At 68.3% G+C, this 55949-nt stretch carries 51 protein-coding genes (1 of these 51 running past the window's edge); 23 read left to right on the forward strand and 28 right to left on the reverse strand.

From position 1 onward, the window contains the following. The first annotated feature begins 168 nt into the window (after window positions 1-168). Complete coding sequence (locus tag ACV229_RS18640; protein WP_448084586.1) at window positions 169-927, forward strand: SDR family NAD(P)-dependent oxidoreductase; 759 nt, start codon at window positions 169-171, stop codon at window positions 925-927. 137 nt (window positions 928-1064) lie between these two features. On the opposite strand, the gene ACV229_RS18645 is transcribed toward ACV229_RS18640, so the two are convergent. Together ACV229_RS18645 and murJ are read right to left on the reverse strand one after the other, a co-directional pair. Next, window positions 1065-1907, reverse strand: a complete 843-nt coding sequence (locus tag ACV229_RS18645; RefSeq protein ID WP_448084587.1) for a SirB1 family protein — start codon at window positions 1905-1907, stop codon at window positions 1065-1067. Window positions 1908-1915: 8 nt separating this feature from the next. Next, window positions 1916-3466, reverse strand: a complete 1551-nt coding sequence (gene murJ, locus ACV229_RS18650; RefSeq protein WP_448084588.1) for a murein biosynthesis integral membrane protein MurJ — start codon at window positions 3464-3466, stop codon at window positions 1916-1918. A 301-nt stretch (window positions 3467-3767) separates the two neighbouring features. Here murJ and rpsT point away from each other — a divergent pair, with 301 nt between their 5' ends. After that, on the forward strand, window positions 3768-4040 hold the full coding sequence (gene rpsT, locus ACV229_RS18655; RefSeq protein ID WP_006398494.1) for a 30S ribosomal protein S20: 273 nt from the start codon (window positions 3768-3770) through the stop codon (window positions 4038-4040). Between the two features lie 167 nt (window positions 4041-4207). Here rpsT and ACV229_RS18660 read toward each other — a convergent pair whose 3' ends face one another. Further along, a complete protein-coding gene (locus ACV229_RS18660) occupies window positions 4208-4531 on the reverse strand; it encodes a DUF3579 domain-containing protein (protein ID WP_448084589.1) in 324 nt (107 codons plus the stop codon). A gap of 411 nt (window positions 4532-4942) precedes the next feature. On the opposite strand from ACV229_RS18660, the gene argF reads away from it, so the two are divergent. Continuing rightward, window positions 4943-5872 carry an ornithine carbamoyltransferase gene (argF, locus tag ACV229_RS18665; RefSeq protein WP_448084590.1) on the forward strand — a complete coding sequence of 310 codons (930 nt, stop codon included), beginning with the start codon at window positions 4943-4945 and terminating at the stop codon, window positions 5870-5872. A 50-nt stretch (window positions 5873-5922) separates the two neighbouring features. Here the strand turns inward: argF and ACV229_RS18670 are convergent, their stop codons facing one another. The 4 genes from ACV229_RS18670 to murB all read right to left on the reverse strand — a co-directional run bounded on the left by ACV229_RS18670 (window position 5923) and on the right by murB (window position 9142). Next, window positions 5923-6384, reverse strand: coding sequence for an SRPBCC family protein (locus ACV229_RS18670; RefSeq protein ID WP_448084591.1), 462 nt, complete (start codon window positions 6382-6384; stop codon window positions 5923-5925). A gap of 16 nt (window positions 6385-6400) precedes the next feature. Continuing rightward, on the reverse strand, window positions 6401-7483 hold the full coding sequence (locus ACV229_RS18675) for an SRPBCC domain-containing protein (protein ID WP_448084592.1): 1083 nt from the start codon (window positions 7481-7483) through the stop codon (window positions 6401-6403). Beyond that, entirely contained in the window at window positions 7480-7857 is a 378-nt protein-coding gene (locus ACV229_RS18680) for an ArsR/SmtB family transcription factor (protein WP_448084593.1), read from the reverse strand. The genes ACV229_RS18675 and ACV229_RS18680 overlap by 4 nt, the downstream gene beginning before the upstream one ends. Before the next feature lie 241 nt (window positions 7858-8098). Further along, window positions 8099-9142 (reverse strand): UDP-N-acetylmuramate dehydrogenase, encoded by a 1044-nt coding sequence (gene murB, locus ACV229_RS18685; protein ID WP_448084594.1) that lies wholly within the window; start codon window positions 9140-9142, stop codon window positions 8099-8101. Window positions 9143-9284: 142 nt separating this feature from the next. Between murB and ACV229_RS18690 the strand changes: the two genes are divergently transcribed. Beyond that, entirely contained in the window at window positions 9285-9770 is a 486-nt protein-coding gene (locus ACV229_RS18690) for a YajQ family cyclic di-GMP-binding protein (protein ID WP_176077091.1), read from the forward strand. A 117-nt stretch (window positions 9771-9887) separates the two neighbouring features. Here ACV229_RS18690 and plsY read toward each other — a convergent pair whose 3' ends face one another. Both plsY and ybaK read right to left on the reverse strand, forming a co-directional pair. After that, window positions 9888-10526, reverse strand: coding sequence for a glycerol-3-phosphate 1-O-acyltransferase PlsY (plsY, locus tag ACV229_RS18695; protein WP_448084595.1), 639 nt, complete (start codon window positions 10524-10526; stop codon window positions 9888-9890). Between the two features lie 149 nt (window positions 10527-10675). After that, window positions 10676-11167 (reverse strand): Cys-tRNA(Pro) deacylase, encoded by a 492-nt coding sequence (gene ybaK, locus ACV229_RS18700; RefSeq protein WP_448084596.1) that lies wholly within the window; start codon window positions 11165-11167, stop codon window positions 10676-10678. Between the two features lie 326 nt (window positions 11168-11493). On the opposite strand from ybaK, the gene ACV229_RS18705 reads away from it, so the two are divergent. After that, complete coding sequence (locus ACV229_RS18705; RefSeq protein WP_448084597.1) at window positions 11494-13056, forward strand: class I adenylate-forming enzyme family protein; 1563 nt, start codon at window positions 11494-11496, stop codon at window positions 13054-13056. A gap of 26 nt (window positions 13057-13082) precedes the next feature. Here ACV229_RS18705 and xerD read toward each other — a convergent pair whose 3' ends face one another. The 3 genes from xerD to queG form a co-directional block, all read right to left on the reverse strand. After that, window positions 13083-14039, reverse strand: coding sequence for a site-specific tyrosine recombinase XerD (gene xerD / locus ACV229_RS18710; RefSeq protein ID WP_448084598.1), 957 nt, complete (start codon window positions 14037-14039; stop codon window positions 13083-13085). Next, window positions 14036-14506: a methylated-DNA--[protein]-cysteine S-methyltransferase gene (locus ACV229_RS18715; protein ID WP_448084599.1), complete on the reverse strand. Its 471-nt coding sequence runs from the start codon at window positions 14504-14506 to the stop codon at window positions 14036-14038. The genes xerD and ACV229_RS18715 overlap by 4 nt, the downstream gene beginning before the upstream one ends. 305 nt (window positions 14507-14811) lie before the next feature. Further along, window positions 14812-16047, reverse strand: a complete 1236-nt coding sequence (queG, locus tag ACV229_RS18720; RefSeq protein WP_448084600.1) for a tRNA epoxyqueuosine(34) reductase QueG — start codon at window positions 16045-16047, stop codon at window positions 14812-14814. Window positions 16048-16064: 17 nt separating this feature from the next. On the opposite strand from queG, the gene tsaE reads away from it, so the two are divergent. Both tsaE and ACV229_RS18730 read left to right on the forward strand, forming a co-directional pair. Then, window positions 16065-16619 carry a tRNA (adenosine(37)-N6)-threonylcarbamoyltransferase complex ATPase subunit type 1 TsaE gene (gene tsaE / locus ACV229_RS18725; RefSeq protein ID WP_448084601.1) on the forward strand — a complete coding sequence of 185 codons (555 nt, stop codon included), beginning with the start codon at window positions 16065-16067 and terminating at the stop codon, window positions 16617-16619. Beyond that, window positions 16601-18148: an N-acetylmuramoyl-L-alanine amidase gene (locus tag ACV229_RS18730; protein WP_448084602.1), complete on the forward strand. Its 1548-nt coding sequence runs from the start codon at window positions 16601-16603 to the stop codon at window positions 18146-18148. Before tsaE ends, ACV229_RS18730 begins: the two co-directional genes overlap by 19 nt. A 55-nt stretch (window positions 18149-18203) precedes the next feature. Here ACV229_RS18730 and ACV229_RS18735 read toward each other — a convergent pair whose 3' ends face one another. Beyond that, window positions 18204-19082 carry an EamA family transporter gene (locus ACV229_RS18735; RefSeq protein WP_448084775.1) on the reverse strand — a complete coding sequence of 293 codons (879 nt, stop codon included), beginning with the start codon at window positions 19080-19082 and terminating at the stop codon, window positions 18204-18206. Between the two features lie 247 nt (window positions 19083-19329). Between ACV229_RS18735 and ACV229_RS18740 the strand changes: the two genes are divergently transcribed. Together ACV229_RS18740 and trxA are read left to right on the forward strand one after the other, a co-directional pair. Further along, a complete protein-coding gene (locus tag ACV229_RS18740) occupies window positions 19330-20211 on the forward strand; it encodes a pirin family protein (RefSeq protein ID WP_448084603.1) in 882 nt (293 codons plus the stop codon). A 51-nt stretch (window positions 20212-20262) separates the two neighbouring features. After that, the gene (gene trxA, locus ACV229_RS18745) at window positions 20263-21111 is read left to right on the forward strand and encodes a thioredoxin (protein WP_448084604.1); all 849 of its coding nucleotides are present in this window, start codon (window positions 20263-20265) and stop codon (window positions 21109-21111) included. 54 nt (window positions 21112-21165) lie between these two features. Here the strand turns inward: trxA and ACV229_RS18750 are convergent, their stop codons facing one another. Then, window positions 21166-22023 (reverse strand): tRNA threonylcarbamoyladenosine dehydratase, encoded by an 858-nt coding sequence (locus tag ACV229_RS18750; protein WP_448084605.1) that lies wholly within the window; start codon window positions 22021-22023, stop codon window positions 21166-21168. A 130-nt stretch (window positions 22024-22153) separates the two neighbouring features. On the opposite strand from ACV229_RS18750, the gene pdxH reads away from it, so the two are divergent. The 3 genes from pdxH to ACV229_RS18765 all read left to right on the forward strand — a co-directional run bounded on the left by pdxH (window position 22154) and on the right by ACV229_RS18765 (window position 25413). Further along, entirely contained in the window at window positions 22154-22798 is a 645-nt protein-coding gene (gene pdxH / locus ACV229_RS18755; protein WP_448084606.1) for a pyridoxamine 5'-phosphate oxidase, read from the forward strand. Between the two features lie 126 nt (window positions 22799-22924). After that, window positions 22925-24145, forward strand: a complete 1221-nt coding sequence (locus tag ACV229_RS18760; protein ID WP_448084607.1) for a class I SAM-dependent methyltransferase — start codon at window positions 22925-22927, stop codon at window positions 24143-24145. Between the two features lie 23 nt (window positions 24146-24168). Then, entirely contained in the window at window positions 24169-25413 is a 1245-nt protein-coding gene (locus ACV229_RS18765) for a DUF72 domain-containing protein (RefSeq protein WP_448084608.1), read from the forward strand. Between the two features lie 129 nt (window positions 25414-25542). Here the strand turns inward: ACV229_RS18765 and msrA are convergent, their stop codons facing one another. Beyond that, window positions 25543-26103, reverse strand: coding sequence for a peptide-methionine (S)-S-oxide reductase MsrA (gene msrA / locus ACV229_RS18770; RefSeq protein ID WP_448084609.1), 561 nt, complete (start codon window positions 26101-26103; stop codon window positions 25543-25545). A gap of 619 nt (window positions 26104-26722) precedes the next feature. Between msrA and ACV229_RS18775 the strand changes: the two genes are divergently transcribed. The 3 genes from ACV229_RS18775 (at window position 26723) to ACV229_RS18785 (ending at window position 29531) form a co-directional block, all read left to right on the forward strand. Continuing rightward, window positions 26723-28129, forward strand: a complete 1407-nt coding sequence (locus ACV229_RS18775) for a selenium-binding protein SBP56-related protein (protein ID WP_448084610.1) — start codon at window positions 26723-26725, stop codon at window positions 28127-28129. Between the two features lie 14 nt (window positions 28130-28143). Continuing rightward, window positions 28144-28794 (forward strand): hypothetical protein, encoded by a 651-nt coding sequence (locus ACV229_RS18780; RefSeq protein ID WP_448084611.1) that lies wholly within the window; start codon window positions 28144-28146, stop codon window positions 28792-28794. Window positions 28795-29021: 227 nt separating this feature from the next. Further along, window positions 29022-29531, forward strand: coding sequence for a flavin reductase family protein (locus ACV229_RS18785; RefSeq protein ID WP_448084612.1), 510 nt, complete (start codon window positions 29022-29024; stop codon window positions 29529-29531). Here ACV229_RS18785 and ACV229_RS18790 read toward each other — a convergent pair. Next, complete coding sequence (locus tag ACV229_RS18790) at window positions 29518-30018, reverse strand: Lrp/AsnC family transcriptional regulator (RefSeq protein WP_448084613.1); 501 nt, start codon at window positions 30016-30018, stop codon at window positions 29518-29520. The genes ACV229_RS18785 and ACV229_RS18790 overlap by 14 nt on opposite strands. Before the next feature lie 130 nt (window positions 30019-30148). Between ACV229_RS18790 and kynB the strand changes: the two genes are divergently transcribed. The 3 genes from kynB (at window position 30149) to kynA (ending at window position 33132) form a co-directional block, all read left to right on the forward strand. Next, window positions 30149-30790: an arylformamidase gene (gene kynB, locus ACV229_RS18795; protein WP_448084614.1), complete on the forward strand. Its 642-nt coding sequence runs from the start codon at window positions 30149-30151 to the stop codon at window positions 30788-30790. 27 nt (window positions 30791-30817) lie between these two features. Continuing rightward, window positions 30818-32071 carry a kynureninase gene (gene kynU, locus ACV229_RS18800; RefSeq protein ID WP_448084615.1) on the forward strand — a complete coding sequence of 418 codons (1254 nt, stop codon included), beginning with the start codon at window positions 30818-30820 and terminating at the stop codon, window positions 32069-32071. A gap of 116 nt (window positions 32072-32187) precedes the next feature. After that, window positions 32188-33132, forward strand: coding sequence for a tryptophan 2,3-dioxygenase (gene kynA, locus ACV229_RS18805; protein WP_448084776.1), 945 nt, complete (start codon window positions 32188-32190; stop codon window positions 33130-33132). A 40-nt stretch (window positions 33133-33172) separates the two neighbouring features. Here the strand turns inward: kynA and ACV229_RS18810 are convergent, their stop codons facing one another. The 4 genes from ACV229_RS18810 to mdlC all read right to left on the reverse strand — a co-directional run bounded on the left by ACV229_RS18810 (window position 33173) and on the right by mdlC (window position 38929). Further along, window positions 33173-34567: an MFS transporter gene (locus tag ACV229_RS18810; protein WP_448084616.1), complete on the reverse strand. Its 1395-nt coding sequence runs from the start codon at window positions 34565-34567 to the stop codon at window positions 33173-33175. A gap of 309 nt (window positions 34568-34876) precedes the next feature. After that, on the reverse strand, window positions 34877-35809 hold the full coding sequence (locus tag ACV229_RS18815; RefSeq protein WP_448084617.1) for a ketopantoate reductase family protein: 933 nt from the start codon (window positions 35807-35809) through the stop codon (window positions 34877-34879). A gap of 14 nt (window positions 35810-35823) precedes the next feature. Continuing rightward, a complete protein-coding gene (locus ACV229_RS18820) occupies window positions 35824-37275 on the reverse strand; it encodes an aldehyde dehydrogenase (RefSeq protein WP_448084618.1) in 1452 nt (483 codons plus the stop codon). A 31-nt stretch (window positions 37276-37306) separates the two neighbouring features. Beyond that, on the reverse strand, window positions 37307-38929 hold the full coding sequence (gene mdlC / locus ACV229_RS18825) for a benzoylformate decarboxylase (RefSeq protein ID WP_448084619.1): 1623 nt from the start codon (window positions 38927-38929) through the stop codon (window positions 37307-37309). Between the two features lie 99 nt (window positions 38930-39028). On the opposite strand from mdlC, the gene ACV229_RS18830 reads away from it, so the two are divergent. From ACV229_RS18830 to ACV229_RS18845, 4 genes are all read left to right on the forward strand, one after another. Next, the gene (locus tag ACV229_RS18830) at window positions 39029-39940 is read left to right on the forward strand and encodes a LysR family transcriptional regulator (protein ID WP_448084620.1); all 912 of its coding nucleotides are present in this window, start codon (window positions 39029-39031) and stop codon (window positions 39938-39940) included. A 308-nt stretch (window positions 39941-40248) separates the two neighbouring features. Further along, on the forward strand, window positions 40249-41643 hold the full coding sequence (gene dalD / locus ACV229_RS18835; protein ID WP_448084621.1) for a D-arabinitol 4-dehydrogenase: 1395 nt from the start codon (window positions 40249-40251) through the stop codon (window positions 41641-41643). Between the two features lie 100 nt (window positions 41644-41743). Further along, a complete protein-coding gene (xylB, locus tag ACV229_RS18840) occupies window positions 41744-43225 on the forward strand; it encodes a xylulokinase (protein WP_448084622.1) in 1482 nt (493 codons plus the stop codon). Window positions 43226-43304: 79 nt separating this feature from the next. After that, window positions 43305-44297, forward strand: a complete 993-nt coding sequence (locus ACV229_RS18845; RefSeq protein WP_448084623.1) for a sugar-binding transcriptional regulator — start codon at window positions 43305-43307, stop codon at window positions 44295-44297. Between the two features lie 81 nt (window positions 44298-44378). Here ACV229_RS18845 and ACV229_RS18850 read toward each other — a convergent pair whose 3' ends face one another. The 4 genes from ACV229_RS18850 to ACV229_RS18865 form a co-directional block, all read right to left on the reverse strand. Next, window positions 44379-45092 carry a LuxR family transcriptional regulator gene (locus ACV229_RS18850; protein ID WP_448084624.1) on the reverse strand — a complete coding sequence of 238 codons (714 nt, stop codon included), beginning with the start codon at window positions 45090-45092 and terminating at the stop codon, window positions 44379-44381. A gap of 38 nt (window positions 45093-45130) precedes the next feature. Continuing rightward, a complete protein-coding gene (locus ACV229_RS18855) occupies window positions 45131-48247 on the reverse strand; it encodes an efflux RND transporter permease subunit (protein ID WP_448084625.1) in 3117 nt (1038 codons plus the stop codon). After that, window positions 48244-49335: an efflux RND transporter periplasmic adaptor subunit gene (locus ACV229_RS18860; RefSeq protein ID WP_448084777.1), complete on the reverse strand. Its 1092-nt coding sequence runs from the start codon at window positions 49333-49335 to the stop codon at window positions 48244-48246. The genes ACV229_RS18855 and ACV229_RS18860 overlap by 4 nt, the downstream gene beginning before the upstream one ends. Window positions 49336-49414: 79 nt before the next feature. Further along, window positions 49415-50032: a TetR/AcrR family transcriptional regulator gene (locus ACV229_RS18865; protein ID WP_448084626.1), complete on the reverse strand. Its 618-nt coding sequence runs from the start codon at window positions 50030-50032 to the stop codon at window positions 49415-49417. A 104-nt stretch (window positions 50033-50136) separates the two neighbouring features. Here ACV229_RS18865 and ACV229_RS18870 point away from each other — a divergent pair, with 104 nt between their 5' ends. Continuing rightward, window positions 50137-51615 (forward strand): efflux transporter outer membrane subunit, encoded by a 1479-nt coding sequence (locus ACV229_RS18870; protein ID WP_448084627.1) that lies wholly within the window; start codon window positions 50137-50139, stop codon window positions 51613-51615. Window positions 51616-51833: 218 nt separating this feature from the next. Here the strand turns inward: ACV229_RS18870 and ACV229_RS18875 are convergent, their stop codons facing one another. The 4 genes from ACV229_RS18875 to ACV229_RS18890 all read right to left on the reverse strand — a co-directional run. Continuing rightward, on the reverse strand, window positions 51834-53573 hold the full coding sequence (locus ACV229_RS18875; RefSeq protein ID WP_448084628.1) for an L-tyrosine/L-tryptophan isonitrile synthase family protein: 1740 nt from the start codon (window positions 53571-53573) through the stop codon (window positions 51834-51836). After that, window positions 53570-54040, reverse strand: coding sequence for a protein tyrosine phosphatase family protein (locus ACV229_RS18880; RefSeq protein WP_448084629.1), 471 nt, complete (start codon window positions 54038-54040; stop codon window positions 53570-53572). Before ACV229_RS18880 ends, ACV229_RS18875 begins: the two co-directional genes overlap by 4 nt. A 100-nt stretch (window positions 54041-54140) precedes the next feature. Beyond that, entirely contained in the window at window positions 54141-55157 is a 1017-nt protein-coding gene (locus tag ACV229_RS18885) for an L-tyrosine/L-tryptophan isonitrile synthase family protein (RefSeq protein WP_448084630.1), read from the reverse strand. Between the two features lie 422 nt (window positions 55158-55579). After that, window positions 55580-55949 carry the 3' end of an MFS transporter gene (locus ACV229_RS18890; protein WP_448084631.1) on the reverse strand. Its footprint extends 860 nt past the window's final position, so 370 of the gene's 1230 nt are visible here — the last part of the coding sequence; the start codon falls outside the window, past its right edge — the gene reads right to left on this strand; it ends in the stop codon at window positions 55580-55582.

Consider the following 55949-nt stretch of genomic DNA (forward strand, 5'->3'; position numbering starts at 1 on the left):
CCGTCCCGGGCGGTTTTTTTTCGTGCGCGGCCGGTTTGCACGAAGGTTCGCACGGACGTCAGCATTGTGCCGGCGCACGGCGGCGCCCCGTACAATCGACCGGATCGATCCCCTCTCTGCCGGCTTGCACGCAGGCCGCCGTCTTTACCTACCACCAAGGAGACAGTCATGGAGATTCGCGGGAACGTCTTTCTGATCACGGGCGGCGCATCGGGACTTGGTGCCGGCACGGCGCGGATGCTCGCGCACGAAGGCGGCAAGGTCGTGCTCGCCGACCTGAACGACGAAGCGGGTGTTGCGCTCGCCAGCGAACTGGGCGGCATGTTCGTCCACTGCGATGTATCGCGCGAGGACGACGCGCAGGCCGCGGTCGACGCCGCGACGCGCGCGGGCACGCTGCGCGGCCTCGTGAACTGCGCGGGCGTCGCGCCCGCCGCGAAGACCGTCGGCAAGGACGGCGCGCATCCGCTCGACGTGTTCGCGAAGACGATCAGCGTGAACCTCGTCGGCACGTTCAACATGATCCGTCTGGCCGCCGTCGCGATGGCCGCGAACGCGCCGAACGCGGACGGCGAGCGCGGCGTCGTGATCAGCACCGCGTCGGTCGCGGCGTTCGACGGCCAGATCGGCCAGGCCGCGTATGCGGCATCGAAGGCCGGCGTTGCCGGCATGACGCTGCCGATCGCGCGCGACCTGTCGCGCAGCGGCATCCGCGTGATGACGATCGCGCCCGGCCTGTTCGAGACGCCGATGCTGCTCGGCATGCCGAAGGACGTGCAGGACGCGCTCGGCGCGATGGTGCCGTTCCCGCCGCGGCTCGGCAAGCCGGCCGAATATGCGATGCTGGTGCGGCAGATCGTCGAGAACCCGATGCTCAACGGTGAAGTGATCCGCCTCGACGGCGCGATCCGGATGCAGCCGAAATGACGGCGCAATAACGCAGCAACAATGTAGCAATAACGCGCGCTATACGTACCAGCAAAAACGCCCGCCACGCGCGCAATGCGCATGGCGGGCGTTTCGTATGCTTGCTGCGAAACGGCCGGTCTTCGGCCGGTCTTCGCTCAGTCCTCGTCTCCGCGCTGCATCCGCTGCCGCAATTCGCTCACCTGCGCGTCGACGACGTTCGCGTCTTCCGCGTCCGGCCGTTCGCCGAGATACCGCTCGAGATCCTCGAGCGCCGGCCGCAGGTAGTCGAGCCGCGCATACGCGAAGCCGCGGTCGCGCACCTCGTCGAGGTGTTCCGGCAGCAGGATCACGAGCCGCTGCTGCACGGCCAGCAGCCGCTGCCAGCGTTCCGTCTGCAGATAGATCGTCTTCAGGTTGCGCAGCATCCGCGCAATGATCTCGCGGCTCGTCGCCGGCTGCAGCAGCGCGCGCAATGCGCTGTCCACCGCGCCCGCCGCACGCGCGACGTACGGCTCCAGCATCTCGACCATCTCGGCTTCGGACAGCGAATGGCCGTTGGTCGGGTCGATGATCAGGTCGCCGTCCGACAGCGTGACGCGCAGCAGGAAATGGCCGGGAAACGACACGCCGCGCGCCGGCACGCCGATCTGCTCGGCCAGTTCGATATACAGCACCGACAGCGAGATCGGGATCCCGCGCCGCCGCCTCAGCACGACGTTCAGGTGGCTATTGTCGGGATCGTAGTAATCGTTGTGATTGCAGGCGAAGCCGAGCTCGCGAAAGAAGAAATCGTTCAGCGCGACGACCCGATCCTTCAGGACGGCATCGTCGGCCAGCCGCCGGCGCAGCCGCGCCGCGAGCATGTCGAGTTCGGCGAGCGTGCCCTGCAGGTCGAGATCCGGGTACGCATCTTGCGCGAGCGACAGCGCGGCCTCGGTGACCGGCAGGCTGTCGTCGTCCGCCACGAGCGTACTGAAATAATCGAGGACCCGGGTCATTGCGGTCGTCACTTGGCGCGCCTTCTGAAGTAAGCGTATTTGAAGCCCATCACCCACAACATACCGAAATATAGTGCAGCGAACAGCACGAGGCACGCGGCCATCAGCGCGATCCGCTGGAGCGGCTGCGCACGCAGCCCGGTCCAGTCGAAGCTGATCGCGAACCAGTGCATCGTGCCCGCGAGCACGAGCGACGCGCCCGCGAGCTGCGCGAAGAAGCGCAGCCAGCCCTCCGACGGCTGGTAGATGCCGCGCCGACGCAGCCCGAGGAACAGCAGCAGCGAGTTCAGGCACGCGCCGACGCCGATGCTGAGCGTCAGGCCCGCATGGCCGATCAGCGGCACGAACACGTAGTTCGACAGCTGCGTGACGACGAGCACGCCGACCGCGATCTTCACCGGTGTCTTGATGTCCTGCTTCGCATAGAAGCCCGGCGCGAGAATCTTGATCAGGATGATGCCGACGAGACCGATCCCGTAGGTCGCGAGCGCACGCGCGACCATCGTGACGGTATGCGCGTCGAACTTGCCGTAGTTGAACAGCGTCGCCGTGAGCGGCGCCGCGAAGAAGAACAGCGCGAGCGCGCTCGGCGCGGCGAGCAGGAACGTCACGCGCAGCCCCCAGTCGAGCAGCGCCGAATATTCGGTCGCGTCCGCGTCGACGTGCGCCTTCGACAGGCTCGGCAGCAGGATCGTGCCGAGCGCGACGCCGAGCAGCGCGGTCGGGAATTCCATCAGGCGGTCCGCGTAGTTGATCCACGACACCGCACCCTGCCCGAGCCGCGACGCGATGTTGGTGTTGATGATCAGCGACAGCTGCGCGACCGACACCGCGAAGGTCGCCGGCACCATCTTCGCGAGCACGCGCTTCACGCCGCGATGCCGCAGCGCACGCATCGGGTTGAGCCCGATCAGCGGCACCATGTCGATCTTCTTCAGGCCCGGCAGCTGGACCAGGAACTGCAGCACGCCGCCGGCGATGACCGCCCATGCGAGCGCATATACGGGCACCTTCAGGTGCGGCGCAACGAACACGGCCGCGACGATGAACGCGACGTTGAGCAGCACCGGCGCGAACGCGGGCAGCGAGAAGCTCTTGTACGTGTTCAGCACGCCGGACGCGAGCGTCGTCAGCGAAATGAACACGATGTACGGGAACATGATGCGCGTCATCGCGACGGCGAGCGGGAACGCCTGACCGTCCGTGCGCAAGCCGGACGCGACCGCGAACACGACCCACGTCGCGCCGACGATGCCGACCACCGACAGCACGGCGAGCGCCCACGCAAGCACGGTCGACATCGCGTCGACGAGCGCTTTCGTCGCGTCGTGCCCCTGCTGGTTCTTGAACTCGGCAAGGATCGGCACGAACGCCTGCGAGAACGCGCCTTCCGCGGACAGGCGGCGCAGCAGGTTCGGGATGCGGAACGCGACGTAAAACGCGTCGGTATATTGACTGGCGCCGAACGCACGGGCGATCAGCGTCTCACGGGCCAGTCCGGTCACGCGCGACAGCAGCGTGAAGCCGCTGACCGTCAGCAGGGCTCGGAATAGATTCATGGGGCGCTTATTATACGGAGGTTGCGTGGCGCGTCACGGCCGGAAGCCGAAAAGGACGCCCGCGGCGTTCGCCCGCATCCGCATCGGACGCCAAACTTGCCACGCGCTTGATTTTGTTGCTATAATCGCCGGTTTCTGAGCCTGTTACATGCGCGGCACCTGCCGTTTCCGTGTCCGGGCCTCGGATAAAACCAACGTTTTTTTTGCGCCCCTGGGCAATCGTTCTCAGGGGACGGATCGAAAAGCAGCGCTTGGCCGTCAGGCTCCAAGCTCTGGAAACAGGACAGGATAAGGAACCGTCATGGCTAACTCCGCACAAGCACGCAAGCGCGCCCGCCAGGCCGCGAAGGCAAACTCGCACAACTCGGCGCTGCGCTCGAAATTCCGTACCGCGATCAAGGCTGTTCGCAAGGCAGTCGACGCCGGCGACCAGGCAAAGGCAGCTGAGCTGTTCAAGGCCGCCGTGAAGACGATCGACACGATCGCCGACAAGAAGATCGTTCACAAGAACAAGGCCGCTCGCAGCAAGAGCCGCCTCGCCGCAGCCGTCAAGGGCCTGCAGGCAGCAGCGTAAATTCGGTGCGGCCGGCAAGGTGTGCCCGCCTTGCGCGGGCGCCCCTGTTTCCTGCGATCGACAAAAAAGCCCGCATTCGCGGGCTTTTTTGTTTTGCACCGTCCGCCGCCGGAAAGGCCGCGGCGCAACAGACCGGGCGGGCGCGGCAGGCGCCCTCGCCCGGCAGTTCAGCTCTTGTGGTTCGCGTAGTCAGGCAGCTCGCACGCCTCGGTGACGACGAGGTGGTTGTCCTTCGCGAAGTTCATCACGAAATCGAACGCCATCGGCTCGACGTCGCGAAGGCGGGAATCGAGAATCACGCATTTCGTGTCGCCGAGCATCGTCGGACGCACATACAACGAATACTTGAGCTTGGCATTCGGCCCGCTTGCACCGGGCCCGAAGCACGACATGACGCCAGCAAGACGCTCCGACCAGTCGCTCGGGCGAAATTTCTTCCCATCTTTCGTGATGCCCTGGATGAAGTATTCGGTCGGAGGGGTTTCAGCCATGTGGTTACCCAAGTGACGGCCCGGCGATGCGCAGGCAACGGCGCCTGGACACGCAAACACAAAGCAGGCATGACGCCGGATGGCGCCCGTGCGCACCCGCAGGCGGGCCGCTGGCGCGCTTCCCGGCACGCCGCACCGGTTTTGTGCAGCGCACGGCTTGTGTCCGGCAGCGCGTGAATGAGGCTTGCCTGCCGGGCTGGAGAAAACTTTTAAATTATACCGCAGCGCGGCATCGCGCGCCGTCTCGCGCCCGCTGTCCCGCGATCGTCTGCCACGCATTCCGATCCAGCCCCGCTTTTCGGCCCGGCTCGTCAAAGCGCGGAAAATCCTTTATGCTGCTTTGAGTCATTCACATCCGACGGCGGTGCCGTCCGGCCCTGCGGCCGGGTGAGACCCGCCGCATTTCGTTTCATGACCGCCAAAACCATTCGTCACTACCTGCAGTTCAAGGATTTCTCGCTGGAAGACTACGAGTACGTGCTCGAACGCACGGGAATCCTGAAGCGCAAGTTCAAGAACTACGAGACCTATCACCCGCTGCACGACCGCACGCTCGCGATGATCTTCGAGAAGAACTCGACGCGCACGCGCCTGTCGTTCGAGGCCGGGATCTTCCAGCTCGGCGGCCATGCGGTGTTCATGAGCACGCGCGACACGCAGCTCGGCCGCGGCGAGCCGGTCGAGGATTCCGCGCAGGTGATCTCGCGGATGGTCGACATCATCATGATCCGCACGTTCGAGCAGGAGATCATCCAGCGCTTCGCGGACAACTCCCGCGTGCCGGTGATCAACGGCCTGACCAACGAGTACCACCCGTGCCAGGTGCTCGCCGACATCTTCACGTACTACGAGCACCGCGGCCCGATCCGCGGCAAGACGGTCGCATGGGTCGGCGACGCCAACAACATGCTGTACACGTGGATCGAGGCCGCGCAGATCCTCGGCTTCAAGCTGCGCCTGTCGACGCCGCCCGGCTACGCGCTCGACATGAAGCTGGTCGCGCCGGAAAGCGCACCGTTCTACGAAGTCGTCGACGATCCGAACGAAGCGTGCAAGGGCGCCGATCTCGTGACGACCGACGTGTGGACGAGCATGGGCTTCGAGGCCGAGAACGAGGCGCGCAAGCAGGCGTTCGCCGACTGGTGCGTCGACGAGGAAATGATGGGCCACGCGAACCCCGATGCCCTCTTCATGCACTGCCTGCCCGCGCACCGCGGCGAGGAGGTGACGGCCGGCGTGATCGACGGCCCGCAGAGCGTCGTCTGGGACGAGGCGGAAAACCGCCTGCACGTGCAGAAGGCGCTGATGGAGTTCCTGCTGCTCGGCCGGCTGAAGCACTGACGGGCAGGCGTCACCTCACGCTCGAAGCGCCGGTCGCCGACCGGCGCTTTTCATTTTCCGAGCGGGGGCGCATAGGCGCGCCGCAGGTAGTTGCGCAGGCTCTCCATCGCGCGAACGGTCTGCGCCGGCAGCGCGCGGCGCACCATCGGCGAGAACAGCCGCGCGAGCCAGGTTCTCGGCGTGATCTCGACCTCGTGAGTCAGGCGCGTGCCGCCGTCGTGCGCATCGATGCGGAAATCGACGTTCACGCGCATCATCCGGTCTTCGTACACGCAAACGAGCCGCTCGCCCGGCTTGCGAATGACGATGCGCCCATCCATCACGCCGGCCCGTCGCCCGTCGCGGTACGCGTACCGCAGCGCCTGCCCCTCCGCGTTGGGCCCCGGCGCCGCTTTCTCGATGCCGGTGCAGCGTTCGAGCCATTGCGGCGTGACGGAAAAATCGTCGAGTGTCGCGAACACCTCCGCCGGCGATTGATCCACGACGATCGTATGGGCGAAACGAATGCTCATGCCGATGCTCCCCCGGTCACCCCAGCGCCGGCTGCGTCGCGGCGAAGCTCGGCCGCTCGCGCATCACCGCATGCGCGCGCGTGACGTTCGGGACATTCCGCAGCAGCTCCGCGCCTTCGGGGAACATCCCGACATAGGCCACGATCGGCGCCAGGAACAGATCCGCCATCGACACCGCCCCGCCGACCAGATAATCGCGGCCGCCGTACGCCGCGTCGAACACCCGCAGATGCTTGTCGATTTCAGGCAGCGCCGCGTCGATCACCGCGCGGTCGGGCTGGCCGTTCTCGCCCTTCGGGAAGACGTACTGCAGCACATAGCGGCGAATCATCGCATCGTACGCGTGACAGATGATCAGGCTGATCCACTGCTCGCCGCGCGCGTGCGCGGTAGCACCCCACTGGGGCAGCAGGCTCGGGCCGTCGAACGCTTCGTCGATATAGCCGAGGATCGCCCGCGTTTCGTAAAACTCGACCGGGCCGTCGCAGAACGCCGGAATGCGCCCGAACGGGTTGTGCGCGAGCACCTCCGGCGAATGCGGCGGCACCGCCTGCAGCGTATACGCGACGCCCTTTTCCGCGAGCGCCATCCGCACGGTGCGGCAGAAGGAGCTGCGCGGATCGCCGATCACGCTGACCGTTCCCGCGCTGCCCTCCGGGTCCAGCAGATCGCTGAGCCGGTTGAACACCGATTGCCACCCGCCCATGTGCGAATCGCGCGCCTCCGCGCTCGGAAAACCGCTGTGCCGCATGTGCAGGTGCGTGCCGCCGTCCTGGTCGGTGAACGTGACCTCGATCAGCGTCTTCAGGTCGGCCGGCATCGACCCGGCCTCCCACGCCCATGTGTACGCCAGAAAGTCGACGCGATCGACCTTCTGGTATTCGCCGCCCGCGATGTGCCGCGAGCCGTCGCGCCCGCCCATCACGATGCGGTACTTGCCGCCGACCCGCGCGTCGGCACTCGCCTCGATCACGCTCATCCCGCGCGGACAATGCCAGGACGCCAGCGCGGTTTCGTTCGTGAACGCATCGAAGACACGCTCGCGCGGCGCGCGAATGAACCGGTTCAATTCGAGATGAAACGTTGCTGCCTGACTCATGACTTCTCCCGCCGAGGTGGAACGTCGTCGCCGGCCGTGCCGCCCGCGCACGATTGTTCGACGAACGCCGTCAGTCGATCGAGGCTCTCTTCCCAATATTGCCGATAGGCTTCGAGCCATCCGTGTGCATCGCGCATCCCGTCCGCGCGCAACCGGCAGATTCGCCAGCGCGCATTGACTTCCCTCTCGATCAGCCCCGCCTCCGACAGCACGCGAAGATGCTTCGAAATCGCCGGCGCCGACATGTCGAACGGCCGGGCCAGCTCGCCGACTGGCGCCGCGCCCTCGGCCAGGCGAAGCAGGATCGCCCGGCGGGTCGGGTCGGCCAGCGCGGCGAAGACTACGGAAAGAGGATCGGATGTCGTCGATCGCATGCTCTCATTTAACTTCTAGGTTAAGTGTAAGTCAAGGTCGCTGCGGCGACCGATTGTCAAGCATCGTGAAGCGAAAGGCGAGTGCAAGGAACGCGCGGCGCACGGTCGACGCGCGGCACGGGACACGCGCCCGCCGGCCGGGGCGGCGGGTCGTCGGAATAACGGGGAGTGATTGTTTTCGGGGCCGGGCAGATGCGGTCCTGTGCGCCGCGGAAGGAGGCGAACCAGCGTCAGGCCTGGCTCACAGGCACACCGGCTCCGGCTCGAGCTCGACGCCGAACTTCGCAAACACGTCGTCCTGGATCGCCCGCGCGAGCGCGATCACGTCCGCACCCGTCGCGCCGCCGCGATTGACGAGCACAAGCGCCTGGCGGTCGTGCACGGCCGCGGCACCCAGCGCGCGGCCCTTCCAGCCGCAGCGGTCGATCAGCCAGCCGGCCGCGAGCTTCACCTGCCCGTCCGGCTGCGGATACGACACGACGTCGGCCACGCGCGCACGCAGCGCGTCGAACTGGGCAGCATCGATCACCGGATTCTTGAAGAAGCTGCCCGCATTGCCAAGCGCGAGCGGATCGGGCAGCTTCGCGCGGCGGATCGCGACCACCGCATCGAACACATCGCGCGCCGTTGCCGCGGGTTGCGCGATACCGCGCGCGTCGAGTTCGCGCGCGACGTCCGCGTAGCCGAGCCGCGGCGTCCAGCGCTTCGGCAGCCGGAACGTCACCGACACGATCGCGAAGCGCGCGCGGCCTTCCCGCTTGAAGAAGCTGTCGCGATAGCCGAACGCGCAACGTGCAGCATCGAAGCGCTCGCTGCGCCCCGTCGCGAGCTCGACGGCGACGAGTGAATCGAAATACGTCTTCATCTCGAGCCCGTACGCGCCGATGTTCTGGATCGGTGCGGCGCCGACCGTGCCGGGAATCAGCGCAAGGTTCTCGAGGCCCGGCATCCCGTGCTCGAGCGTCCACGCGACGAACGCGTGCCAGGTCTCGCCGCCGCCCGCCTCGACGTACCACGCGTCATCGTCTTCGCGAACGATGCGGCGGCCGGTGATCTCGTCGAGCAGCACGAGGCCGTCGAAATCGCGCGTGAACACGACATTGCTGCCGCCGCCGAGCACGAGGTGCGGCAAGCCGGCGACGCGCGCGTCGCGATGCAGCGCCGCGAACTGGTCCGCGTGCGTCACGCGCGCGGCCAGCCGCGCCTTCACGTCGAAACCGAACGTGTTGTGCGCGGCGAGCGGATGGTCGGGAAGCAGCGACAGGGTGGAATCGGCAGGAAGCATCGGCAATCGCGGTCATGCGTGCCCGGCGGCGCGCGGCCGGCCTTGGGCAAACGAAGGGGCACCGGTAAAATGGCAAACAGTCCGCAATTATAGCGAGTGCCCGTGCGCGAGCCGGGCCCGCGTGTTTTACAGGGAGAAAGCCATGCCATCGTTCGACGTCGTCAGCGAAGCGAACATGATCGAAGTAAAGAATGCCATCGAGCAGTCGAACAAGGAGATTTCGACACGCTTCGACTTCAAGGGCTCCGACGCGCGCGTCGAGCAGAAGGAACGCGAACTGACGCTGTTCGCCGACGACGATTTCAAGCTCGGCCAGGTCAAGGACGTGCTGATCGGCAAGATGGCGAAGCGCAACGTCGACGTGCGCTTCCTCGATTACGGCAAGATCGAGAAGATCGGCGGCGACAAGGTCAAGCAGGTCGTGACGGTCAAGAAAGGCGTGACGGGCGATCTCGCGAAGAAGATCGTGCGGCTCGTCAAGGACAGCAAGATCAAGGTGCAGGCGAGCATCCAGGGCGACGCGGTGCGCGTGTCGGGCGCGAAGCGCGACGACCTGCAAAGCGTGATCGCGATGCTGCGCAAGGACGTGACCGACACCCCGCTCGACTTCAACAACTTCCGCGACTGATCGGTCGCGTGCCGCCGCCGGGCCGCGTTGCGTGCCCGGCGCGCTTCTTCAACACACTTCTACAGTCCGCGTTTTTCGGCCCGCGCTTTTCGCGCCGGCGCTTTTCGGCCTGTTTTGTCAGGCCTTCCCGCCGTCCTGCGCGTTGCCGTTCGAGGCGGCCTTCTTCTTGTCGCCGATCCGGCTTTCCTGCCCCGCCAGCAGCTTCGAGATGTTGCTGCGGTGACGCCACACGAGCAGCACGCTCATCGCGAGCACCGCCCACGCGACCGGATTGTGCTGTGTGCCGAACAGGAACACGTCGAACAGCGGCGCGAACACCGCCGCGACAAGCGCCGCGAGCGACGAATAGCGGAAGAAGAACGCGATGATGAGCCAGGTCAGCGCGGTCGCGAGCCCGAGCACCGGATGGACCGCGAGCAGCACGCCGGCTGCGGTTGCGACGCCCTTGCCGCCTTGGAAGCGGAAGAAAATCGGGTACAGGTGGCCAAGGAACACGGCGATCGCCACCCATGCGATCGCGACTTCGGGCAAGCCGAAACGCCGCGCGAGCCAGACGGCGATCCAGCCCTTGAATGCGTCACCGACGAGCGTCAGGATCGCCGCCTTCTTGTTGCCGCTGCGCAGCACGTTGGTGGCGCCGGGATTCTTCGACCCGTACGAGCGGGGATCGGCCAGGCCCATCGTGGCGCTGACGACGACGGCGAACGACACCGAGCCGATCAGGTAGGCAACGAGGGCGGCGAGCAGGATCTGCATGCGGAAGACTCTTCTTTCAACGTATCGATGGGACGGACGGCTGCGCACGGCATGGCCGGCGCGGCCGCGGCGGCGGATTGCCTGCGACGGCAAGCCGAAGCGGCGCTCATTCTACCGAAGCGGCGCGGACTGCCACGAAGGTGAAACCCTCAGTCGACGCTCGCGCACTGCACGGGCTTCGCGTCGAGCAGCGTCGTCAGCACGGACGGCACGACGCTGACGAGATAGCCGCGGCGGCCGCCGTTCAGGTAGATCGTCGGCAACGCGAGGATCGTCGCTTCGACATAGACGGGCATTGCCTTGCGGGTGCCGAACGGTGACGTGCCGCCGACGAGATAGCCCGAATGGCGGTTCGCGACCTCCGGCTTGCACGGCTCGACGCGCTTCGCGCCGATCTGACGCGCGAGGTTCTTCGTCGACACCGTGCGATCGCCGTGCATCAGCACGATCAGCGGCTTCGCATGTTCGTCCTCCATCACGAGCGTCTTCACGACGATGTGCTCGTCGACGCCGAGCTGGCGCGCGGACTCGCCGGTACCCCCATGCTCGACATATTCATACGGGTGTTCGCCGAACGCGACGCCGTGGCGGCGCAACAGCTGGGTCGCGGGCGTTTCGGACACGTGTCTGGATTTGCTCATGGCGGCATTCTAATGGGGAACGGCTGGCAAGGCGCACTGCGCAACAGGTGTTCGCCAAGGACCGCCCTGCCCGCCGGCGGTATACTCGCGGCCCGCTTTTCCATCGCCCGGGGGCCTCAGCGGGGGCACTACGCTCGGCATCGCCGCGACGCCACGCCACGCCACGCCACGCCACGCCACGCCACGCCACGCCCTCCATCATCATTGCGCGCTGTGAAGCGCTATTGTCCGAATGGCCGATTGTGGGCCGCGCTTCGGCATGGCACGATCGTTCGCAAACATCGCCCCGCCGCGCCCCGGCCGCCCGTTCACCTTCTGGAGACGCCATGACCCAGTCCACCCGCCCCTGCGCGCCGCTCGATGTCGACGCGCTGCTGGCCGCGCTGCCCGGCCGCATTGCCGACGTCCCCGCGCACTGGGCCGCTTGTGCGCCCGATCATCCGGCGCTGATCGAGGACCCGCGCCGCCTCACGTATCGCGACCTGTCGCAGGCGGTCGACGCCGCCGCCGCGCAACTCGCCGCGTTGGGCGTGCGCGGCGGCGACCGCGTGATGATCGTCGCGGAAAACTGCGTCGCGCAGATCGTGCTGCTGTTCGCGGCCGCCCGGCTCGACGCGTGGGCGCTCGTGTCGAACGCGCGGCTGTCGGCCGCGGAGCTCGACGCGATCGCCGCGCACGCGCGCCCGAAACTGATCGCGTTCACCGACGACGCATCGCCGGACGCACGCGCGCACGCGGCGCGGCACCACGCGAGCCCGGCGCCCGCGCTCGCGGTCGACATCGGCGCGTGGTCGTACCGCGCCGATGCCGACTCACCCGGCGAACCGGTCGCCGCGGACGGCGCAGCGCAATGCGCGGCGCTGATCTACACGACCGGCACCACCGGGGCGCCGAAGGGCGTGATGCTGTCCCACCGCAACCTGCTGTACATCGCGGCGGCGTCGAGCACGCTGCGGCGCGTGTCGCCCGACGACATCGTCTATACGGTGCTGCCGGTATCGCACGTGTACGGCCTCGCGTCGGTCTGCCTCGGCAGCCTGTATGCGGGCGCGACCTTGCGCCTCGCGCCGCGCTTCTCGCCGGAGGCCGTGCGCATCGCGCTCGCTGACGAAGGTGTCACGATCTTCCAGGGCGTGCCCGCGATGCACGCGAAGCTGCTCGAGCACCTGCACACGCACGGCCACGCGTGGCACGCGCCGCGGCTGCGCTTCGCCTATTCGGGCGGCTCGCCGCTCGACGCCGGCCTGAAGGCGCGCGTCGAGCGGATCTATGGCGTGCCGCTGCACAACGGCTACGGGATGACCGAGAGCAGCCCGACGATCACGCAGACGGCGCTCGACGCGCCGCGCAGCGACTGCTCGGTCGGCACGCCGATTCCGGGCGTCGCGATGCGGATCGTCGCGCCGGACGGCCGCGACGTGCCGCAGGGCGAAGTCGGCGAGATCTGGGTGCGCGGGCCGAACGTGATGCTCGGCTATTACCGCAATCCGGACGCAACGCGTGCGGCCGTCACGCCGGACGGCTGGCTGAAGACCGGCGACCTCGCGCGGCAGGATGCCGACGGCGCGGTGACGATCGCCGGACGCAGCAAGGAGCTGATCATCCGCTCGGGGTTCAACGTGTATCCGGTCGAAGTCGAGCAGGCGCTGAATGCGCATCCAGACGTCGTGCAGGCGGCCGTCGTCGGCCGCGCGGTCGAGGGCAACGAGGAAGTGCTCGCGTTCGTCGAGCTGGTGCCCGGCGCGACGGCCACCGAAGCCGCGCTGCACGACTGGTGCGCGGCGCGGCTCGCGCCGTACAAGCGGCCCGCGCACATCCGCGTGCTCGACGCGCTGCCGGCCGCGTCGACCGGCAAGGTGCTCAAGCACAAGCTGCGCGACCTGATCTGAAGCACGCGGCCCCGCCCTGCCCCGCGCTATCCGCGCGGGTGGTGCTGCGCATGCAGCGTCCTCAGGCGTTCGCGTGCGACGTGCGTATAGATCTGCGTCGTCGAGATGTCGCTGTGGCCGAGCAGCATCTGCACGACACGCAGGTCCGCACCGTGATTCAGCAGGTGCGTCGCGAACGCATGCCGCAGCGTGTGCGGCGACAGGTGCGCGCGCACGTCCGCGTGCTGCGCGTGGCGCTTGATGATGTTCCAGAACTGCTGGCGCGTCATGCCGTCGCCGCGCGCGGTCACGAACAGCGCATCGGCCGCGCGCGCGCCGAGCAGCGCCGGCCGCGCATCGCGCAGGTAGCGCTCGATCCAGCCGTGCGCGACTTCGCCGAACGGCACGAGCCGCTCCTTCGAGCCCTTGCCCATCACGCGCACGACGCCTTCGTTGAACCCGACCTCGACGGTCTTCAGCGTCACGAGCTCGCTCACGCGCAGTCCGCTCGCGTACATCAGCTCCAGCATCGTGCGATCGCGCAGACCGAGCGGCGTGCCGACGTCGGGCGCGCCGAGCAGCGCCTCGACCTGCGCTTCGGACAGCGTCGACGGAAACCGCGCACCCTGCTTCGCGGACGTGATGCGCAGCGTCGGGTCCGCCGTCGCACGGTGCTCGCGCACGGCCCAGCCGTAATAGCGACGGAACACCGACAAGCGCCGGTTCGACGATGTCGCCTTGCCGTCACTGCGTGCGGCGATATAGCCCTCGACCATCGCCTCGTTGGCGGCGTCGAGCGACGCATCGTGGGTCGTCGCGAGCCACTGCGAAAACAGCGCCAGATCGCGCCGGTACGCGTCGAGCGTATTGCGCGCGAGACCGTGTTCGAGCCACAGCGCATCGCAGAACACGTCGATCGACGCGCGGCTCGCGAGCAGCGCGGGCGACGCGGCGGCCTCGGCCGTATCGTCGGCGGTGTCGGGGGATAGCAACGAATCGCTCATCGGTACGGCACGCCTTCGTGTGCGAGCAGCCAGCGCTTCACTTTGAGGAAGTAGCCGTCGTCGTCGTGGTTCGCAAAGCCGCCGATGCCGGCCGACGCGACGACGCGATGGCACGGGATCACGAGCGGAAAGTAGTTTGCGCCGCATGCCTGGCCGACCGCGCGCGGCGCGCTGCCGATCAGCTTCGCGACCTGCCCGTAGGTCAGCACGGTGCCGGGCGGGATTTCGCAGATTGCCTCCCACACGCGGTGCTGGAACGCGGTGCCGATGTCGGCAAGCGGCAGGTCGAAAGTGGCCGACGCCCGCTCGAAATAGCGCTCGATCTGCTCGACTGCGCGCCTGGCGAGCGGCGTATCCGGGTCGATGTGTTTCATCGACTCGGGCAGATAGACGATCTCGCGCACCACCGACGCATCCGTGCGTATGCCGACCTTGCCGAACGGCGCATCGATCACTGCATTGAACATTACTGCCTCCTGTCGACCAGAGTTGGCGCTTCAGCGCTTGGTCCGGTCCCATACAAAGCTTTGGCGCTTCAGCGCTTGCTCTGGTCCCAAGCTTCGCGGCCGAGCAGATGTCGACCGGATTTGGCGCTTCAGCACTTGGTTCGGTCCCATGCATAGCTTTAGCAGCGCTTCAGCGCCTGCTCTGGTCCGATGCATGCTACGCGATCGACCTGATGTCGATCCGCACTACCGACCACGCCTGCCAGCCCGTTTCACCGATCCATTGGACCGCAGCCGACTCGGCGCATCGACACTCTACGCTGCCCTCACGCCGCGCGCAGCGCCCACTCGACGTGCTCGCGCACGAGCGGCGACGGGTCGTCCGCCCGCGCGCGCAATGCGGCGACCATCGCGTCGCGCGCGCCTGCCGAAAGCTGCCCGGCCGGCGCGCGCAGCGCATTGCCGAGCCCGACCGCGAGATTGCGCAGCCAGCATTCATAGCCGATGCGCCTGATCGCGCTGCCCTGCATCCGGGTGTCGAATTCGTCGGCGCTCCAGCCGAACAGCTCGACGAGCGTCGCACGATCGAGCCCGTGCCGCACGTCGAAATCGGCGACGGGCGCGGCCTGCGCGAACTTGTTCCATGGACAGACGAGCTGGCAGTCGTCGCAGCCGTACACGCGGTTGCCGATCATCGGCCGCAGCGGTTCCGGGATGCTGCCTTTCAGCTCGATCGTCAGGTACGAGATGCAGCGCCGCGCATCGACACGATACGGCGCGACGATCGCGCCGGTCGGGCACGCGTCGATGCAGCGCGTGCAGCTCCCGCAATGCGCGCCCGGCGTTTCGGGCGCCGTCTCGGGCGCGGTCTGCGCATCGGTCGGCAGCGGAATGTCGACGTAGATCTCGCCGAGGAAGAACAGCGAGCCCGCGTCGCGCTGCAGCAGCAGCGTGTGCTTGCCGCGCCAGCCGACCCCGGCTTTCTGCGCGAGCTCGACCTCGAGCACGGGCGCCGAATCGGTGAACACGCGGTAACCGAACGCGCCGATCTCGCGCTCGACGCGCTCGGCAAGCGTCTGCAGGCGGTTGCGCAGCACCTTGTGATAGTCGCGGCCGCGCGCATAGATCGAGACGACGGCCGCCTGCGGATCGTCGAGCCGGGCCCGTTCGCGCGCGCGCCAGTCGCGCGGCGCAACGGCGCCGTGCGGGTCGTCCGGCACATCGTTCGCGAGCGTTTCGGCCGGCAGATACGCGAGTCGCGCGGAGATCACGCGTCGCGTACCGGCCACAAGTTCGGCCGGCCGCGCGCGTTTCATCCCATGTTTCGCCATATAATCCATCTCGCCGTGGCAACCGGCTTCCAGCCAGGCGGCGAGGCCTGCTTCGGCATCCGAGAGATCGGTGTCGCTGATGCCGATCGCCCCGAAACCCAATTCGCGCCCCCACGCCCTGATGCGCGCGGCGAGCGCAGTCAACGCCGCATCGTCGAGCACGCACGGCGTCGCGCCTTCGTCATGTGTCGAAGGCAGATCGGATGCGGCGAGTTCCGGTAATCGGTTCATCGCACTATTTTACGAGAATGCCAGCCACGCCAAGCCACTTGCCTCACGCCGCCGCGCTGCCCGCCCCGCTCGCGGAGCGCGTGTTCGCACTCGCCGACGAAGCGGCGACCGAGGCCTTCGGCGCGCGCTTCGCGCATGCGCTCGACGCGGCCCGCGCCGAACTGACGCGCGCGCATGCGTTCGACGGCCTGCAGATCCAGCTCGTCGGCGACCTCGGCGCAGGCAAGACGTCCCTCGTGCGCGCGATCCTGCGCGGCCTCGGCCATCGCGGCCGCGTGCGCAGCCCCACTTATACGCTCGTCGAGCCGTATGCGCTCGAACGCGAAGATGGGGAACTCGAGGTCTATCACTTCGATCTGTACCGTTTCAACGATCCGGCCGAATGGTCCGACGCCGGCTTTCGCGAATATTTCAATTCCAGCGCGATCTGCCTCGTCGAATGGCCGCAACAGGCGGGCACGCTGCTCGGCGTGCCCGATCTGGTCTTCTCGCTCGACGTGGACGGCGACGGCCGCGCCCTCACCGTCCGGGCGTACAGCGCTTCAGGAAACGCATGTCTCGAAAGATGTTGATCAAACCGTTCCGCTCGATCGAATCGGCGGCCACCGCGACGCACAACTGGCGGCGCCGGCAGATCCTGTGCGCGGGCGCGTCGACGCTCGTGCTCGGCCTCGCGGTGCCGCGGCTCGCGCACGCATCGTCGGTGCTCGGCGTGCGCGTGTGGCCCGCGCGCGATTACACGCGCGTGACGATCGAATCCGACCAGCCGCTGCAGAATACCCAACAGCTGCTGCAGGGTCCCGACCGGCTCGTCGTCGACCTGAGCGGGCTCGACCTCGACCAGGCGCTGCGCGACCTCGTGTCGAAGATCGCGCCGAACGATCCGCAGATCCAGTCGGTGCGCGTCGGCCAGTACCAGCCGCACGTCGTGCGGATGGTGTTCGACCTGAAGGGCTCCGTGAAGCCGCAGGTGTTCACGCTGCCGCCCGTCGGCACGTACAAGTACCGGCTCGTGTTCGACCTCTATCCGGCCGTGCCGCCCGATCCGCTGACCGACCTGATCGCGCAGACGGAACGCAAGGAACAGCAGTTCAACGAAGCGACGCGCGCGCAGCAGGTGCAGCCGCCGACCGCGCTGAGCGGTCCGACGCCGCCGCCCGTCGCGAGTCACGACAACAGCGACGCGTTCTTCCAGCGCTTCGCGCAGAACACGCCGGGCGCGACCGCTGCGCCCACGCCGCGCACACCGCCCGCTGCGACGGGCGGCACGCCGGCCGCGCCGGCGAAGCCCGCGGTCAAGCCGCCGCCCGTGATCGCGCGCCAGGACGATGACGACGGAGGCGACGACGCCTACAAGTTCACCGCACCGAAATCCGGCAAGGGCGGCACCGTGCGCCTGCTGACGGTCGCGATCGACCCGGGCCACGGCGGCGAGGATCCGGGCGCGATCGGCGGCGGCGGCACGTACGAGAAGCACGTGGCGCTCGACATCGCGAAGAAGCTGCGCGCGAAGATCGATGCCGCGCCGAACATGCGCGCGATGATGACGCGCGACGCCGACTTCTTCGTGCCGCTCAACGTGCGCGTGCAGAAGGCGCGGCGCGTCGGCGCGGACCTGTTCGTATCGATCCACGCGGACGCGTTCACGACGCCGTCCGCGAGCGGCTCGTCGGTGTTCGCGCTGTCGGACCACGGCGCGTCGAGCGCGGCGGCCCGCTGGCTCGCGAACAAGGAAAACGCGTCGGACCTGATCGGCGGCATCAACATCAAGACGCAGGACGCGGCCGTGAGCCGTGCGCTGTTCGACATGTCGACGACCGCGCAGATCCGCGATTCGCTGCGCTACGGCAACTACGTGCTGAAGGAAGTCGGCGGCATCAACAAGCTGCACAAGGGCTCGGTCGAACAGGCGGGGTTTGCGGTGCTGAAGGCGCCGGACATTCCGTCGATCCTCGTCGAGACCGCGTTCATCAGCAACCCGGACGAAGAGCGCAGGCTCAACGACGACGGCTATCGCGACCAGATGGCCGACGCGATCTTCCGCGGCATCAAGCGCTATTTCGCGGCGAACCCGCCGCTCGCGAAGAACCGGATGGCCTGACGCCGCCCCCCCTTCCCGCGTGCCTGGCCGCTCGCATCGCGGCCGGCGCGCGCGGTCACGATACCGCGAAGCGGCGCACCAGCTTCCCGCCGAACACGTTCACCGCGAGCCCGCCCATCACGAGCGCGGCGCCGATCATTTGCGCGCGCGTCAGATGCTCGTCGAGCAGCAGCGCCGACGACGCGAGGCCGACGATCGGCACCAGCAGCGAAAACTGCGCGACCTGTGCGGCCGGATAGCGCGATAGCAGGCGGCTCCACAATCCGTAGCCGAGCAGTGTCGCAACGAACGCGAGATAGACGACCGCGAAAATCGACGCGCCCGTCAGCGCGCCGAGCGCGGCCGCGATCCGCTGCGGCCCCTCGAACCCGAGCGACAGCAGGAAGAACGGCACTGGCGGCACGAGGCTCGCCCACACGACGAGCGACACGAGGTTCGCCTGCCCGACCTTCTTCGTGACGATGTTGCCGAACGCCCACATCGCGGCCGAGCAGATCGTCAGCAGGAAGCCGGCAAGCGTCATCGCGCGGCCGCCCTGCGACGCGATCACGACGAGCCCGCCCGCCGCGATCGCGAGCCCGAACAGGTTCTGCACGCGCAGCCGCTCGCCGAGGAACACCATCGCGAACACGAGCGTGAAGAACGCCTGCGACTGCAGCACGAGCGACGCGAGGCCGGCCGGCATCCCGACGTACATCGCGGTAAACAGGAACACGAACTGGCCGAGCTGGATCGTCGCGCCGTACAGCACGAGCAGCCGCCACGAAATCTGCGGGCGGCGCACGAAGAACACTGCCGGCACCGCGGCGAGCGTGAAACGCAGTGCGCCGAGCAGCATCGGCGGCATCCCGTGCAAGCCGACCTTGATCACGACGAAATTCACGCCCCACGCCAGGATCACGACCAGCGCCAGCAGCAGGTCCTTCGGGGCCATCATCTCCGTCTCCTCGGTCTGTTCGTTCTGAAGGCGGTCAGTGTACCGGCGTTTGACGCGCTGTCAGGATTCCCGCGCGCGCGGCATGGAATCACCGCGGTCGACGATGCGGCCGGACACGACAGCAAGAAACGTGCTCGCGGCGCACGCCGCACGCGGCTCGAATGCCGTACGTCGCTTCACGCGCAGCCGACCGGGCTCCCAGTACAATGACCGGCATCCCCGCAGCCCCTCGACAGGACTTGCCATGACCGATTCCATCAAAGCGCTGCTGAAGCCGCACACCCGCGACATCGGCAACCTGCTGGTGCGCCGCACGCTGCCAGCACTCGCCGCACGCCTCGTCGGCCCGTTCATCTTCTTCGATCACATGGGACCGGCGACACTGCCGGCCGGCACCGGCCTCGACGTGCGCCCGCATCCGCACATCGGGCTCGCGACCGTCACCTATCTGTTTGAGGGCGCGATCATGCACCGCGACAGCCTCGGCTCGCGGCAGGAAATCGTGCCCGGCGACGTGAACTGGATGACGGCGGGGCGCGGCATCGTCCACTCCGAGCGCACGCCCGACGCGCTGCGCGAAACCGGCCACACCGTGCATGGGATCCAGACCTGGGTCGCGCTGCCGCTCGCGCATGAAACCGACGAGCCGTCGTTCGAGCACCATGAAGCTGCGACGCTGCCGAAGCAGACGGTCGGCGGCGTATCGCTGACGGTGATCGCCGGCGACGCGTTCGGCATGCGTTCGCCCGTCACGACGTTCTCGCGCACGCTGTACGTCGCCGCGGAATTCGCGGACGGCAGCCGCTTCGAACTCGACGCATCGCACGACGAACGTGCGGTCTATCTCGCGGAAGGCGATCTCGCGATCGACGGCACGCCGCTCGACCCCGCGACGATGGCCGTGCTCGTGCCCGGTACGACCGTCACGCTGACGAGCAGCGCCGGCGCGCGCGTGATGCTGCTCGGCGGCGACAAGATCGACGGCGAACGCTTCATCGACTGGAACTTCGTCGCCAGCAGCCGCGAAGCGATCGAGCACGCGAAGGACGCGTGGACGCGGCAGGAAATGGGCAAGGTGCCCGGCGAGACCGACTGGATTCCGCTACCCGAGCGCAAGCCGCGTTGAAATTCGCGCGTGCCGCCCCCACCTGACGACATCCGAACTCAAGAGGACGACATGGACACCACGCTTGCCACTTTCGAAAAAGACGTCATCGAGGCATCGCTGGACACGCCCGTGCTGGTCGACTTCTGGGCGCCGTGGTGCGGCCCGTGCAAGACGCTCGGCCCGCTGCTGGAAAAGCTCGAAAGCGACTACGAGGGCCGCTGGAAGCTCGTGAAGGTCAACGTCGACGAAAACCAGGAGCTCGCCGCGCACTTCCAGACGCGCAGCATTCCGCACGTGATCGCGTTCGCCGACGGCCGTCCGGTCGACCAGTTCATCGGCGTGCTGCCCGAAGGCCAGCTGCGCGCATTCCTCGATCGGCTGCTGCCGGCGCCCGAAGAGGCCGAGCGCCGCGCCGCGCAATTCGCGCTCGAGGAATCCCGCGTCGACGATGCGCGCGCGCACCTCGAGGCCGCGCTCGCGCTGAACCCCGGCTTCGACGACGCGCGGCTCGACCTGATCGAGCTGCTGCTCGCAACCAACCATGTCGACGCCGCGCGCGCCGAGACCGAGCTGCTGTCGCCGGAGACGGTGCAAGGCGGCGATCCGCGCTACCAGGCGATCAAGACCCGTTTCGATGCGCTCGAGGCAACCGCCGACCTGCCGCCGACTGACGCGCTCGAGGCCCGCATCGCCGAGAATCCGGCCGACCTCGACGCACGTTTCGATCTCGCGCAAAGCCTGATCGCGCGGCGCGCGTACGAAGGCGCGCTCGAGCAGCTGCTGGAAATCGTCGTGCGCGACCGCGCGTACGGCGACGACCTCGGCCGCAAGACGATGATCTCGGTGTTCGAACTGGCGGGCGACCGACCGGACGTCGTCGCGACGTGGCGGCGCAAGCTGAGCATGGCGCTCAACTGAAGCGGGCCGGCTTGCGGCAACGGCCGCAGGCTGCCCCACACCTTCCTCACACCATCATTTCGCGACCGCCCGCGCCGCGATCGCCCGCAGCGCATGCGCGGCGGCCGCGAAGCCGAAGCTCGCGGTCACGCATACGCTCGATCCGAATCCCGCGCAGTTGAGCCCCGCGACATGCGCAGCCGCGGACGGCTCCGCGCCGTCCTCGATGTCGCAAGCGGCCGCTTCCGGGTAGATCAGCGGTTCATCCGAATACACGGCGCCGACCTTGAAGCGCGCCTTCGGCCCGCGCGGAAAGCCGTGTTGCTTGCGCAACTGCGCGCGCACCTTCGACAGCAGCGGATCCTGGATCGTCAGCGCGAGATCGTCGATGCGGATGCGCGTCGGGTCGAGTTGCCCGCCCGCGCCGCCGACCGTGACGAGCGGCTGGCCGCGCGCGACGCACCACGCGATCAGCGCGACCTTCGTGCGCACGCTGTCGATCGCGTCGATCACGTAGTCGAAGCCGCCGCCGAGCAGCGCGTCGAAGTTGTCGGGTTCAGCGAAATCCTCGATCCGGTTCACGCGGCATGCGGGATCGATCAGCGCGATCCGCTCGGCCATCGCGTCGACTTTCGGCTTGCCGTAGTTGCCGTCGAGCGCGTGGATCTGCCGGTTCGTGTTGCTTTCGGCAATGTTGTCGAGATCGACGAGCGTCAACTGGCCGACGGCACTGCGCGCGAGCGCCTCGGCCGTCCATGAACCGACGCCGCCGATCCCGATCACCGCGACGTGCGCGCGCTCGAACGCGGCGAGCGCCGGCGCGCCGTACAGCCGGGCGATGCCGCCGAAGCGTCGCGCGCGATCCACGTCAAGCTGGTTTTCCGGGCTCGGGGTAAGATCAGAAGTTATCGGGGCAGTGTCGGAGGAGGACATGGCGGCAAGGAAAACGTAAGTCGTGCACAGCCCTGTATTTTGCCTGATCTCTCCGTCCGCACGCGCCACTGTGCACGCACGTTTCTTCCGCCTTCGCTATACTGGCCCCAGATTGAAGCGTTTGCATAACATGACGACACTCGCCGATCTCCGCATCAATTATTCGCGTGCTTCGCTCGACGAAGCCGACGCCACCCCGAACCCTTTCGCCCAGTTCGACCGCTGGTTCAAGGAAGCGCTCGCCGCCAAACTCCCCGAGCCGAACACGATGACGCTCGCGACTGTCGGCGAGAACGGCCGGCCGTCCGCCCGGATCGTGCTGATCAAGGGCGTCGACGAACGCGGGTTCGTGTTCTTCACCAATTACGAAAGCCGCAAGGGCCACGACCTCGCGGCCAACCCGTACGCCGCACTGCTGTTCTACTGGATCGAGCTCGAGCGCCAGGTGCGCATCGAAGGCCGCATCGAGAAAACGACCGACGAGGAAAGCGACCGCTATTTCGCGTCGCGCCCGATCGGCTCGCGGATCGGCGCATGGGCGTCCGAACAGAGCGCGGTGATCGACAGCCGCGCGACGCTCGAGGCGCGCGAGAAAGAAATCAGCGCGCGTTACGGCGACGACCCGCCGCGGCCGCCGCACTGGGGCGGCTACCGCCTCGTGCCCGACTCGCTCGAATTCTGGCAGGGCCGCCCGTCGCGGCTGCACGACCGGCTGCTGTACACCCGCGACGCCGCGGCGCAGCACGGCTGGACGATCTCGCGCCTGTCGCCGTAAGCGGCAAGGGGGCGCGCGGCGCGCACCGCCGATCATGTTTCGTGTTGCATCCGGGCGCCCGGCTTCGGGCGGGCGCCGGTCAAGAAACTTGGCTGTATTCGATTCAACGGACTACGGAGATTCCAAATGTTCTGGGAAAAGAAGCTGGCACAGTGGGCGGACGAAGTACGGGCTAAGGCGAACATTCCGGCGCGTCTCGTGTTGTGGAACGGCGATCAGCTCGATTTCGGCACGTTCGCCGCGCCGCAGGTCACGCTGAAGGTCAACAGCGCGTCGGCGCTGCCGCTGCTGCTCGAACCAAGCCTCGACAACCTCGGCGAGGCGTACGTGAAGGGCAAGATCGACATCGAGGGCAAGCTCTCCGACATCATCAACATCAGTTACTCGCTCGCGCGCAGCACGGTGACAGGCGCGAGCAAGCTCGCGCGCGTGAAGCGCTACTTCAACCACTCGAAGAACACGGACAAGAGGGCGATCCAGTATCACTACGACGTCTCGAACGAGTTCTACAGGCTGTGGCTCGACGAGAACATGGTCTACTCGTGCGCGTACTTCGAGAACGGCGACGAGGATCTCGCGACCGCGCAGATCAAGAAGATCGACCACATCCTCGCGAAGATCCGGCTGCAGCCGGGCCAGCGCCTGCTCGACATCGGCTGCGGATGGGGCGCGCTGGTGCTGCGGGCTGCGAGCAAGTTCGGCGCGCAGTGTCTCGGCGTGACGCTGTCGCAGAACCAGTTCGATCTCGCGACCGAGCGCGTGAAGGCCGCGGGGCTGCAGGACAGGATCGAGATCCGCCTGCAGGACTATCGCGAGATCGACGGCCAGTTCGACCGCATCACGAGCGTCGGGATGTTCGAGCACGTCGGCCGCAAGAACCTGCCGCTCTACTTCTCGCGGATTCACGACCTGCTGACGGACGAAGGGATCGCAATGAACCACGGCATCACGTCGACCGATGCCGAAAGCGGCGAAACGGCGCTCGGCGGCGGCGAGTTCATCGACCGCTACGTGTTCCCGGACGGCGAGCTCCCGCACATCAGCCTCGCGCTCGAAGCGGCGCAGCGCGGCGGGCTCGAGGCGATTGACGTCGAAAGCCTGCGGCGGCACTATGCGCGCACGCTCGACATCTGGACCGAGAACTTCGAGGCGAACGCCGATGAAGCCCGGAAGCTCGTCGACGACGAAAAATTCCGCATCTGGCGCGTGTATCTCGCCGGCTGCGCGTATGCGTTCGAGCACGACGACGTGTCGATCTTTCAAATCGTGTGCCGCAGGGCCGGGCAGAGCGCGCAGACGCTGCCGTGGTCGCGGCGCTACATGTACGAACACGCGCTGCCGCGCTAGGCGGCGCTTCACGAACGGCATGCATGGGTGACGGCAGGACGCGGCGCAAGACGCCGCCGGAGCGGCAACACAACGATTCGGACGGAACGCCCGCCGACGGACAGTTCGACCTGTTCGGCGCGGCGGACACCAATCAGGACCCGCCGGCGCCGGTGCGCGACGGCGGGCCTCCGCCATCCGCCGCTTCGGCGCGTGACGCTTGGCAGCAGGCGCCCGCTGACGCTCCGTCCACCGGCATGCTGTGGGACGAACCCGCGCCGTCGCCCGCCCCGAAGAAAGGCCGCCGTCGCGGTGTCCCGCCCGCGCCGATCGCGCCCGACGTGGCCGACGCCGCAGCCGGGCTGCCGCCGAACGTGCGGCTCGGCACGTCGTCGTGGTATTTCCCCGGCTGGAACGGCATCGTCTACGACGGTGACTTCGCGCAGACGAAGCTGTCGCGCGAAGGTCTCGAAGCCTACGGCGCGCATCCGCTGCTGAAGAGCGTCAGCCTCGACCGGTCGTTCTACGGCCCGCTGTCCGTCGCCGACTACCTGCGCTACGCGCAGCAGGTGCCGGACGACTTCCGCTTCGTCGTGAAGGCGCCCGCCTCGGTCACCGACGCGGTCGTGCGCGGCCGGCGCGGCGAGGCGTCCGGGCCGAATCCGACGTTCCTCGATGCGCAGCTCGCGACCGACGAATTCGTGCGGCCGTGTCTTGACGGGCTCGGCCGGAAGGCCGGCGTGCTGGTGTTCCAGTTCTCGCCGCTGCCCGACCGGCTGCTGGCCGATCCCGCGGCGCTGATCGACCGCGTGTCCGCGTTCTTCGCGACGCTGCCGCCGCTGCCACCCGAACCGGACAGCCCGCGCTACGCGATCGAGATCCGCGACGCGAGCCTGCTCACGCCGCGCTTCATCCGCGCGCTGGCCGCACTCGGCGTGCGCTACTGCGTCGGCCTGCACGCGCGGATGCCCGACCCGCTGCGGCAGGCGGCCGCGCTCGCGCTGCTCGACGGCGACGCGCCGGGCCCGCTGATCGTGCGCTGGAGCCTGCACGGCGGCTTCAAGTACGAGCAGGCGAAAGCAAAGTACGAGCCGTTCGACCGGCTCGTCGACGAAGACCCGCATACGCGCACCGCGCTCGCCGAACTGGCTGCCCGCTACGCGCTGGCCGGGCAGCCCGTCATCATCACGATCAACAACAAGGCGGAAGGCTCGGCGCCGCTGTCGTGCCTCGCGCTCGCGCGCGAGATCGCCGCCGCGTGCGCACGCTGGCAAGGCGAGGCGGCCTGACGCGCTGACATGCGCGGCGGCGCGTGCCCGCGCGCAGCACGCGCTTTCCAGGCGCCGCCGGCATGCGTGGCCTGGCGCGCGGGATGCACGCGAGCCGGCCCGCGCCCCGGCGCCGGCCGCGCCGAGCGCTCACGCGCCGCGCGACGACTTCAGCCGGTGCGCGAACTTCTGGCGAAACTTCGCGAGCTTCGGCCCGATCACGACCGCACAATATCCCTGGCCGGGATTCTGCGCGTAGTAGTTCTGGTGATAGTCCTCGGCCGGCCAGTAATTGCCGTCGAGCGGCACGACCTGCGTGACGATCGGCTGCCCGAACACCTGCTCGCGCTCGAGCTCGCGGATCACGTCGAGCGCGGTGTCGCGCTGCGCATCCGAATGCGTGAACACGGCCGACCGGTACTGCGTGCCGACGTCGTTGCCCTGCCGGTTGAGCTGGGTCGGATCGTGCGTCGCGAAGAAGATCTCGAGAATCTCGCGATAGCCGATACGCGCCGGATCGAACGTCACGTTGACGACCTCCGCGTGCCCCGTATCGCCGTCGCACACGTCGCGATAGCCGGGGTTGCGCGTGTGGCCGCCCGCATAGCCCGACTCGACGGCCGTCACGCCATCGACGTCGAGAAACACGGCCTCCGTGCACCAGAAGCACCCCCCACCCAAAGTCGCGGTTTCAAGCATCTCGTTCACCATCCCATCAACACCTCGTTGTACACGGGAGCCGATCGAACGCACCGGCCCGGTGACGTTCCCGCGACTCCCTCCGACTTTCGCGGCGCGCCGGTCGTCCCGTCGGACGGAAACGGCGCGTCGCCAAGTATCGCATTCGCACGCAGACCTGGCAGCGCGAGCGGCAGATTTCGCCGGACGCAACGCAACCGCACGTGCGGGTTCCTTCGGCGTCGTCCGCGCACGCAGCGCCCAACTCGTCGGACGATTCTCGACTACACTACGTGACACCCGGCCGCGGTGGCAAATCGTCCGTTCGGCCGGCACGCACGCTGCACGTACCACCCCGACGCACGATCACTCGCTGCAACGTCGATATGGGTGCTTCGACGGAATTTTTCCAGCCCGGCGCTCCGCGTGTTCGTGGACGCCAGCCCGACCGAGCGCCATCAGCGCTCGGCGGCAAGGCCGTGTCAGACGGCCTTCGATGCATCGCCTCACGCTCGCTTCTGCTTTCACGATTGGATGGACGGCGCCGCGCGTCGCGTTCGGCGCACGCGGATGCCGGTAAATCGACGCGGCGCGCACGGCTTGGCGATGCGCGACCGCGATCCCGTTCGAGTTCGACTACGAGGGCAAGACCATGACCCTGCGGCCTGATCCGACGTTTCACGCATCGCCGGAACTCGCGATGCGCGCCCCTGCGGAAAACTTCGCGTATACGCTGTTGCTCAGCCCCGATTTCTCGCGGCCCGACACGCTCGCCGTGATCGACGTGAAGCCCGGGTCGCCGACCTGCGGCAAGATCGTCCACACGGTCACGATGCCGAACACCGGCGACGAGTTTCATCACTTCGGCTGGAACGCATGCTCGTCGGCGCTGTCGCCGCTCACCGGCCACGCGTTCCTCGAACGCCGTTACCTGATCATTCCGGGCCTGCGCTCGTCGCGCGTGTATATCATCGACACGCACCCGCATCCGACGCAGGCGCGCATCCACAAGATCGTCGAACCCGACGAGATCTTCCGCAAGACCGGCTATTCGCGGCCGCACACCGTTCACTGCGGGCCCGAGGGCATCTACGTCAGCACGCTCGGCGGCGGCGGGAAGGACGGCACGGACGGCCACCCGGGCATTTTCATCATGGATTGCGAAACCTTCGACGTGCTCGGCCGCTGGGAGATCGATCGCGGTCCGCAGGACAAGCACTACGACTTCTGGTGGAACCTGCCGCGCGACTACATGGTGTCGAGCGAATGGGCGCTGCCGCCGCAGTTCGAGAACGGCATCGTTCCCGAGGATCTGCTCGCGAACCGCTACGGGCACCGGCTGCATTTCTGGGACTTGCGCGCGCGGCGCAACGTGCAGACGATCGACCTCGGCGCGCAGCACCAGATGGCGCTGGAGGTGCGGCCCGCGCACGATCCCGTGCGCGAATACGGCTTCGTCGGCGTCGTGATCGACACGACGAACCTCGAAGGCTCGATCTGGACCTGGTGGCGCGAAGGCGGCAAGTTCCACGCCGAGAAGACCGCAACGATTCCGCCCGAACCCGCGCCCGCGGACCGGCTGCCGCCGTTGCTGAAGGATTTCGGCGCGGTGCCGCCGCTCGTGACCGACATCGACCTGTCCCTCGACGATCGCTACCTCTATGTGTCCTGTTGGGGCACGGGCGAAATGCGGCAGTACGACGTGACGGATCCGCGCAAGCCGACCCTCACCGGATCGGTTCACGTCGGCGGCATCGCGCGTCGCACGCCGCACCCGAACGGCCGCGCGTTCGCGGGCGGTCCGCAGATGGTCGAGATCAGCCGCGACGGCAAGCGGGTCTACTGGACCAACTCCCTTTACTCGACGTGGGACGACCAGTTCTACCCGGACGGCGTGCCGGCCGCGATGGTGATGGCGCACGCGGGGCCCGACGGCGGCCTGGCGCTCGCGAACGACTACTGGGTCGACTTCCCCGACGGCTATCGCGCGCACCAGATCCGGCTCGAAGGCGGCGACTGCTCGACCGATTCGTTTTGCTACCCGTCGGTGCGCGCTTGAGCGGCGGCATCCCCATGCAGATCGGACTCTGGGCGGCGGTGCTCGCAAGCGGCCTCTACCACGGCCTCAACCCCGCGATGGGATGGCCGCTTGCGGTGTCGAACGGGCTGATGGCGCGCAGCGGCCGCGCGCTGGCCACCGCGCTCGGCTATCTCGCGTTCGGCCATGCGCTCGCCGTGTTCGCGGTGACGCTGCCGTTCGGGATGCTCGCCGCGCTGCTCGCGTGGCAGTGGCCGATCCGGATCGGCGCAAGCGTGCTCGTGATCGGCTTCGGCGCCGCGCTGCTGATCCGGCGGCGCCACCCGCGCGCGCTCGCGCGGATCCCGCCCGCGCGGCTCGGGCTCTGGTCGTTCGCCGTGGCCGTCGCGCATGGCGCGGGGCTGATGCTGGTGCCGATCTATCTCGGGCTTTGCGGGACCGGCGCGGGCGATCGGGGCGATCTGGCCGCGACGGCGCTCGTCGGCGCCCATCTCGGCATGGCGCTCGCCGTTGCAGCCGTGCATGCCGCCGCGATGATCGCGGCCGGCGGGCTGCTCGCATGGCTCGTCTACCGCTACCTGGGGCTGACGTTCGTGTCGAGAAGCTGGTTCAATCTCGATCGGGTCTGGGCGACGAGCCTCATGCTGATCGGCGCGCTGTCGCTGGGGTTTGCGGCTGCGCGCTAGGGTCCGTTCACACTGACAACGGGCTTGCGCCGGGTATCGGCCGGACTGTACGCTGCGTCACCGTACCGGCCTGCTGCGCGCCGCGCGCCCGCCCGCCGCGCGCGATTCCGCTAAAATCGGGCCATTCGTCCCACAACCAGACTGACCGCCTTGTCGCCTTTCACCCGCATCGCCCGTTTCACCCGCCGCGCGCCCGGCGTGCACGCGCCGCTCCGGAAGGCCGCCCGATGACCCGCGCGACCCCGCCGAATTTCGACGCCGCCGCGTTCCGGCAGGCGCTCGGCCAGTTTGCGACCGGCGTGACCGTGATCACGACGCGCGCGCCGTCCGGACAACTGCTCGGCATCACCGCGAGTTCGTTCAACTCGGTGTCGCTCGATCCGCCGCTCGTGCTGTGGAGCCTCGCGCACAAGTCGGCGTCGATGCCCGTGTTCCGCAGCAACAGCCATTACGTCATCAATGTGCTCGCGGCGACGCAGATCGACCTGTGCAAGCGCTTCGCGACGTTCAAGGGCGACCGCTTCGAAGGCATCGCGCACGCGGCCGGCAATTCGGGCATGCCGGTGCTCGACGGCGCGATCGCGTGGTTCGAATGCCATAACCGCAGCCGCTACGACGAAGGCGACCACGTGATCTTCGTCGGCGAAGTCGAGCGCTGTGGCGTGCATCCCGATGCGGGCACCGCCGCGCCGCTCGTGTTCCATGGCGGCGCGTTCCACGGTCTCACACAGCTTTGATCGCCCCGGTGCGCGCCAGCACGACTGGCGCGCCCGCCTCGTCCTTCAGCGTCTGCAGCACGATGTTCGAGCGGATGTCCATGACGCCCGGCGCCTTGTACAGCCGGTTCAGCACGAAATCGGAATAGTGCTTCAGGTTGTGCGCGAGCACGCGCAGCAGATAGTGGCTCTCGCCCGTCACGACGAACGCGCCGACCACTTCCGGCCATTCGCGCAGCGCCTCCGCGAACCGTTCGTGCCATTGTGTCTGCTCGTTGCGCATCGACACCTGCACGAACGCCTCCAGTTCGAAACCGAGCTTCTCGCGGCTCAGGCACGCGCGATAGTGCTCGATCACGCCCTGCTCCTCCAGCAGGCGCATGCGCCGCAGGCAGGCCGATGGCGACAGTGAAATCCGTTCCGCCAGATCGAGGTTGCTGATTCTTCCCTCCTCCTGCAGTACCGCGAGAATACGGCAGTCGGTGGCGTCGAGCGTGATCGCATGCATTTTTGGTCCCCGTTTTCCCTGTGATTCGAATTATCTGCCAATCTGGCGGTTTGTCCATGTCTATTTCGCAAGCACTTTCTGCGAGCGTCCGCCTATCATGCGAAGCATCGATTCGCACATTGGTCACGCCATGGACACACTCTGGGACATCTCGCCGCCCGTCGCCCCCGCCACCCCCGTGTGGCCGGGCGACACGCCGGTCACGGTCGAACGCGTGTGGCGGATGGAGGCGGGCTCGCCCGTCAATGTCGCCCGCCTGACGCTGTCGCCGCACACCGGCGCACACACCGACGCGCCGCTTCACTACGACGCCGACGGCGCGCCGATCGGCGAAGTACCGCTCGAAACCTACCTTGGCCCGTGCCGCGTGATCCACTGCATCGGCGCGTCGCCCGTCGTCACCCCTGCCGACGTCGCGGCGGCGCTCGACGGCGTGCCGCCGCGCGTGCTGCTGCGTACCTATGCGCAGGCACCCGTCGCGCATTGGGATCCGGATTTCTGCGCGGTCGCGCCCGCGACCATCGACCTGCTCGCGGAATGCGGCGTGAAGCTGATCGGCATCGATACGCCGTCGCTCGACCCGCAGGAATCGAAGACGATGGACGCGCACCACCGCGTGCGTGCGCACCGGATGGCGATTCTCGAAGGCATCGTGCTCGACGACGTGCCGCCCGGCGACTACGAACTGATCGCGCTGCCGCTCAAGCTCGCGACGCTCGACGCGAGCCCCGTGCGCGCGGTGCTGCGCGCGCTGCCCGGCCACGCCCGCTGACCCTTCCACACACTCTCTCTGCTCATCATGATCAAGACCCGTGAAGACGCGCTCGCGCTCGACCGCGACGACCCGCTCGCCCCGCTGCGCGACCAGTTCGCGCTGCCGGATGGCGTGATCTACCTCGACGGCAATTCGCTTGGCGCGCAGCCGCGCGCGTCGGCCGCCCGCGCGCAGCAGGTGATCGGCGACGAATGGGGCCAAGGCCTGATCCGCAGCTGGAACACCGCGGGCTGGTTCGCGCTGCCGCGCCGCCTCGGCGACAAGCTCGCGACGCTGGTCGGCGGCGCGCCGGACGAGACCGTCGTCACCGATACGATCTCGATCAACCTGTTCAAGCTGCTGTCCGCGATGCTGCGCTACCAGGCCGAACGTGCGCCCGAGCGCCGCGTGATCGTGTCGGAGCGTTCCAACTTCCCGACCGACCTGTACATCGCGCAAGGGCTGATCGCGCAGCTCGGCGGCGACTATGAACTGCGCCTGATCGATGACCCGGCCGACCTGCCCGACGCGCTCGGCGAGGACACCGCGGTCGCGATGATCACGCACGTGAACTACCGCACCGGCTACATGCACGACATGCCGGCCGTCACGCAGCTCGTGCATGACGCGGGCGCGCTGATGCTGTGGGACCTCGCGCACTCGGCGGGCGCGGTGCCGGTCGACCTGAACGGCGCACGCGCGGACGGCGCGGTCGGCTGCACGTACAAGTACCTGAACGGCGGCCCCGGTTCGCCGGCGTTCGTGTGGGTGCCGAAGCGCCATCACGCGCATTTCTCGCAGCCGCTGTCCGGCTGGTGGGGCCACCGCGCGCCGTTCGCGATGCAGCCCGAGTTCGCGCCCGATCCGGGCATCGCGCGCTTCCTGTGCGGCACGCAGCCGATCACGTCGATGTCGATGGTCGAATGCGGGCTCGACGTATTCCTGCAGACCGACATGCATGCAATTCGCCGCAAGTCGCTCGCGCTGACCGATGCATTCATCGCGCTCGTCGAAACGCGCTGCGAAGGTCATTCGATGAGGCTCGTCACGCCGCGCGCGCATCACCAGCGCGGCTCGCAGGCAAGCTTCGAGCATCCGCACGGCTATGCGGTGATGCAGGCGCTGATCGCGCGCGGCGTGATCGGCGACTACCGCGAGCCGCACGTGCTGCGCTTCGGCTTCACGCCGCTCTACACGCGCTTCGTCGACGTGTGGGATGCCGTCGAGACGCTGCGCGACATCCTCGCCACCGACGCGTGGAAGGCGCCCGAGTTCGCGACGCGCGGCGCGGTGACCTGATCGGCAGTCCGGTGCGTGCCGTGCGCACGCGCCGGACCGCGTCGCATCGCGCGGCATGGGCCGAGCGCCCCGCACACCCTCATTCAATCGTGGAGAAAGTCGTGAATTCTGGTCATATGCAGCCGCCCGGCAACGACGCGCCGGCGGGTTGCCCGTTCTCGGGCGCGCGTGCCAACCACCCCGCGCACGAAGCGTCGCACGTGCCCGGCGATGCCGGCGAAACGGGCGAACCTGGCGAAGCCGCCGGCTGGCACAACGCACAGCTCGATTTCTCGAAGTCGATGAGCTACGGCGACTACCTGTCGCTGACCAAGATCCTCGATGCGCAGCATCCGCTGTCGCCGGATCACAACGAGATGCTGTTCATCATCCAGCATCAGACGAGCGAACTGTGGATGAAGCTCGCGCTGTTCGAGCTGCACGCGGCGCTCGATGCCGTCCATCGCGACGCGTTGCCGCCCGCGTTCAAGATGCTCGCGCGCGTGTCGCGGATCCTCGAGCAGCTCGTGCAGGCGTGGAGCGTGCTCGCGACGATGACGCCGTCCGAGTATTCGGCGATGCGGCCGTATCTCGGCCAGTCGTCTGGCTTCCAGTCGTACCAGTACCGCCAGCTCGAATTCCTGCTCGGCAACAAGAATCCGCAGATGCTGCAGCCGCATGCGCACCGGCCCGACATCCTCGAGCAGGTGCGCGCGACGCTCGAGGCGCCGTCGTTCTACGACGAAGTCGTGCGCCTGCTCGCGCGCCGCGGCTTCCCGATCGCACCGTCGCGGCTCGAGCGCGACTGGACGCAGCCGACGCTGCACGACGACACCGTCGAGGCCGCATGGCTCGAGGTGTACCGGCATCCGCAGCAGCACTGGGAGCTGTACGAGATGGCCGAAGAACTCGTCGACCTCGAGGACGCGTTCCGCCAGTGGCGCTTCCGGCACGTGACGACCGTCGAGCGGATCATCGGCTTCAAGCAGGGCACGGGCGGCACGAGCGGTGCGCCGTACTTGCGCAAGATGCTCGACGTCGTGCTGTTCCCCGAACTCTGGCACGTGCGCACGACGCTGTAACCCGCCCTGCCTGCACGCCCGAACGCACCCGGTCACGCGTTCAAGGCGACGTGCGGGCCAGCTCGTCTGCGTCGCGCGGCAGCGCGTGCGTGCGCGGCAACCGCGGGATATGCCGCCGCACGACGAGCAACGCGACGAACACGACGCCCATCGCCGCGGCGACCATCGACAGGTACGCGACCGCGCCGCCTGCCGTGATCACGAGCGCACCGGCGAACGCGCTCAGGATCGCGCCGAGCCGGCCGAACGCGAGCGCGCTCGCGGTGCCGGTCGCGCGCACTGCGGTCGGATAGAGGTACGCACACAGCGCATACATCGTCGACTGAACCGCGTTGACGAACAGCCCGTGCGCACCGAGCCCGACGATCAGCCAGCCCGTATGACGGCTCGCATCGACGCCGATCAGCCACGCCGCGCTCGCGGCGCCGCCGATGCAGCACAGCGCGAGCGGCCAGCGCGATCCGAAGCGCGCGATCGCCAGCGCGCACAGCAACGCGCCGATCACGCCGCCGAGGTTGTACGCGGTCAGCCCCGATCCCGCGACCGCGACGGACAGGCCGCTCGCGGCCAGCATCGTCGGCAGCCAGCTGAATGCCGCATACACGGCGAGCAGGCACATGAAAAACGCACACCACAGCGCGAGCGTGTCGCGCGCCTGTCCATCCGTGAACAGCGTGCGGAAGCCGCCACCCGCCTGCGCGCGCGCATCGTTCAGGTCCGTGAACAGCGCGCCGGGCGTGACCGGTCGCTGCATCCGCGCGAGCAGAGCGGCCAGCTCCGGCCAACGCGCCGGACGCCGCACGAGGTAGCGCGGCGATTCGGGCAGCGCGCGCACGAGCACGAAACCGAGCACGAGCGGCAGCGCGCCGCCCGCGAAGAACAGCCCGCGCCAGCCGTAGCGCGGCAGCACCTCGTGCGCGAACAATCCGGCTAGCATCCCGCCGAGCGGCACGCAGACGATCGTCGCCGTCACCATCATCGTGCGGCGGCGCGACGGCGTGTATTCGGCGGTCATCGTCGTCGCGGTCGGCAGCGCGCCGCCGATCCCGAGCCCGGCGACGAAGCGCAGCGCCGCGATCGTCGCGACGTCGGGCGCGAGCCCGATTGCGCAGGTCGCCGCGCCGAACAGGAACACACTGCCGATCACCGCGTAGCGGCGGCCGAAACGGTCTGCGACGAGCCCCGCGCATGCGCTGCCGATCCCCATCCCGATCAGCCCCGCCGCGACCGCCGGCGCGAACGCGCTGCGCGTGATGCCCCACTCCCGGATCAGCACCGGGATCGCGAAGCCGATCAGCTGGCCGTCGAAGCCGTCGAGCACGATCGCGAGCGCGGCGAGCAGCACCACGCACTTCTGCATCGTCGTGAACGGTCCGTCGTCGAGCGTTGCGCCGATGTCGACCGACGGCGCCCGGGTTGCGTCGCGCGCGCTCATGCGGACCTCGATGCGTGGACCGGCGAATGCGTGCGAATGCGGCACGCGGCAGGACTGCGGCGAATGGTGGCTTCCATGACGTCTCCTGTCGACCAGAGTTAGCGCTTTAGCGCTTACTCTGGTCCCATGCTTCGGGGTCGACCAGAGTTAGCGCTTTAGCACTTGCTCTGGTCCCATGCTTCGCGGTCGACCAGAGTTGGCGCTTTAGCGCTTGCTCTGGTCCCATGCAAAGCTGATGACGACCCGGCGCCGTGGCACTGCCCGGCGCTCTCGTGTCGTGGCGCGGCTCGAGCCCGCCGCGGGCGTATTTCAGGTGTTGCGCGCGTCGATCAGGCGCACGAGGCCCAACAGCGTCTCGGTATGCGGCACCGCAATGCCGGTCTCGCGCGCCGCCGCGACCACCGCGCCGTTGATCGCATCGATCTCGGTGCGGCGGCCCGCCAGCACGTCCTGCAACATCGACGGGCGATGGCCGCGATGCGCGTCGATCGCGTGGCGCACCTTGGCCGCGATCCGCTCCGCATCGACCGCGATCCCCTTCGCGCACGCGACCGCGGCCGTCTCGGCGGCGATCGCGAGCGCGAGCCGCGGGCCGTCGTCGCGCGCGCCGAGCTGGTCGACCGTGCAGCCCGTCACCGCGCACAGCGTATTGAGCGCGGCGTTGAACGCGACCTTTTCCCAGATGGACGCCCACACGTCCGCATCGAGCGTGCACGTGAGGCCCGCGCGCGTCAGCGCATCGGCGGCGGCCGACGCGACAGGCCGCGTTGCACCGTCGGCGCTCATCATCCGGATCACGCCGTCGCCATGCGAACGCACGTGGCCGAGCCCCGCGACGTCGGCCGGCCAGGTCGTCACGCCGACGAGGATGCGCTCCATCGGCACGAACTCCCGCAGCGTCTCGACGTTGCCAAGCCCGTTCTGCAACGTCAGCACGCTCGTATGCGGCGTGAGCAATGCACGAACGCCACCGAGCGCCGCACGCGTATGCAGCGATTTCGTGAAGACGATCAGCAGGTCGAACGGTTCGCCGTGCGCAAGCGCTGCCGCATCGGGACGCACCGCGCGCAATGCCGACACGCGACGATCTCCCCGGTCGTTCTCGATGCGCAGCCCGTCGCGGTGGATCGCGGCGAGATGCGCATCGTTGACGTCGATCAGCGTGACGTCCTCGCCGGCTTCGGCGAGCAGCCCGCCGAACAGCGAACCCATCGCACCCGCGCCCAGAATCGCGATTCTCATCGGCGGCAAGCTCCTCAGAACGGATAGTGGCGCGGCGCGGTCTGCACGGTGATCCAGCGCAGGTCGGTGAATTCGGCGATGCCGGCCTTGCCGCCGAACCGGCCGAAGCCGCTGTCCTTCACGCCGCCGAACGGCATCTGCGCCTCGTCGTGCACGGTCGGACCGTTCACGTGGCAGATGCCCGATTCGATGCGCGCCGCGACGCGCATCGCGCGCGCGACGTCGCGGCTGAACACGGCCGACGACAGCCCGAACGCGTTGTCGTTCGCGCAGCGGATCGCGGCCTCGTCGCCGTCGACGCGCACGATTCCCTTCACGGGCCCGAACGACTCCTCCGCGTAGATCTGCATCTGCGGCGTCACGCGGTCGAGCAGCGTCGCCGGGAACAGCGTGCTGTCTGCCTTGCCGCCGCACAACAGCACTGCACCGTGCGCGAGCGCATCGTCGATCAGCGCGTTGCAGCGCTCGACCGCGCGCCGGTCGACGAGCGAGCCGAGCACGACGGGCCCGTTGCGAGGATCGCCGAGCGGCAGCGACGCGGCCTTGTCCGCGAGCTTCGCGACGAACCGGTCTGCGATCTTCTCGTCGACGATGATCCGTTCCGTCGACATGCAGATCTGTCCGGAATTCGCGAATGCGCCGAACGCGGCCGCGGCGACCGCCGCATCGAGATCGGCATCGTCGAGCACGACGAACGGCGCCTTGCCGCCGAGCTCGAGCACCGCCGGCTTCAGGTGCCGCGCGCACGTCTCGGCGATGATCCGGCCGACTCGCGTCGAGCCCGTGAAGTTCACGCGCCGGATCGCCGGATGCGCAATCAGTGCGTCGACGATCGCGCCCGCATCGGCCGGCGCGTTGGTCACGAAATTCACGACGCCGGGCGGCAGGCCGGCCTCCTGCAGCGCTTCGACGATCAGCCCGTGCGTGACCGGGCACAGCTCGGAGCCCTTCAGCACGACCGTGTTGCCGCAAGCGAGCGGCAGCGCGATCGCGCGCGTGGCGAGGATCACCGGTGCGTTCCACGGCGCGATGCCGAGCACGACGCCGGCCGGCTGGCGCACGCCCATCGCAAGCGAGCCAGGCACGTCGGACGGGATCAGCTCGCCGCCGATCTGCGTCGTCAGCGCCGCCGCTTCGACGAGCCCGTTCGCCGCGAGCTGCACGTTGAATTCGGCCCAGATCGCCGATGCACCCGTCTCGGCCGCCATCGCGGCGACGAACTGCTCGCGCTTCGCTTCGAGCGCGGCCGCCGCCTTCAGCAGCAGCACGCGGCGCGCGGTCGGTCCGAGCGCGGCCCAGCCGGAAAACGCACGCGCGGCCGCGTCGGCCGCGGCGCGCGCGTCGTCGACGGTGCAGGCCGGCGCTTCGGACGCAACCTCGCCGTCGAGCGGATTGCGGCGCGTGAAGGTCGCGCCGCCGGACGATGGGCGGCGCTCGCCGCCGATGAGCATCGATACTGTCTGCATGGGTTCTCCTCGATGGACGCGCGCCTGCGCGTCACGCGATTTCGATCTCGACGACGACGGGGGTCGGCGCGCGCAATGCTTCGGCCAGCGTATCGCGCAAGCGCGCCGCGTCGGACACGCGCACTCCGCGGCACCCCATTCCGGCCGCGAGCGCGACGAAGTCCAGGTTCGGCAGGTCGGTGCCCTGCACCGGATCGTCGGGGCCGAAGCCGAACACCGGTGCGAAATCCTGCAACGCGGCGTAGCGGACATTGTTCAGGATCACGAACGTGATCGGCAGCCTGAGCTGCGCGGCGCTCCACAACGCCTGGATCGAATAGAGGCTCGAGCCGTCACCGATCAGGCCGATCACGCGGCGGCCCGGCTGCGCGAGCGCGACGCCGACCGCCGCCGGCATCCCGTAGCCGAGTCCACCGCTGTCCATCGTGTAGAACGTGCCGCTCTGCGTGAACGGCAGGCGGTCCTGCATCACCGGGCGCGCGCTCGGCGCTTCCTCGACGACGATGTCGTGCGCGTCGCGCACGTCGGCGAGCGTCTGCAGCGCGAACGCGGCCGACATGCGCTCGCCCGCGTCGGGCGGCTGCGCACGTGCGCGCGGCGCGCGCGGTTCGGGCATCGGCCGCTCGGGCGGCGCGGCGCGCGCGAGCAGGTCCAGCGCCGCGAGCCGCAGGTTGCCGACGACGGCATCGCCTTCCGGCGTCCACGCGGCGACACCCGGATCGTCGACGAGCTGCACGAGCGTCGCGCCCGGCGGCACGTGCGGGCCGAAGCCTTCGACGTGATAGGTGAAGGCCGGCGCGCCGAACGCGAAGATCAGGTCGTGGCCGTCGAGCCGCGCGACGATCTTCTCGCGGATCGCGGGCAGGAAGCCCGCGAACAGCGGGTGATCCTCGGGAAAGCTGCAGCGTCCGGACATCGGCGCGACGTAGACGCGCGCGCGATGCCGTTCTGCGAGCTGCACGGCCTGCTGCCACGCGCCCGCACGCTCGACCGCCGCGCCGATCACGAACGCGGGGCGCCGCGCGGCATCGAGCGCATCGCCGAGCCGAGCGAGCGCCACCGGATCGGGCCGCACGGCGCAGCTCACGTCGCGCGGCGGCAGGAATTCGGCCGGCTGGTCCCAATCGTCGACCGGAATCGACACGAACACAGGCCCGCGCGGCTCCTGCATCGCGATCCGGTACGCACGCGCGATCGCCGCGGGCACGTCCTGCGCGCGCGCCGGCTCGATGCTCCACTTCACGTACGGCTTCGGCAGCTCGGCCGCCTGCGTCGCGCCGAGAAACGGATCGAACGGCAGGATCGCGCGCGCCTGCTGGCCCGCGGTGACGATCATCGGCGTACGGTTCTTGAACGCGGTGAACAGATTGCCCATCGCATTGCCGACGCCCGCCGCCGAGTGCAGGTTGACGACCGTCGCGTTGCCGGTCGCCTGCGCATGGCCGTCGGCCATCCCGACCACCACGGCTTCCTGCAGCCCGAGCACGTACTGGAAATCGGCCGGGAAATCGCGAAACATCGGCAGCTCGGTCGAGCCCGGGTTGCCGAACACGCGATCGATGCCGAACTGGCGCAGCAGGTCGATCACCGCGTCGCGGACGGTCGTTGGTGCGGCATGTGGAACAGGGGCGGCGGAGGGTTGATGGCCGGTCATGCGCGGGGGTCTCCTCGATTGCTTATCGGTTTCCACAGTATCGAAGGCCAAGGCATTCTTCGATACTGTATTTTCTGCAAAAAGCCATTACGTTCCGGCATGACTTTCGATCTCCGCCAATTGCGCGCTTTCACGACGATCGTCGCGTGCGGCAGCCTCGGGCGCGCCGCCGACGCGCTGCACGTCACGCAACCGGCACTCAGCCGGATCCTGAAGCGGCTCGAGGACCAGGTGGGCGCGCCGCTGTTCGAACGCCACTCGAAAGGCGTTCAGCTCACCGCGTTCGGCGCAGCGCTGCTGCCGCACGCGACGCTGCTGCAGCACGAGGCCGAGCACGCGCGCGAGGAGCTCGACGCGATGCGCGGCTTCGCGAAGGGCACGATCAAGGTCGGCGCGGTCGGCAGCATCGCGAGTCTCGTGCTGCCCGTCGCGGTCGGCCGTGTGCTCGACCGCTGGCCGAACCTGCGCGTCGAGATCCTCGAAGGCGTGTGGGACCGGCTCGCCGAAGGGCTCTGCAAGCACGAGATCGATCTCGCGCTCAGCGCGCACGGCCCCGACACCGACGAGATCGTCGCGATTCCGGAATGCCGGTGGGAAGACCGAAGCCATATCGTCGCTGCGCCGCACCATCCGCTGCGCGCGCTCGGCCGCGCGCCGACGCTCGCCGATACGCTGTCCGCGCGCTGGGCGATACCGCCGCGCGGCACCGCGCCGTACGAGCACATGCGCGCGACCTTCGACGCACACGGCGTCGGGCTGCCGGACATCGCGGTCGAGACGCGCTCCGTCACGACGCTGAAGAGCCTCGTCGCGCACGCGGGATTCCTGAGCTGGATGGCCGAGCCGATGTACGGCGCCGAACGGCGCGCCGGCACGATCGACACGCTGCCGGTGCGCGAAGTCGTCGCGGTGCGCACGCTCACCGCGTTCCGCCGCCGTCACGGGATCCTGCCCGGCCCGGCCGGCAAGCTGCTCGAGCAGCTCGTCGCGCTGACGCGCGAGGGCATCTGAGCATCCGGGCGTTGCCGAACCGGTCCGTACCGCCGCATCGCCGCATCGCCGCATCGCCGCATCGCCGCATCGCCGCATCGCCGCATCGCACCATTGAAAACCCGCCGTGTCACCTTGACTTTCGCTCGCCGCAATACGATCATTCGCCCACATACAGAGCAAATGATCGTATTGCGGCGAGCCACGTTGCCACGGGGCCCGAGCAAGCGCGGAAGCGCCAACTATGGTCAACCGCAAGGCATGAGCCCGGCGCAAGCGCTGAAACGCTAACGCTGGCCGACCGCGAAGCATGAGATCGGAGACACCGGATGAGCGAATCGCCCTCCCCCCACGCGCCTGTGCTGCTGCACATCGGCGCCGGATCGTTCCACCGCGCGCACCAGGCGTGGTACCTGCATCGCGTGAACGCGGCGGTGCCGCCGGCCGAGCGCTGGTCGCTGACCGTCGGCAACATCCGCGACGACATGCGCGCGACGATGGACGCGCTCGCCGCGCAACACGGCGCATACACGCTCGAGACGGTCACGCCGCAAGGCGAGCGCGCGTACGAGACGATCCGCGCGATCACGCGCGTGCTGCCGTGGTCGATCGATCTCGCCGCGCTGATCGATGCCGGCGCGGACCCAACATGCCGGATCGTGTCGTTCACCGTTACCGAAGGCGGCTACTACCTCGACGAGCACAACCGGCTCGACGTCGCGAATCCCGATCTCGCGGCCGACCTGCAAGGCGCGCGCACCACGCTGTACGGCGCGCTCGCGGCGCTGCTCGCGGAACGTCAAAGGCGCGGCGCGGGCCCGCTTACGCTGCAGAGCTGCGACAACCTGCGCAGCAACGGCGCGCGCTTTCGCGCGGGAATGCGCGAGTTCCTCGAACGGCGCGGCGCGCGCGAACTGCTCGACTGGTTCGATGCGAACGTCGCGTGTCCGAGCGCGATGGTCGACCGGATCACGCCGCGCCCGACCGACGACGTGCGCGCACGCGTGCGCGCGGCGACCGGCATCGACGACGCGTGCCCGGTGATGGGCGAATCGTTCATCCAGTGGGTGATCGAGGACCGCTTCGCGGCCGGCCGGCCGAAGTGGGAGCTGGCGGGTGCGGAACTCGTCGACGACGTGCATCCGTACGAGGAGGCGAAGATCCGCATCCTCAACGCGACGCACAGCTGCATCGCATGGGCCGGCACGCTCGCAGGCCACACGTATATCCACGAAGGCACGCACGACGCGGCGATCCGCCGCTTCGCGCACGACTACGTGACGCACGACGTGATCCCGTGCCTGAGCCCGAGCCCGCTCGACCTCGCGCGCTACCGCGACGTCGTGCTCGAACGCTTCGGCAATCCGTACGTGCTCGACACGAACCAGCGGGTCGCCGCCGACGGCTTCTCGAAGATCCCCGGCTTCATCGCGCCGACGCTCGCCGAATGCTTCGCGCGCGGCTCGGCGCCCGTCTCGACCGCGGTGCTGCCCGCGCTGTTCCTGCGCTTTCTCGAACGCTGGGCGCGCGGCGCGCTGCCGTACGCGTACCAGGACAGCGTGATGGACGAACGCGCGGCGCGCGCGATCGTCAACGCGGGCGACCCCGTCGCCGCACTGTGCGCGGACCGCCAGCTGTGGGGCTCGCTCGCGGGCAACGCGGCGCTGTTCGAAGCCGTGCGCGCCGGGCTCGCGCGCGTCGACGCGTGGCTCGCGTCGCGCTGACGCCGCCGCATATCGGGTCAACCCGGGGTCAAACCGGCATTGGCACGCGCACGCCTGCCCGGCTAAAGTAGCGGCTCCTCACTGACGAAGCGGATCGCACATGTATCTCGGCATCGACCTCGGCACCTCGGAAGTGAAGGTGCTGTTGCTGGCTCCCGACGGTACCGTCGTCGGCACCGCGGGCACGCCGTTTGCCGTGTCGCGGCCGCATCCCCGCTGGGCCGAACAGCATCCTGACGACTGGTGGCGCGGCACGCTCGCCGCGCTCGCCGCGCTGCGCGACCGTCATCCGCAAGCCTTCGCGCAGGTGCGCGGGATCGGCCTGTCGGGCCAGATGCACGGTGCGGTGCTGCTCGACCGCGACGATCGCGTGCTGCGTCCGGCGATCCTGTGGAACGACATGCGCAGCGCCGACGAATGCGCGCTGCTCACCGAACGCGCGCCCGACCTGCATGCGCTCGCCGGCAATCTCGCGATGCCCGGCTTCACCGCGCCGAAGCTGCTGTGGGTCGCGAAGCACGAACCCGACGTATTCGCGGCGACGGCCTGCGTGCTGATGCCGAAGGACTACCTGCGGTTCCGGCTGACCGGCGCGAAGGTGTCCGATCCGTCCGACGCGGCCGGCACGCTGTGGCTCGACGTCGCGCGCCGCGACTGGTCCGACGCGTTGCTCGCCGCGTGCGGGATGACGCGCGCGCAGATGCCGCGCATCGTCGAAGGCAACGCGCCGTCCGGCACGCTGCGCGCCGACGTCGCGCGCGAGCTCGGGCTGTCGGAAGCTGTCGTCGTCGCGGGTGGCGGCGGCGACAACGCGACGAGCGCGCTCGGCATCGGCGCGATCCATGCGGGCGACGGCTTCGTGTCGCTCGGCACATCGGGCGTGCTGAGCGTCGTCGGCGACCGCTTCATGCCGAACCCGGCATCCGCCGTGCACGCGTTCTGCCATGCGATTCCGGACCGCTGGCAGCTGATGAGCGTCGTGCTGTCGGCGGCGAGCTGCCTGCGCTGGGTCTGCAAGCTGACCGGCACCGACGAGCCGACGCTGCTCGCGGAAGTCGAGGCGCTCGACGCCGGCACGCTGGCCACGGCGCCGCTGTTTCTGCCGTACCTGTCCGGCGAGCGCACGCCGCACAACGATCCGTACGCGCAAGGCGTGTTCTTCGGGATGACGCATGCGACCGAGCGCGCGCATCTCGGCTACGCGGTACTTGAAGGCGTGACGCTCGGCCTCGCGGACGGCTTCGACGCACTGCACGCGGCGGGCGTGGAGACCGACAGCCTGTCGCTGATCGGCGGCGGCGCGCGCAGCGCGTACTGGGCGCAGCTGATTGCCGACGCGCTGAACGTGCGCACCTGCCAGCACGGCGGCGGCGAGACGGGCGCCGCGCTCGGCGCCGCGCGGCTCGGCTGGCTGGCGGTCGGCGGCGATCCGCACGCGGTGCTGACCAAGCCGCCCGTGCGCGCCGAATATGCACCCGACGCCGCACGCCATGCGGCGCTGCGCGAGCGCCTGGCCGCGTTCCGCGCGCTGTACCGGCATGTGCGCCCGCTGTACGAACCGTCGCGCGCGCGGCTTGCCTGAGTGACGTCGCCCCGCGCGACCTGTCCTTGAACGAAACTCGAACCGGCCCGCGGCGGCGAGTGCGGTACAGTGCATATCGATGCGCCGCCGGGCGGCTCGCCAGGATCCGAATTCAATCGCTATCGTGCCCAAGTCCTCAGAAAAACTCGATCTCGCCACGCGTGCCGCGTGGCTCTACTACGTCGCGGGCGACACGCAGAACGAAATCGCCGAGAAACTGCAGGTGTCGCGCCCGGTCGCGCAGCGGCTCGTCGCGTTCGCGGTCGAGAAGAACCTGATCCGCGTGCGCGTCGATCACCAGCTCGCCGACTGCCTCGACCTCGGTGCACAGCTGTCGAAACGCTACGGCCTGTCGATGTGCGAGGTCGTGCCCGTCGATGCGGACGCACCCGAAGCGATCGACCGCAAGCTCGCGGTCGCCGGCGCGCAGGTAATGGAGCGCTATCTGAACGAGACGCGGCCGATGGTGATCGCGGTCAGCAGCGGCCGCACGCTGAAAGCCGCGGTCGCGCAGATCGCACAGCTCGACCGACCGCAGCACCGGCTCGTATCGATGGTCGGCGCGATCGCCGCCGACGGCTCGTCGAACCGCTACGACGTCGCGCAGCACATCTCCGAGAAGACGGGCGGCAAGCACTTCCTGCTGCCCGCGCCGCTGTTCGCGGACAGCGACGCGGAACGCGCGCAGTGGTGCAATCACCGGCTGTACCGGATCGTCGAGGCGCTGTCGGGCGAGGCCGACGTTGCGTTCGTCGGCATCGGCAACATCGGGCCGCACTGCCCGCTCTACGAGGACGGCTTCATCACCGAACAGGAACGCGACGAGATGATCGCGCGCGGCGCCGTCGCCGAGCTGCTCGGCATACCGATCGACGCGCAGGGCCGCCTCGTCGACGTGTCGACGAGCGCACGCGCGACGAGCGTGTCGCTCGATGCGCCGCCGAAGCGCCCGACGATCGCGTTCGCTGGCGGCCTGAAGAAGCGCGACGCGGTGATCGCCGCGCTGCGCGGCGGCTGGCTGTCGGGGCTCGTCACCGACGAGACGTGCGCGCAGGCGGCGCTGGACGCATAGCCGACGCATCGGGAATCACCCCGCCCCGCCGCGCGCGGCCGCGACACGCAGCATCGACGTCGCTTCCGCGCGAACCGGACATCACTGAAGAAAGCCGAGCATCGTGGCCTTCATCACGGCCTCCGCCTTGTTGGCCGCGCGAAGCTTCCGCATCACGTTCATCAGGTGAAACTTCGCAGTCCGATCATAGATCGACAGGATCAGCCCGATATCGGCGTAAGTCTTGCCCGCGGCCGTCCATTTCAGCACCTCCTTCTCGCGGGCCGTCAGCGTCTGGCACACCTCCGGCATCGCCGTAGCGACGACGAGACGCGTCATCGCCCGGTGGGCCAGCGTCGTCAGCCACAGCACGTACGGCTCCTTGGACAGGAACTCGTCCTGGAGGATCGGCGCGGATTTTCTCAGCAGCGACAGCAGGCCGCTCGTGCCGAACTGCCCGCGCAACGGCATGCTCCATGCGTGACGGAACCGCTGATGCGACGGATCGACCCAGAAATCCGCCGCCTCCCCGCTGACGGCGGACCACAGGAACGGGACGGCTTCCCGCAACCCGCGCTGCACGGCCGGATCGGTCATGAAGCCGTCGCGCTCGACGTAGCTCCGGACCCACGTGTCCGGGCAATTGGAGAAGATGTAGTTCCTCGGGTTCGAGATCGGCAGCGGAATGCGCATCACATAGTAGAAGTGCTCGAAGCCGAGCTCGCGCGTCACGCACGTCATGCGCTCGATCAGCTCCGATTCCGAATTCAGGTCGGAAAACATGTTTCCGTAGCACATGCTCCAGTTGCTCGTCATTTTCTCGCCTCCCTGTTTTCCGGTTCGCACGTGCCCGGTCAGGAACTGAGGGACGTCTCTTCGCGCCGATATGCCGGGGGCGACGTTTGCGCCGCGTCGTCGCTCGCCTTCGGAGCGATGCGGAACCAGATCGCGTACAGCGCCGGGAGAAACACGAGCGTCAGCGCCGTGCCGCCGATCGTGCCGCCGATCAGCGTGAACGCGAGTGCGCCCCAGAACACCGAGAACGTCAGCGGAATGAATGCGAGCGCAGCCGCGAGCGCCGTCAGGATCACCGGTCGCGCGCGCTGCACGGTCGCCTCGATGATCGCGTCGTACGGATCGAGGCCGTCGGCCTCGTTCTGATGGATCTGCCCGATCAGGATCAGCGTGTTGCGCATGATGATACCGGCGAGGCCGATCAGCCCGAGGATCGCGTTGAAGCCGAACGGCTGGCGGAACAGCAACAGCATCGGCACGACGCCGACCAGCGCGAGCGGTGCGGTCAGCAGCACCATCGCCATCGCCGCGATCGAGCGCACCTGGAAGATCACGACGATCATCATCAGGATCAGCATGATCGGAAACACGGCGGCGAGCGCGGCGTTCGCCTTGTTCGCTTCCTCGAGGGCCGCGCCCGTCTCGATCCGGTACCCCGGCGGCAACGCGGCGACGATCGGCCGGATCGCCTGAATGATTTCGTTCGAGATCTCGGGCGGCTGGAATTCCTCGCCGATGTCGCCACGCACGGTCATCGTCGTCAGGCGATCGCGACGCCGCAGGATCGGGTCTTCCATGCGAATCCCGACCTCGCCGAGCTGGTCGAGCGGCACCTTCTGGCCGGCGCTGCCCGTCAGCGTGAACGCCCCGAGCTTCGCCGGATCGAGCCGGTCGGGGCCTGCGCTGCGCGCCACCACCTGGACCGAGCGGATGTCCTCGCGCACCTGCGTGACAGGGGCGCCCGTCAGCAGGAACTGAAGCTGCTGCGACGCATCGTGCGTGCTCAGGCCGATCGCGCGCAACCGGTCCTGATCGAGCGAGATGCGGATCGTCGGCACGCGCGGCCCCCAGTCGGCGTTCACCTGCCGCATCGACGGGTTCGCGCGCATTACACGCTCGACCTGTCCGGCGATCTCGCGGACCTTGCCCTCGTCCGGCCCCATCACGCGAAACGCGACGGGGAATGGTGAATACGGCCCGAACACGATCTGCGTCGCGCGCACCTGCGCGTCGGGCGCGAGGCCCTGCGCGACGGCGGTGCGCAGCTTCAGCTTCAGCGCCTCGCGCGCCTTCTCGTCCTGCGTCAGCACGACGATCTTCGCGAACGACGGGTCGGGCAGCTCGGGCGACATCGCAATGAAGAAGCGCGGCGCCCCTTGGCCGATGTAGCTCGTGACGAGCCGGGCCTCGGGCTGCTTGCGCAGCCATGCCTCCACCTTGTCGACCGCCGCGCTGGTGGCCGCGATGCCGGTTCCTTCGCTCATCCGCACTTCGACCAGCACTTCCGGCCGGCTCGAGATCGGGAAGAACTGCTGCTTGACGAGACCGAGGCCGAGCACCGCGGCCGCGAACGAAACCACGACCGCGAACACCACACGTTTCTTGTGCGCGACCGTCCATGCAAGCAGCGCGCGGAACTTGCGATAGGCCGCGGTATCGTAGAGGGCGGCGTGCCCGCCCGCGACCGGCCTGATCCGCGGCAGCAGCTTGACGCCGAGGTACGGCGTGAAGGCGACCGCGACGACCCAGGACGTCAGCAGCGCAAAGGCCACGACCCAGAAGATGTTGCCCGCGTATTCGCCCGCGCTCGACTTCGCGAAGCCGACCGGCATCAGCCCGATCGCGGTCACGAGCGTGCCCGCGAGCATCGGCGCGGCGGTATGGCTCCACGCATACGTCGAGGCCGCGATCCGGTCGAATCCTTCCTCCATCTTCACGACCATCGTCTCGATCACGATGATCGCGTCGTCGACGAGCAGCCCGAGCGACAGGATCAGCGCGCCGAGCGTGATGCGATCGAAATCGCGTCCGGTCGCGAGCATGATGATGAAGACGCCCGCGAGCGTGAGCGGCACCGCGGCCGCGACGACGATCCCCACCCGCCAGCCGAGGCTGATCAGGCACACCGCGATCACGACCGCCAGCGCGACGAAGAACTTCAGCATGAACTCGTCGTACGCTTCCTCGATGTTGACCGCCTGATCGGTGACTTTCGTCAGCGACAGGCCGAGCGGCATCTGCGCCGAAATCGCCGCCACCTCCTTGTCGAGATCCTTGCCGAGCTGCAGGCCGTTGTAGCGCTCCTTCATCACGACGCCGAGCAACAGCGCCGGCTCGCCCTGGTTGCGGATCAGGAAGGTCGCGGGATCCTCGTAGCCGCGCCTGACATCCGCGATGTCAGACAGCCTGAGCGTCCGGCCGCCGGCGACGATCGGCGTGTCGCGGATCTTCTGCAGGTCGTCCAACGCGCCGTCGAGGCGAATCAGCACCTGTGGTCCGGCCGTGTCGATCGAGCCGGCGGGCGTCACGAGATTCCGGTCGTTCAGCGCGGCAAAGATGTCGCGCGGCGAGATGCCGAGATTCGCGAGCCGTGCATACGAGAACTCGACGAAGATGCGCTCGGGCCGCTCGCCGACGATGTCGATCTTCTTCACGCCCGGCACGTGCAGCAACCGCTGGCGCAGCGCTTCCGCCTCACGCACCAGCACGCGCGGCGGCTCGCCGCGCGCCTTGAGCGCGTAGAGCGCGAACGTCACGTCCGCGTATTCGTCGTTGACGAACGGTCCGGCCACGCCCTGCGGCAGCTTCCCCGTCTCGTCGCCCAGCTTCTTGCGCGCCTGGTAGAACTCTTCCTGCACGGCTGACGGTGGCGTGTCGTCGCGCAGCGTGACGGTCGTGAAAGCGAGCCCCGGTCGCGTGAAGGTTTCCGTGCGGTCGTACCACTTCAACTCCTGCATCCGCTTCTCGAGCGGCTCGGCGACCTGGTCCTGCATCTCCTGCGCGGTCGCGCCAGGCCACGCGGACATGAAGGTCAGCTCCTTGACGGTAAACGCCGGATCCTCCGCGCGCCCGAGCTTCAGGAACGCGAGCGCGCCGGCGACGGACACCGCGATGATCAGGAACAGCGTGACCGCGCGTTCGCGCACTGCGAGCGCAGAAAGGTTGAAGCCGCTCATTGCTGCGCTCCCGCGAGGTGCACGCTCTCGCCGTCGTGCAGCAGGTGCGCGCCGAGCGCGACGAAGCGCTCGCCTGCCTTGAGCCCTTCCGCGACGGTGGCGGTCTCGTCGCCGATCGCGGCCAGCCGCACGCGCCGCCAGACGACCCGCGGCTTCGACCCTTCGACGACCCAGACGCCCGGGCCGTTGCCGCGATCGTAGACGGCCGCGAGCGGCACCTGCATGGCGGCGTCGCCGGTCGCGGCGCGCGCGTCGGGCACGTTGACCGTCACCGTCGCGCCGAGCGGCGCGCGCGCGATCGGCCCCTCGAGCACGTAGCGCGCCTCGAATGTCCGCGTCTGCGGATTGGCCGCATCGGAAAGTTGCCGCAGGCGTGCGTCGCCCGCCAGGTCCGCGCCGCCGTACAGCGTCGCGCGGCCCGTGGAGCCGAGCGCGGGCCGGAACGTCTCGGGCAGGTCGACGACCGCTTCACGCGGGCCGGAACGCGCGAGCCGCACGACCGTCTGCCCCGCAGCCACCACCTGCCCGGGCTCGCCGAGCGTGCTCATCACGACACCGTCCGCATCGGCGACCAGCACCGCGTAGCCGGCCGCGTTGCGCGCGACGTTCGCGCGCGCCTGCGCGGCACGAAGCTGCGCCCGCGCAGTGTCGGCGGCAGCCCGCATCTGGTCGTACGCGGATGCCGACACCGCGCCGGCGGAAACGAGCCCGCTGTAGCGCATCTCGTCGGCCGCGGTCTGGTTCGCGCGCGCCTTCGCAGCGGCCACGGCGTCGTCCTCGGCACGCGTCGCGAGCTCCAGGTCGGTTGCGTCGATCCGCATCAGCGGCTGCCCGCGCCGCACGGTCTGGCCGGCATCCACCATCCGCTCGACGATCTTGCCCGGCACGCGGAAACCGAGGTCGCTTTGCACCCGCGCGACGACGGTACCCGTGAAGGTCCGGCCGACACCCCCGGCGTCCCGCGCGATGTCCGTCCGGACGAGCGGTGTCGCGGTGCGCGGATCGTCCTGCTTCGCGGGACCGCAAGCGACGAGGCCGAACGCAATCGAAGCGGCGAGAACAGCCGGCGCGGCCGCGCGAATGAGCAACATGGGCAATCTCCATACTGAAGGAGGCCCAAGTGTGAATCATGTGACCAATATCGTCAATGGTCACAACAAAAGGACATCAGGGTGACAGGCTGCGCAGCACGAGGTTGCAGACGGCCTTCGACGCGTCCTCGGCATGGTCGAGGTGGTACTGCAGCATCACCGGATTCACGAACGGCTGCATCACGAGGAAGATCGCACGGCAGGTCTCGTCGAGCGGCGTCTTGCGCTCGAATTCGCCGCTTTCCCGCCCTTCGCGGACGATCTGCACGATCGCGCCCCTGATCTTCTCTTCATGCTCGATCGTGGTCTGCCAGCCCTCCGCGATCGCATATGCGGCAATGTCGTACAGCTTGCGGTCGGTGAAGAAGAACCCCACGCAGGCGGCGGTCATCGCCTGGAACATCCCGCGCAGCCTGTCGGTCGCGGACGCGCCGCCGGCGATCGCCTGGTCCGCCGCCGCCATGATCGTGCCGAGGCTCGTCGCGCAGATCGCCTCGCCGATCGCGCGCTTCGAATCGAAGAACTTGTAGATGTACGCCTTCGAGAAACCGATCGCCTTCGCGAGATCGGACACCGTCGTCTTGCCGTACCCGTAATGCCGGAAATGTTCGTTCGCCGCATTCACGATCTGGTCGCGGACGGCGTGGTCCGCCGGGCCGCGCCGGCCTGCGGGGAGAGACACGCTTTCAGTCATGGTTGGAAATCTGGAACATCAGGACGTGATTGACACCATGTGACCAATTCGTACAATGGTCACACTCGAAACACCGCCTCTATTCTCTACCCTGAAGGGTCGTCATGCCGGTTTCCCATCGTTTTTTTGCATCGTTCCTCGCCGTCGGCGCGCTCGCCGGCTGCGCGGTCGGCCCCGACTACCAGCGGCCGGCCATTGCCGCACCCGATCGCTTCATCGGGCAAGCCGCGGTCGAGCAGCGTCCCGTCGCGACGGTCGCGGACCTCGGCGCATGGTGGACGGGCTTCGACGACCCTCTGCTGACGCGCTTCGTCGATCTCGCGCTGGAACAGAACCTCGACATCGCCCAGGCGACCGCGCGCGTCGCGCAGGCGCGCGCCGCGCTGGGCGCCGCCACAGCGGCGCTGCTGCCGAGCGGCAGCGTGATCGCCCAGGGGCAGAAGGTCTACCAGTCGGTCGATACGCCGCTCGGCCGGCTGCTCGACTCGACACCCGGCTTCTCCCGCAACGCCGCCTATTACGAGGGCGACGTCGGCGCGAGCTGGGAAATCGACCTGTTCGGCGGCTTGCGGCGCACCCGCGAGGCCGTGCGCGCCGAATACGAGGCGTCGGCCGCGGCCGCGGTCGCCACCCGGCTTGCCGTCGCCGCACAGACCGCGGATACCTACGTGACGATCCGCGGGCTGCAGGCGCGCCTCGCTGTCGCACGGCAGCAGGTCGACACCCGCCGGCGCCTGCTGGCCACGGTGCGGATGCAGCACCGCAATGGCGTTGCAGCCGAATTGCAGGTTCGCCAGGCGGAAGGCGCGCTGGCCCAGGTCGAGGCCACCGTGCCGGTGCTCGAAGCCGGGCTCGACGCAGCGCAGAACGCACTCGACGTGCTGGTCGGCGCGCAGCCCGGCACCCATCGGCCCGAACTGGACGCGGCCGCGCCGATTCCGGTTGCCCCGCGTCTTGCGGATGCCGGCACGCCGGGCGACCTGCTCCGCCGCCGCCCGGACCTGATCGTCGCCGAACGGCGGCTCGCGGCCGCGAATGCGCGCATCGGCGCGGCGATCGCCGAGTACTATCCGAAGCTGTCGCTGAGCGGCCTGATCGGCACGGCCGCCACCGCGTCCGGCGACCTGTTCACGCATGGCGCGACGCAGGCGCAAGGCATCCTCGGCCTGCGCTGGCGGCTGTTTGATTTCGGGCGCATCGACGCGCAGATCGCAGCGGCGCGCGGGCAGACCGCCGAGGCGCTCGCCGCCTATCGGCAGTCCGCGTTGCACGCATCCGAGGATGTCGAGGATGCGTTTTCGGCGCTCGTGAAGCGCGAGGCCCAGATGCGTACGCTCGAGCAGGGCGAAACCGCGCTGGCGCGCGCGCGGGAAACGTCGTTCGCGGCGTACCAGAGCGGCGTCGTGAGCCTGATCGAAGTGCTCGACGCCGACAGCGATCTGCTGCAGACGCGCGATGCGAAGGCACAGGCGCAGGCCGAGGCGGCCCGGGCGGCCATCGCGTCGTTCCGCGCACTGGGCGGCGGCTGGGAAGCTGCGCAGAACGCGCGAAACGATGCCCCGCTCGATGTCTCCGCACGCTGACTTCGGCGTCGTCACGCGCCGAACGCGCGAGCCGCCCGTGCGCTGCACGACGCGGGCGCGCATCCCATGTGCGGCGCACCGACAAACGAATGCCGCGGCTTGCGCCGCGGCATTTCCGTTTCGATGCACTGCGTGCCGGCCGGTCGCGCAGGGCCCGCGAAGGTGCAGCGGGCCGGTCCGCCGGCAAACGCCGGACCGGCCGAAGCACGACAGCGCGCTCAATACACCTGCACCCGCCACAACTCACGCGCCGCCGAGTCGCGCGACATTGCACGACGGCCGTGCAGCACGCTGTAGTTGTCGACCAGCACGATATCGCCGTCCACCCAGTCGTGCTCGACGAGGTACTCGCGTGCGTACGCGAGCGCATTGATCTGCTGCACGCTGTCGTCGGGCACGGTGCCCGGCGTCGCGACGCTCACCTCGAAACGCTGCAGCGTCGATTCGCTGCCTTCCTGATAGCGCAGCACCTTTTCGCCCGTGTCCGGGTGCGTGGCGATCAGCGGGAACGTCCGCGGCACGCCGCCGAAGTAGGTCATTTTCGTGTTGTAGGTCAGGCTCGTCTGCTCCCACGCGGCCAGCGTGCCCGCGTCGAGCTGGCGGACGATGCGGCGCGCGTCGACGAGCGTCGTCATGCCCTCGCCCCGTTTCGGCGCGGTCTTGCAGTACAGCGCAAACATCTTCGCGGAAAAGTATTCGTCCTGCTGCACGAGAGGATGCGTGAGCGGCAGCATGCTCAGGTCCCAGTGCAGCGGCACCGCCTCGAACGAATGCACGTAGCCGCTCGCGTCCTCTTCGGGCTTCACCTTGTGCACCGGTCCGAACTGCCAGACGTACAACTGGCCGAACTGCTCGGTGAACTTCACGAGCGCGGCCTCGTCGTCGACACGAAAGCCACGCAGCACGACGAAGCCGTGACGCCGCAGCATCGCTGCGAGCGCATCCTTCGACAACGCGCAGCAATCGATTCGGTCTGCTTCGTCGGTGTTCGGCTCGACCAGCAGGCCGAAGTCGTCGCGATGCACGACGCTGATCGCACAGCGATTCAGGACCGGATCGTCGCCTTCCGCGAAATACCAAGGTTCGCCGCCTTTCGTGACGAGCGCGGCGTTGACGGTTTGGTTGACCTGCGATTTGCTCAGCATGGCAAATTCTCCATTCTTTTTTTGAAGTAGTACGTTGCGCCAGGGCAGCGCACCATTGCCGCCCGCGGCATGCAACCTGATCGGAATCTTCTTGCTCCCCGCCGGCGCCGCATGGACGGTCAGCCGCAGGCCGGCAGGCAGCTTCGCGTCGAGAAAGCCGTCCAGCGCGACGCCGCGCTCCGCCATCCGTTGCGCAGCCCGCGCGAGCCGCGCGCGCGTCCCCGTATCCGCTTCGGCCAGCACGATCTGCCGTTCGCCGGCGAGCAGTGCGGTCAGCTCGGCGACGCGTTCGCCGCGGGCGTCGCGACGCTGGTCGTCGGCGTCGGGCCAGTACGGTGCAAGCGCGGCGTCGACGTCGGACGCAGCGCGATCGAACGACGGATCCACCGTCGAATACGAATGCCAGACGATGTTGCGCGACACGATCAGCTCACGCAGCGCACGGTGATATGCATTCGCGTCGGCCCGGCTCACGTCCAGCAGATCGAAGAACGTCAGCCCGTCGCTGAACAGGTCGATCACGCATCCTGGCGCGTAGAACCGGCGCACCGTCTCGCAGAACGCGTCGAGATAGCCGAGCGCGAGCTGTTCGCCGCAGTCAGGCAGCATGCCAAGCACCTTGTCGCGACGGTCCGGCGACTTGAGCGGAAAACCCGGCAACGTCAGCCGGATCGGCTGCCCGCGCGCCACGCACGCGCCGACATGCGCGTCAAGCGCGTCGCGCTGCGCAGCGGACAGGCTGTCGACATCTCCGCTGCGGCACAGCTGTCCGAACGCGCGCCGGAATTCGGCCACCATCGATGCACCGCTCATGACGCACGGCGCGCGCTCAGGTTCGCACGCAATGCCTGGACGAAGGTTTGCCAGACGGGAAACTCCGCGGTATTCCAGATGCCGGCGATCCATTCGTCCGCCTGCCCGGCAGACCAGCCGTCATGCAGCATCTTGTAGTGCGACACGAACACCGAGACGCGGTAGTTTGCCGCGCAATGCACGAGCGTCCTGCCGCCCGCCGCTTGCCGGAAGATGTCGGCGAACCGGTCGAAGTCCTCGAGCGCGGGCTGCTTGAAATCCACCGGCAGGAAGTGATACTGCATGCCATTGCGCCGCACGCAGCCTTCCTCGTCGTCGATCGAGTAACGCGTGTCGAATGGCGCGAGGTTGATGATCGTCGTCACGCCGTCCTGCGCCAGCTCGGCAAACTGCGCTTCGGTCGGCTGGCCGGCCGTCAGCGTATGCGCATCAATCCATTTCGCGTTGCGCATGTCGGAAAGATTCACGTTGTGCCTCCATTGCAGATGGAACGGGTTCGTCGCCGGCGCCCGCGGTGCGACGCGGCTGCCGACGAACGCCAATCGGGTGGAATGCGCGCCGCTCCGCTCAAGGAGAAACGGCTTCGGCGGCACCGGCGAACAGTTGCGGGTGATGGACGAAATGGCACGGCACGCCGTCCGAGAACACCAGCACCGAATTGCGCTCGTCGACCTCGGAGCGCTTCTTCAGCACGATCCGGTTGTTCTCGCGCACCGCCACCGAATGCCACGGCGTGAGCCACACGTCGTCGCAGTCGACGAGGCGGATGCCGATCTTCTTCGACACGCGGAACTGCGGATGAATCGACAGCCGCAGGCTGTTCGGAAACGCGTCCTCGATCAGCCGGCTCCACGCATTGCTGCGCTGGATGACGCGATACGCGTTGGAGCGGCTCATCTTCTGGATCGCCGTGTTGCTCCACGTCCGGAACCGCTCGATGCCGAGCGAATCCTCGTACAGGAAGCGCGTGATGCCGCGATACATCGCGCTCATCGCCGGATCGTCCTGGCATTGCCGCCGGATCCGCTCGACCGGATCGCTATAGGCGATCAGCAACTCCTCGCGTTTCGACGTGAGGTCGTCGAGATAGCCGAAGTGGCCTTTCAGGTCGAAGAACTCGAAGCTGCCGTCGAAATGCGCGGCCGCATGCGCCTCGAGGCTCTTCAGGTATTGCGCGACTTCATCGTCGCCAATGCTGACGACGTCCGAGAAACAGTAGCCGTCCGAACAGATGACGAGCTTCGCGCCCGGCTTGTAGATCGTGCCGATGCGTGTGCACAGTGCGGCCAGGTTCTTCAGCGCGTGCTTCTCCGCGAGATCGGGCAACGCGCCGAGGGTCTTCATCCGGTTCGGCGACTTGCCCGGAAACGCGGGCAGGAGCAGCCGGATCTGCCGATCGCTCGCGACGACGGGCAGGATCGCCTCGACATGCCAGTCCATCTCGGCTTCGATGTCACCGGGCCGACTGTCCTCCGTCGGATGCAGCTTGCGAAGCTTGAACACTTCGCGCACGATCGCGCGGGCGATCGAAAGCGCGTCGCACTCCACCGCGCGTGCTTGGGTCTCGTATAGATCGCACGACATTTCGGCCCTCTCGTGAATGGCTGAGGATGCGTTTGGCACGGCCGCGGCGGACGGTTGCGCCGCCGCTGCACTCCTCGTTGTTTTTGACATCGCGCGGCCGCATCCGGATGCGTTCGCCGGTCGCCGCGCGCTGACGCTTGCGCGATCGACAGGCCGGATGCGCCGTGTCCTAGCGTATGAGACGCGATATGGGCAAATTCGCCAATCGAACGTCGGCTGGAATTACAAAGCAAACGCTTCCCGCGCGATAGCTGTCCTTTCGGGTAGGAATTGCCAACAAGAAGCGCGTCGTTGGACGTGATTGTTTCCGATCGGTGCGACGAAGGAACGGAATGCGCGTGGCGGCGGCCCGTCAAGTCCGCCACCGGCGAGGATGGCTCGGCGGCGCCGGAAGCGCACGCACCCTGATACGCGGCGCGCGCTCACGCCGCCATTCGCGGCACCGCAAACCCGTGCCGCCGCGCGCGCCACACGCCGATCCCCGCCGGCACGAGCAGCACGACGAGCACCCACGGCATCACGCCCGCACCGGGCCCATCGAGCAGCAGGCCGCCGACGATGCCGCCGCCCGCGATCGCGAGGTTCCACACGGTCACGATCATCGATTGCGCGACGTCGGCGGCCTCCCCCGCCGCGTTCGCCGACGCCGTCTGAAACAGCGTCGGCGCGCCGCCGAACGCGAGCCCCCACAGCACGACGCCCGCGTAGACGACCGGCTGGCCGCCACCCACGCCGAGCATCAGCGCCGCCAGTGCGAACAGCGCGATGCTCGCGAGCGTCAGGCGCCGCAGC

The sequence above is a fragment of the Burkholderia sp. MR1-5-21 genome (genome assembly GCF_053427715.1).

What these genes read in the sequence shown, in the direction of transcription:
- ACV229_RS18640 (WP_448084586.1), top strand. Translation starts at nt 169, where the DNA reads ATGGAGATTCGCGGGAACGTCTTTCTGATCACGGGCGGCGCATCGGGA.
- ACV229_RS18645 (WP_448084587.1), bottom strand. Translation starts at nt 1,907, where the DNA reads ATGACCCGGGTCCTCGATTATTTCAGTACGCTCGTGGCGGACGACGAC.
- murJ (WP_448084588.1), bottom strand. Translation starts at nt 3,466, where the DNA reads ATGAATCTATTCCGAGCCCTGCTGACGGTCAGCGGCTTCACGCTGCTG.
- rpsT (WP_006398494.1), top strand. Translation starts at nt 3,768, where the DNA reads ATGGCTAACTCCGCACAAGCACGCAAGCGCGCCCGCCAGGCCGCGAAG.
- ACV229_RS18660 (WP_448084589.1), bottom strand. Translation starts at nt 4,531, where the DNA reads ATGGCTGAAACCCCTCCGACCGAATACTTCATCCAGGGCATCACGAAA.
- argF (WP_448084590.1), top strand. Translation starts at nt 4,943, where the DNA reads ATGACCGCCAAAACCATTCGTCACTACCTGCAGTTCAAGGATTTCTCG.
- ACV229_RS18670 (WP_448084591.1), bottom strand. Translation starts at nt 6,384, where the DNA reads ATGAGCATTCGTTTCGCCCATACGATCGTCGTGGATCAATCGCCGGCG.
- ACV229_RS18675 (WP_448084592.1), bottom strand. Translation starts at nt 7,483, where the DNA reads ATGAGTCAGGCAGCAACGTTTCATCTCGAATTGAACCGGTTCATTCGC.
- ACV229_RS18680 (WP_448084593.1), bottom strand. Translation starts at nt 7,857, where the DNA reads ATGCGATCGACGACATCCGATCCTCTTTCCGTAGTCTTCGCCGCGCTG.
- murB (WP_448084594.1), bottom strand. Translation starts at nt 9,142, where the DNA reads ATGCTTCCTGCCGATTCCACCCTGTCGCTGCTTCCCGACCATCCGCTC.
- ACV229_RS18690 (WP_176077091.1), top strand. Translation starts at nt 9,285, where the DNA reads ATGCCATCGTTCGACGTCGTCAGCGAAGCGAACATGATCGAAGTAAAG.
- plsY (WP_448084595.1), bottom strand. Translation starts at nt 10,526, where the DNA reads ATGCAGATCCTGCTCGCCGCCCTCGTTGCCTACCTGATCGGCTCGGTG.
- ybaK (WP_448084596.1), bottom strand. Translation starts at nt 11,167, where the DNA reads ATGAGCAAATCCAGACACGTGTCCGAAACGCCCGCGACCCAGCTGTTG.
- ACV229_RS18705 (WP_448084597.1), top strand. Translation starts at nt 11,494, where the DNA reads ATGACCCAGTCCACCCGCCCCTGCGCGCCGCTCGATGTCGACGCGCTG.
- xerD (WP_448084598.1), bottom strand. Translation starts at nt 14,039, where the DNA reads ATGAGCGATTCGTTGCTATCCCCCGACACCGCCGACGATACGGCCGAG.
- ACV229_RS18715 (WP_448084599.1), bottom strand. Translation starts at nt 14,506, where the DNA reads ATGTTCAATGCAGTGATCGATGCGCCGTTCGGCAAGGTCGGCATACGC.
- queG (WP_448084600.1), bottom strand. Translation starts at nt 16,047, where the DNA reads ATGAACCGATTACCGGAACTCGCCGCATCCGATCTGCCTTCGACACAT.
- tsaE (WP_448084601.1), top strand. Translation starts at nt 16,065, where the DNA reads ATGCCAGCCACGCCAAGCCACTTGCCTCACGCCGCCGCGCTGCCCGCC.
- ACV229_RS18730 (WP_448084602.1), top strand. Translation starts at nt 16,601, where the DNA reads ATGTCTCGAAAGATGTTGATCAAACCGTTCCGCTCGATCGAATCGGCG.
- ACV229_RS18735 (WP_448084775.1), bottom strand. Translation starts at nt 19,082, where the DNA reads ATGGCCCCGAAGGACCTGCTGCTGGCGCTGGTCGTGATCCTGGCGTGG.
- ACV229_RS18740 (WP_448084603.1), top strand. Translation starts at nt 19,330, where the DNA reads ATGACCGATTCCATCAAAGCGCTGCTGAAGCCGCACACCCGCGACATC.
- trxA (WP_448084604.1), top strand. Translation starts at nt 20,263, where the DNA reads ATGGACACCACGCTTGCCACTTTCGAAAAAGACGTCATCGAGGCATCG.
- ACV229_RS18750 (WP_448084605.1), bottom strand. Translation starts at nt 22,023, where the DNA reads ATGTCCTCCTCCGACACTGCCCCGATAACTTCTGATCTTACCCCGAGC.
- pdxH (WP_448084606.1), top strand. Translation starts at nt 22,154, where the DNA reads ATGACGACACTCGCCGATCTCCGCATCAATTATTCGCGTGCTTCGCTC.
- ACV229_RS18760 (WP_448084607.1), top strand. Translation starts at nt 22,925, where the DNA reads ATGTTCTGGGAAAAGAAGCTGGCACAGTGGGCGGACGAAGTACGGGCT.
- ACV229_RS18765 (WP_448084608.1), top strand. Translation starts at nt 24,169, where the DNA reads ATGGGTGACGGCAGGACGCGGCGCAAGACGCCGCCGGAGCGGCAACAC.
- msrA (WP_448084609.1), bottom strand. Translation starts at nt 26,103, where the DNA reads ATGGTGAACGAGATGCTTGAAACCGCGACTTTGGGTGGGGGGTGCTTC.
- ACV229_RS18775 (WP_448084610.1), top strand. Translation starts at nt 26,723, where the DNA reads ATGACCCTGCGGCCTGATCCGACGTTTCACGCATCGCCGGAACTCGCG.
- ACV229_RS18780 (WP_448084611.1), top strand. Translation starts at nt 28,144, where the DNA reads ATGCAGATCGGACTCTGGGCGGCGGTGCTCGCAAGCGGCCTCTACCAC.
- ACV229_RS18785 (WP_448084612.1), top strand. Translation starts at nt 29,022, where the DNA reads ATGACCCGCGCGACCCCGCCGAATTTCGACGCCGCCGCGTTCCGGCAG.
- ACV229_RS18790 (WP_448084613.1), bottom strand. Translation starts at nt 30,018, where the DNA reads ATGCATGCGATCACGCTCGACGCCACCGACTGCCGTATTCTCGCGGTA.
- kynB (WP_448084614.1), top strand. Translation starts at nt 30,149, where the DNA reads ATGGACACACTCTGGGACATCTCGCCGCCCGTCGCCCCCGCCACCCCC.
- kynU (WP_448084615.1), top strand. Translation starts at nt 30,818, where the DNA reads ATGATCAAGACCCGTGAAGACGCGCTCGCGCTCGACCGCGACGACCCG.
- kynA (WP_448084776.1), top strand. Translation starts at nt 32,188, where the DNA reads ATGCAGCCGCCCGGCAACGACGCGCCGGCGGGTTGCCCGTTCTCGGGC.
- ACV229_RS18810 (WP_448084616.1), bottom strand. Translation starts at nt 34,567, where the DNA reads ATGAGCGCGCGCGACGCAACCCGGGCGCCGTCGGTCGACATCGGCGCA.
- ACV229_RS18815 (WP_448084617.1), bottom strand. Translation starts at nt 35,809, where the DNA reads ATGAGAATCGCGATTCTGGGCGCGGGTGCGATGGGTTCGCTGTTCGGC.
- ACV229_RS18820 (WP_448084618.1), bottom strand. Translation starts at nt 37,275, where the DNA reads ATGCAGACAGTATCGATGCTCATCGGCGGCGAGCGCCGCCCATCGTCC.
- mdlC (WP_448084619.1), bottom strand. Translation starts at nt 38,929, where the DNA reads ATGACCGGCCATCAACCCTCCGCCGCCCCTGTTCCACATGCCGCACCA.
- ACV229_RS18830 (WP_448084620.1), top strand. Translation starts at nt 39,029, where the DNA reads ATGACTTTCGATCTCCGCCAATTGCGCGCTTTCACGACGATCGTCGCG.
- dalD (WP_448084621.1), top strand. Translation starts at nt 40,249, where the DNA reads ATGAGCGAATCGCCCTCCCCCCACGCGCCTGTGCTGCTGCACATCGGC.
- xylB (WP_448084622.1), top strand. Translation starts at nt 41,744, where the DNA reads ATGTATCTCGGCATCGACCTCGGCACCTCGGAAGTGAAGGTGCTGTTG.
- ACV229_RS18845 (WP_448084623.1), top strand. Translation starts at nt 43,305, where the DNA reads ATGCGCCGCCGGGCGGCTCGCCAGGATCCGAATTCAATCGCTATCGTG.
- ACV229_RS18850 (WP_448084624.1), bottom strand. Translation starts at nt 45,092, where the DNA reads ATGACGAGCAACTGGAGCATGTGCTACGGAAACATGTTTTCCGACCTG.
- ACV229_RS18855 (WP_448084625.1), bottom strand. Translation starts at nt 48,247, where the DNA reads ATGAGCGGCTTCAACCTTTCTGCGCTCGCAGTGCGCGAACGCGCGGTC.
- ACV229_RS18865 (WP_448084626.1), bottom strand. Translation starts at nt 50,032, where the DNA reads ATGACTGAAAGCGTGTCTCTCCCCGCAGGCCGGCGCGGCCCGGCGGAC.
- ACV229_RS18870 (WP_448084627.1), top strand. Translation starts at nt 50,137, where the DNA reads ATGCCGGTTTCCCATCGTTTTTTTGCATCGTTCCTCGCCGTCGGCGCG.
- ACV229_RS18875 (WP_448084628.1), bottom strand. Translation starts at nt 53,573, where the DNA reads ATGAGCGGTGCATCGATGGTGGCCGAATTCCGGCGCGCGTTCGGACAG.
- ACV229_RS18885 (WP_448084630.1), bottom strand. Translation starts at nt 55,157, where the DNA reads ATGTCGTGCGATCTATACGAGACCCAAGCACGCGCGGTGGAGTGCGAC.